The sequence below is a fragment of the Pseudomonas sp. QTF5 genome (assembly GCF_000512695.2).
Taxonomy (GTDB): domain Bacteria; phylum Pseudomonadota; class Gammaproteobacteria; order Pseudomonadales; family Pseudomonadaceae; genus Aquipseudomonas.
In genome coordinates, this window is the sequence record NZ_AZRW02000015.1 from 57672 (window position 1) to 113249 (window position 55578).

Annotated in this window: 56 protein-coding genes and 2 pseudogenes (2 of these 58 running past the window's edge); 34 read left to right on the top strand and 24 right to left on the bottom strand. The window is 58.5% G+C overall.

Annotated elements, in window-relative coordinates; genetic code table 11:
- The 9 genes from IC37_RS14215 to IC37_RS14255 form a co-directional block, all read left to right on the top strand.
- Nucleotides 1-818, top strand: partial view of a sugar ABC transporter substrate-binding protein gene (locus IC37_RS14215; RefSeq protein WP_030130269.1) — the 3' portion only. It extends 493 nt beyond the left edge of the window; 818 of the gene's 1311 nt are visible here — the last part of the coding sequence; its start codon lies off the left edge, out of view; it ends in the stop codon at nucleotides 816-818.
- Between the two features lie 171 nt (nucleotides 819-989).
- Nucleotides 990-1889, top strand: a complete 900-nt coding sequence (locus tag IC37_RS14220; RefSeq protein WP_256580738.1) for a carbohydrate ABC transporter permease — start codon at nucleotides 990-992, stop codon at nucleotides 1887-1889.
- 10 nt (nucleotides 1890-1899) lie between these two features.
- Complete coding sequence (locus IC37_RS14225) at nucleotides 1900-2730, top strand: carbohydrate ABC transporter permease (protein WP_030130271.1); 831 nt, start codon at nucleotides 1900-1902, stop codon at nucleotides 2728-2730.
- Nucleotides 2731-2804: 74 nt separating this feature from the next.
- On the top strand, nucleotides 2805-3908 hold the full coding sequence (locus tag IC37_RS14230; protein ID WP_030130272.1) for an ABC transporter ATP-binding protein: 1104 nt from the start codon (nucleotides 2805-2807) through the stop codon (nucleotides 3906-3908).
- Between the two features lie 14 nt (nucleotides 3909-3922).
- On the top strand, nucleotides 3923-5398 hold the full coding sequence (locus tag IC37_RS14235) for a mannitol dehydrogenase family protein (protein WP_030130273.1): 1476 nt from the start codon (nucleotides 3923-3925) through the stop codon (nucleotides 5396-5398).
- Nucleotides 5399-5524: 126 nt separating this feature from the next.
- Complete coding sequence (gene xylB, locus IC37_RS14240) at nucleotides 5525-7021, top strand: xylulokinase (RefSeq protein ID WP_030130274.1); 1497 nt, start codon at nucleotides 5525-5527, stop codon at nucleotides 7019-7021.
- Between the two features lie 14 nt (nucleotides 7022-7035).
- On the top strand, nucleotides 7036-7980 hold the full coding sequence (locus IC37_RS14245; RefSeq protein WP_030130275.1) for a carbohydrate kinase: 945 nt from the start codon (nucleotides 7036-7038) through the stop codon (nucleotides 7978-7980).
- 343 nt (nucleotides 7981-8323) lie between these two features.
- Nucleotides 8324-8593 (top strand): DUF2790 domain-containing protein, encoded by a 270-nt coding sequence (locus IC37_RS14250; protein ID WP_030130276.1) that lies wholly within the window; start codon nucleotides 8324-8326, stop codon nucleotides 8591-8593.
- 90 nt (nucleotides 8594-8683) lie between these two features.
- Nucleotides 8684-9082 carry a hypothetical protein gene (locus tag IC37_RS14255; RefSeq protein ID WP_030130277.1) on the top strand — a complete coding sequence of 133 codons (399 nt, stop codon included), beginning with the start codon at nucleotides 8684-8686 and terminating at the stop codon, nucleotides 9080-9082.
- On the opposite strand, the gene IC37_RS14260 is transcribed toward IC37_RS14255, so the two are convergent.
- Nucleotides 9079-9348, bottom strand: coding sequence for a DUF1652 domain-containing protein (locus IC37_RS14260; protein ID WP_081729334.1), 270 nt, complete (start codon nucleotides 9346-9348; stop codon nucleotides 9079-9081). The two genes, IC37_RS14255 and IC37_RS14260, sit on opposite strands and share 4 nt — an antisense overlap.
- Nucleotides 9349-9735: 387 nt before the next feature.
- On the opposite strand from IC37_RS14260, the gene eco reads away from it, so the two are divergent.
- Nucleotides 9736-10218 carry a serine protease inhibitor ecotin gene (eco, locus tag IC37_RS14265; protein WP_030130279.1) on the top strand — a complete coding sequence of 161 codons (483 nt, stop codon included), beginning with the start codon at nucleotides 9736-9738 and terminating at the stop codon, nucleotides 10216-10218.
- Nucleotides 10219-10248: 30 nt separating this feature from the next.
- Here the strand turns inward: eco and ilvA are convergent.
- Nucleotides 10249-11244: pseudogene (gene ilvA / locus IC37_RS14270) on the bottom strand (threonine ammonia-lyase, biosynthetic); the annotation flags it as partial.
- A 297-nt stretch (nucleotides 11245-11541) separates the two neighbouring features.
- On the opposite strand from ilvA, the gene IC37_RS14275 reads away from it, so the two are divergent.
- Nucleotides 11542-11877 (top strand): DUF2834 domain-containing protein, encoded by a 336-nt coding sequence (locus IC37_RS14275; protein ID WP_030130281.1) that lies wholly within the window; start codon nucleotides 11542-11544, stop codon nucleotides 11875-11877.
- Between the two features lie 145 nt (nucleotides 11878-12022).
- Here the strand turns inward: IC37_RS14275 and IC37_RS14280 are convergent, their stop codons facing one another.
- Together IC37_RS14280 and IC37_RS14285 are read right to left on the bottom strand one after the other, a co-directional pair.
- Nucleotides 12023-12946 carry a magnesium transporter CorA family protein gene (locus IC37_RS14280; RefSeq protein WP_030130282.1) on the bottom strand — a complete coding sequence of 308 codons (924 nt, stop codon included), beginning with the start codon at nucleotides 12944-12946 and terminating at the stop codon, nucleotides 12023-12025.
- Between the two features lie 7 nt (nucleotides 12947-12953).
- Nucleotides 12954-14432, bottom strand: a complete 1479-nt coding sequence (locus IC37_RS14285) for a RimK family protein (RefSeq protein ID WP_177409399.1) — start codon at nucleotides 14430-14432, stop codon at nucleotides 12954-12956.
- Between the two features lie 200 nt (nucleotides 14433-14632).
- On the opposite strand from IC37_RS14285, the gene rimI reads away from it, so the two are divergent.
- Nucleotides 14633-15730 carry a ribosomal protein S18-alanine N-acetyltransferase gene (gene rimI / locus IC37_RS14290; protein ID WP_030130284.1) on the top strand — a complete coding sequence of 366 codons (1098 nt, stop codon included), beginning with the start codon at nucleotides 14633-14635 and terminating at the stop codon, nucleotides 15728-15730.
- 176 nt (nucleotides 15731-15906) lie between these two features.
- Here the strand turns inward: rimI and IC37_RS14295 are convergent, their stop codons facing one another.
- Nucleotides 15907-17058 carry a PQQ-dependent sugar dehydrogenase gene (locus IC37_RS14295; protein ID WP_030130285.1) on the bottom strand — a complete coding sequence of 384 codons (1152 nt, stop codon included), beginning with the start codon at nucleotides 17056-17058 and terminating at the stop codon, nucleotides 15907-15909.
- Between the two features lie 51 nt (nucleotides 17059-17109).
- Nucleotides 17110-17469 (bottom strand): hypothetical protein, encoded by a 360-nt coding sequence (locus IC37_RS14300; RefSeq protein WP_030130286.1) that lies wholly within the window; start codon nucleotides 17467-17469, stop codon nucleotides 17110-17112.
- Nucleotides 17470-17683: 214 nt separating this feature from the next.
- Between IC37_RS14300 and IC37_RS14305 the strand changes: the two genes are divergently transcribed.
- Nucleotides 17684-18556 (top strand): Ku protein, encoded by an 873-nt coding sequence (locus IC37_RS14305; RefSeq protein ID WP_030130287.1) that lies wholly within the window; start codon nucleotides 17684-17686, stop codon nucleotides 18554-18556.
- Between the two features lie 148 nt (nucleotides 18557-18704).
- On the opposite strand, the gene lpxO is transcribed toward IC37_RS14305, so the two are convergent.
- Nucleotides 18705-19604 carry a lipid A hydroxylase LpxO gene (gene lpxO / locus IC37_RS14310; RefSeq protein WP_030130288.1) on the bottom strand — a complete coding sequence of 300 codons (900 nt, stop codon included), beginning with the start codon at nucleotides 19602-19604 and terminating at the stop codon, nucleotides 18705-18707.
- Nucleotides 19605-19991: 387 nt separating this feature from the next.
- Here lpxO and IC37_RS14315 point away from each other — a divergent pair, with 387 nt between their 5' ends.
- Nucleotides 19992-20195, top strand: a complete 204-nt coding sequence (locus IC37_RS14315; RefSeq protein ID WP_030130289.1) for a hypothetical protein — start codon at nucleotides 19992-19994, stop codon at nucleotides 20193-20195.
- Nucleotides 20196-20258: 63 nt separating this feature from the next.
- Here the strand turns inward: IC37_RS14315 and IC37_RS14320 are convergent, their stop codons facing one another.
- Nucleotides 20259-20498, bottom strand: a complete 240-nt coding sequence (locus IC37_RS14320; protein WP_256580737.1) for a hypothetical protein — start codon at nucleotides 20496-20498, stop codon at nucleotides 20259-20261.
- 853 nt (nucleotides 20499-21351) lie between these two features.
- On the opposite strand from IC37_RS14320, the gene IC37_RS14330 reads away from it, so the two are divergent.
- Entirely contained in the window at nucleotides 21352-22941 is a 1590-nt protein-coding gene (locus tag IC37_RS14330) for an ABC-F family ATPase (protein ID WP_081729336.1), read from the top strand.
- Nucleotides 22942-23342: 401 nt separating this feature from the next.
- Here IC37_RS14330 and IC37_RS14335 read toward each other — a convergent pair whose 3' ends face one another.
- Nucleotides 23343-24380 (bottom strand): dienelactone hydrolase, encoded by a 1038-nt coding sequence (locus IC37_RS14335; protein WP_030130291.1) that lies wholly within the window; start codon nucleotides 24378-24380, stop codon nucleotides 23343-23345.
- 170 nt (nucleotides 24381-24550) lie between these two features.
- Nucleotides 24551-25162, bottom strand: coding sequence for an FMN-dependent NADH-azoreductase (locus IC37_RS14340; RefSeq protein WP_030130292.1), 612 nt, complete (start codon nucleotides 25160-25162; stop codon nucleotides 24551-24553).
- 130 nt (nucleotides 25163-25292) lie between these two features.
- Between IC37_RS14340 and IC37_RS14345 the strand changes: the two genes are divergently transcribed.
- Nucleotides 25293-26201 (top strand): LysR substrate-binding domain-containing protein, encoded by a 909-nt coding sequence (locus IC37_RS14345; protein ID WP_030130293.1) that lies wholly within the window; start codon nucleotides 25293-25295, stop codon nucleotides 26199-26201.
- The gene (locus IC37_RS14350; protein WP_030130294.1) at nucleotides 26198-26557 is read left to right on the top strand and encodes an MmcQ/YjbR family DNA-binding protein; all 360 of its coding nucleotides are present in this window, start codon (nucleotides 26198-26200) and stop codon (nucleotides 26555-26557) included. The genes IC37_RS14345 and IC37_RS14350 overlap by 4 nt, the downstream gene beginning before the upstream one ends.
- Before the next feature lie 6 nt (nucleotides 26558-26563).
- Here IC37_RS14350 and IC37_RS14355 read toward each other — a convergent pair whose 3' ends face one another.
- Together IC37_RS14355 and IC37_RS14360 are read right to left on the bottom strand one after the other, a co-directional pair.
- The gene (locus IC37_RS14355) at nucleotides 26564-26992 is read right to left on the bottom strand and encodes a DUF1294 domain-containing protein (RefSeq protein ID WP_030130295.1); all 429 of its coding nucleotides are present in this window, start codon (nucleotides 26990-26992) and stop codon (nucleotides 26564-26566) included.
- Complete coding sequence (locus IC37_RS14360) at nucleotides 26989-27819, bottom strand: undecaprenyl-diphosphate phosphatase (RefSeq protein WP_030130296.1); 831 nt, start codon at nucleotides 27817-27819, stop codon at nucleotides 26989-26991. The genes IC37_RS14355 and IC37_RS14360 overlap by 4 nt, the downstream gene beginning before the upstream one ends.
- Before the next feature lie 292 nt (nucleotides 27820-28111).
- Here IC37_RS14360 and IC37_RS14365 point away from each other — a divergent pair, with 292 nt between their 5' ends.
- The 3 genes from IC37_RS14365 (at nucleotide 28112) to IC37_RS14375 (ending at nucleotide 31061) form a co-directional block, all read left to right on the top strand.
- Complete coding sequence (locus IC37_RS14365; protein WP_030130297.1) at nucleotides 28112-29746, top strand: methyl-accepting chemotaxis protein; 1635 nt, start codon at nucleotides 28112-28114, stop codon at nucleotides 29744-29746.
- A gap of 230 nt (nucleotides 29747-29976) precedes the next feature.
- Entirely contained in the window at nucleotides 29977-30540 is a 564-nt protein-coding gene (gene pnuC / locus IC37_RS14370; RefSeq protein ID WP_030130298.1) for a nicotinamide riboside transporter PnuC, read from the top strand.
- Complete coding sequence (locus tag IC37_RS14375; protein WP_030130299.1) at nucleotides 30537-31061, top strand: AAA family ATPase; 525 nt, start codon at nucleotides 30537-30539, stop codon at nucleotides 31059-31061. The genes pnuC and IC37_RS14375 overlap by 4 nt, the downstream gene beginning before the upstream one ends.
- A 79-nt stretch (nucleotides 31062-31140) precedes the next feature.
- Here the strand turns inward: IC37_RS14375 and IC37_RS29985 are convergent, their stop codons facing one another.
- Nucleotides 31141-31281 carry a hypothetical protein gene (locus IC37_RS29985; protein ID WP_158225663.1) on the bottom strand — a complete coding sequence of 47 codons (141 nt, stop codon included), beginning with the start codon at nucleotides 31279-31281 and terminating at the stop codon, nucleotides 31141-31143.
- A gap of 278 nt (nucleotides 31282-31559) precedes the next feature.
- Here IC37_RS29985 and IC37_RS14380 point away from each other — a divergent pair, with 278 nt between their 5' ends.
- The 6 genes from IC37_RS14380 to IC37_RS14405 all read left to right on the top strand — a co-directional run bounded on the left by IC37_RS14380 (nucleotide 31560) and on the right by IC37_RS14405 (nucleotide 36787).
- Nucleotides 31560-31997, top strand: a complete 438-nt coding sequence (locus IC37_RS14380; RefSeq protein ID WP_030130300.1) for a hypothetical protein — start codon at nucleotides 31560-31562, stop codon at nucleotides 31995-31997.
- 1 nt (nucleotide 31998) lies between these two features.
- Entirely contained in the window at nucleotides 31999-32571 is a 573-nt protein-coding gene (locus IC37_RS14385; protein ID WP_030130301.1) for a hypothetical protein, read from the top strand.
- 51 nt (nucleotides 32572-32622) lie between these two features.
- Complete coding sequence (locus tag IC37_RS14390) at nucleotides 32623-33942, top strand: hypothetical protein (RefSeq protein ID WP_030130302.1); 1320 nt, start codon at nucleotides 32623-32625, stop codon at nucleotides 33940-33942.
- 62 nt (nucleotides 33943-34004) lie between these two features.
- A complete protein-coding gene (locus tag IC37_RS14395; RefSeq protein WP_030130303.1) occupies nucleotides 34005-34685 on the top strand; it encodes a C39 family peptidase in 681 nt (226 codons plus the stop codon).
- A gap of 32 nt (nucleotides 34686-34717) precedes the next feature.
- Complete coding sequence (locus IC37_RS14400; RefSeq protein WP_030130304.1) at nucleotides 34718-35458, top strand: hypothetical protein; 741 nt, start codon at nucleotides 34718-34720, stop codon at nucleotides 35456-35458.
- Nucleotides 35459-35506: 48 nt separating this feature from the next.
- Entirely contained in the window at nucleotides 35507-36787 is a 1281-nt protein-coding gene (locus IC37_RS14405; RefSeq protein WP_030130305.1) for a hypothetical protein, read from the top strand.
- A gap of 247 nt (nucleotides 36788-37034) precedes the next feature.
- Here IC37_RS14405 and IC37_RS14415 read toward each other — a convergent pair whose 3' ends face one another.
- Nucleotides 37035-38360 (bottom strand): sigma-54 dependent transcriptional regulator, encoded by a 1326-nt coding sequence (locus tag IC37_RS14415; protein WP_030130306.1) that lies wholly within the window; start codon nucleotides 38358-38360, stop codon nucleotides 37035-37037.
- Between the two features lie 343 nt (nucleotides 38361-38703).
- On the opposite strand from IC37_RS14415, the gene IC37_RS14420 reads away from it, so the two are divergent.
- The 3 genes from IC37_RS14420 (at nucleotide 38704) to nhaB (ending at nucleotide 42125) form a co-directional block, all read left to right on the top strand.
- Complete coding sequence (locus IC37_RS14420; protein WP_030130307.1) at nucleotides 38704-38970, top strand: hypothetical protein; 267 nt, start codon at nucleotides 38704-38706, stop codon at nucleotides 38968-38970.
- Between the two features lie 284 nt (nucleotides 38971-39254).
- Nucleotides 39255-40544 carry a hypothetical protein gene (locus IC37_RS14425; protein WP_030130308.1) on the top strand — a complete coding sequence of 430 codons (1290 nt, stop codon included), beginning with the start codon at nucleotides 39255-39257 and terminating at the stop codon, nucleotides 40542-40544.
- A 78-nt stretch (nucleotides 40545-40622) separates the two neighbouring features.
- Complete coding sequence (gene nhaB, locus IC37_RS14430; protein WP_030130309.1) at nucleotides 40623-42125, top strand: sodium/proton antiporter NhaB; 1503 nt, start codon at nucleotides 40623-40625, stop codon at nucleotides 42123-42125.
- A gap of 30 nt (nucleotides 42126-42155) precedes the next feature.
- On the opposite strand, the gene IC37_RS14435 is transcribed toward nhaB, so the two are convergent.
- From IC37_RS14435 to gnd, 3 genes are read right to left on the bottom strand one after another with little or no spacing between them, the layout of a single operon-like run.
- Nucleotides 42156-42977: a Cof-type HAD-IIB family hydrolase gene (locus tag IC37_RS14435; RefSeq protein ID WP_030130310.1), complete on the bottom strand. Its 822-nt coding sequence runs from the start codon at nucleotides 42975-42977 to the stop codon at nucleotides 42156-42158.
- On the bottom strand, nucleotides 42974-44497 hold the full coding sequence (gene zwf / locus IC37_RS14440) for a glucose-6-phosphate dehydrogenase (RefSeq protein ID WP_030130311.1): 1524 nt from the start codon (nucleotides 44495-44497) through the stop codon (nucleotides 42974-42976). Before zwf ends, IC37_RS14435 begins: the two co-directional genes overlap by 4 nt.
- Entirely contained in the window at nucleotides 44494-45474 is a 981-nt protein-coding gene (gene gnd, locus IC37_RS14445) for a phosphogluconate dehydrogenase (NAD(+)-dependent, decarboxylating) (RefSeq protein WP_030130312.1), read from the bottom strand. The genes zwf and gnd overlap by 4 nt, the downstream gene beginning before the upstream one ends.
- Nucleotides 45475-45746: 272 nt before the next feature.
- Here gnd and IC37_RS14450 point away from each other — a divergent pair, with 272 nt between their 5' ends.
- Nucleotides 45747-45929, top strand: a complete 183-nt coding sequence (locus IC37_RS14450) for a DUF6026 family protein (RefSeq protein WP_030130313.1) — start codon at nucleotides 45747-45749, stop codon at nucleotides 45927-45929.
- 189 nt (nucleotides 45930-46118) lie between these two features.
- Entirely contained in the window at nucleotides 46119-47864 is a 1746-nt protein-coding gene (locus tag IC37_RS14455; protein ID WP_030130314.1) for a phosphoethanolamine transferase CptA, read from the top strand.
- A 179-nt stretch (nucleotides 47865-48043) separates the two neighbouring features.
- Here IC37_RS14455 and IC37_RS14460 read toward each other — a convergent pair whose 3' ends face one another.
- The 4 genes from IC37_RS14460 to IC37_RS14475 all read right to left on the bottom strand — a co-directional run bounded on the left by IC37_RS14460 (nucleotide 48044) and on the right by IC37_RS14475 (nucleotide 51043).
- Nucleotides 48044-48535, bottom strand: a complete 492-nt coding sequence (locus tag IC37_RS14460; RefSeq protein WP_030130315.1) for a GNAT family N-acetyltransferase — start codon at nucleotides 48533-48535, stop codon at nucleotides 48044-48046.
- A gap of 117 nt (nucleotides 48536-48652) precedes the next feature.
- Entirely contained in the window at nucleotides 48653-49771 is a 1119-nt protein-coding gene (gene zapE, locus IC37_RS14465) for a cell division protein ZapE (RefSeq protein ID WP_030130316.1), read from the bottom strand.
- Nucleotides 49772-49932: 161 nt separating this feature from the next.
- Nucleotides 49933-50274: a nuclear transport factor 2 family protein gene (locus IC37_RS14470; protein ID WP_030130317.1), complete on the bottom strand. Its 342-nt coding sequence runs from the start codon at nucleotides 50272-50274 to the stop codon at nucleotides 49933-49935.
- 52 nt (nucleotides 50275-50326) lie between these two features.
- The gene (locus tag IC37_RS14475; RefSeq protein ID WP_030130318.1) at nucleotides 50327-51043 is read right to left on the bottom strand and encodes a YafY family protein; all 717 of its coding nucleotides are present in this window, start codon (nucleotides 51041-51043) and stop codon (nucleotides 50327-50329) included.
- A gap of 263 nt (nucleotides 51044-51306) precedes the next feature.
- Here IC37_RS14475 and IC37_RS14480 point away from each other — a divergent pair, with 263 nt between their 5' ends.
- Nucleotides 51307-51774 carry an LEA type 2 family protein gene (locus tag IC37_RS14480; RefSeq protein WP_030130319.1) on the top strand — a complete coding sequence of 156 codons (468 nt, stop codon included), beginning with the start codon at nucleotides 51307-51309 and terminating at the stop codon, nucleotides 51772-51774.
- 3 nt (nucleotides 51775-51777) lie between these two features.
- Here the strand turns inward: IC37_RS14480 and IC37_RS14485 are convergent, their stop codons facing one another.
- Nucleotides 51778-53355 (bottom strand): alkaline phosphatase D family protein, encoded by a 1578-nt coding sequence (locus tag IC37_RS14485; RefSeq protein WP_030130320.1) that lies wholly within the window; start codon nucleotides 53353-53355, stop codon nucleotides 51778-51780.
- A gap of 125 nt (nucleotides 53356-53480) precedes the next feature.
- Here IC37_RS14485 and IC37_RS14490 point away from each other — a divergent pair.
- Nucleotides 53481-53743: pseudogene (locus IC37_RS14490) on the top strand (LysR family transcriptional regulator); the annotation flags it as partial.
- A gap of 21 nt (nucleotides 53744-53764) precedes the next feature.
- Here the strand turns inward: IC37_RS14490 and IC37_RS14495 are convergent.
- Nucleotides 53765-54016, bottom strand: coding sequence for a hypothetical protein (locus tag IC37_RS14495; RefSeq protein WP_030130322.1), 252 nt, complete (start codon nucleotides 54014-54016; stop codon nucleotides 53765-53767).
- A 164-nt stretch (nucleotides 54017-54180) separates the two neighbouring features.
- On the opposite strand from IC37_RS14495, the gene IC37_RS14500 reads away from it, so the two are divergent.
- A complete protein-coding gene (locus IC37_RS14500) occupies nucleotides 54181-54498 on the top strand; it encodes a YqjD family protein (protein WP_030130323.1) in 318 nt (105 codons plus the stop codon).
- 133 nt (nucleotides 54499-54631) lie between these two features.
- On the opposite strand, the gene IC37_RS14505 is transcribed toward IC37_RS14500, so the two are convergent.
- Nucleotides 54632-55578: the 3' portion of an Ldh family oxidoreductase gene (locus IC37_RS14505; RefSeq protein WP_030130324.1), read on the bottom strand. 94 nt of this gene lie beyond the right edge of the window; only the last 947 of its 1041 coding nucleotides appear in the window; the start codon falls outside the window, past its right edge; it ends in the stop codon at nucleotides 54632-54634.

Consider the following 55578-nt stretch of genomic DNA (forward strand, 5'->3'; position numbering starts at 1 on the left):
AATTTGCCGGCAAACTCACCCATAAAGACAAAGAACAGTACGGCATCTGCCTGCGTGGCAAGGCTGGCTGGGGCGAGAACATGGCGCTGATTACCACCGTCGCTAATGCTTACGGCGCACGCTGGTTCGATGAGCAGTGGAAACCGGAATTCACAGGCCCCGAGTGGAAGAACGCGCTGAACTTCTACGTCGACACCATGAAGAAGTCCGGCCCGCCGGGCGCGTCGAGCAACGGTTTCAACGAAAACCTGGCGCTATTTAACAGCGGCAAATGTGCGATCTGGGTCGATGCCAGCGTCGCCGGTTCGTTCGTCACCGACAAGACCCAAAGCAAGGTCAGCGATCACGTCGGCTTCACCTACGCACCGCATGAAACCACCGACAATGGTTCGGCCTGGATGTATTCCTGGGCGCTGGCCATTCCGACCAGTTCCAAGGCCAAGGACGCGGCGAAAACATTCAGCACCTGGGCCACTTCCAAGGAATACGGCGCGCTGGTCGCGGAAAAAGACGGCATTGCCAACGTGCCGCCAGGCACGCGTGCCTCGACCTACACCGAGGCCTACATGAATGCCGCGCCGTTCGCCAAGGTGACGCTGGAATCGCTGAAAGCGGCGGACCCGACCAAACCGTCCCTCAAGCCCGTGCCCTATGTCGGCATCCAGTTGGTGACCATTCCTGAGTTCCAGGCCGTGGGCACCCAGGTCGGAAAACTGTTCTCGGCAGCGCTGATCGGCCAGACCACAGTCGACCAGGCCCTGACCGCCGCCCAGTCAACCACCGAACGTGAAATGAAGCGCGCCGGTTATCCCAAATAACCGCGCATCCCATGTGGGAGCGGGCTTGCTCGCGAAAGCGGTTTTCCAACCGCCGAAGATGTATCGGATGTACCGACCCCTTCGCGAGCAAGCCCGCTCCCACATTTGATCTTCATTTGTCTGTTCTTAATCGGTTCTTTCGCCATGAATATTTCAACTGTCAAAGCTCACATGGACATCCCCCAACCGGTGCGTAAAAGCCGGTTGACCAACCCCGGCTGGTTTCTGGTCAGCCCCTCGGTTGCGTTGTTGCTGCTGTGGATGATCGTGCCGCTGGGCATGACCGTTTACTTTTCAATGATTCGCTACAATCTGCTCTACCCCGGTGAAAACCAGTTCGTGGGGCTGGAGAACTTCAGCTACTTTCTGAGCGACTCGGGCTTCCTGCCCGGTGCCACCAACACCCTGTTACTGGTGGGCAGCGTGCTGCTGATCAGCGTGGTGTTCGGGGTGTTGATCAGCGCGTTGCTGGAGGCCAGTGAGTTTCTCGGTCGCGGCATCGTGCGGGTGATGTTGATCTCGCCGTTTTTCATCATGCCCACCGTCGGTGCGCTGATCTGGAAGAACCTGATCTTTCACCCGGTCTCGGGGATTCTCGCCTACATCTGGAAACTGTTCGGCGCGCAGCCGGTGGACTGGCTGGCGCATTACCCGTTGCTGTCGATCATCATCATTGTTTCCTGGCAATGGCTGCCCTTCGCGATCCTGATCCTGATGACCGCCATGCAGTCCCTCGATCAGGAACAGAAAGAAGCCGCGCGCCTGGACGGTGCTGGCCCCATCGCGATCTTCTGGCACCTGACCCTGCCGCACCTGGCCCGGCCAATCGCGGTGGTGGTGATGATCGAAACCATCTTCCTGCTGTCGGTGTTCGCCGAAATATTCACCACCACCAACGGTGGCCCCGGTTACGCCTCGACCAACCTCGCCTACCTGATCTACAACCAGGCGCTGGTGCAGTTCGACGTCGGCATGGCGTCCGCCGGTGGTTTGATCGCGGTGGTGATTGCCAACGTCGCGGCCATCGTGCTGGTGCGGATGATCGGCAAAAACCTGACAGACAAAGCCTGAGGCCTGCGCCATGACTCTTCAACAATCCCGCCGTCTGCAAAGCCTGCTGCTGGGCACCCTGGCCTGGGCCATCGCGATCCTGATCTTCTTCCCGATCTTCTGGATGGTGATGACCAGTTTCAAAACCGAAATCGACGCGTTCGCCACACCGCCGCAGTTCATCTTCACGCCAACGCTGGAGAACTACCTGCACATCAACGAGCGCAGCGACTACTTCAGCTTCGCCTGGAACTCGGTGGTGATTTCCTTCAGCGCCACGGCCCTATGCCTGCTGATCGCGGTGCCGGCGGCCTACTCGATGGCGTTCTACGAAACCCAGCGCACCAAAGGCACCCTGCTGTGGATGCTCTCCACCAAAATGCTGCCGCCGGTGGGCGTGCTGATGCCGATCTACCTGCTGGCCAAGAGCTTTGGCCTGCTGGATACGCGGATCGCGCTGATCGTGATTTACACGCTGATCAACCTGCCGATCGTGGTCTGGATGGTTTACACCTACTTCAAAGACATCCCCAAGGACATCCTCGAAGCCGCACGCCTGGATGGCGCAACGCTGTGGCAGGAAATGGTCCGGGTGCTGCTGCCAATCGCCAAGGGCGGCCTCGCTTCCACGGTTTTGCTGTCGCTGATTCTGTGTTGGAACGAGGCGTTCTGGTCGCTGAACCTGACCTCGTCCAACGCCGCGCCACTGACCGCATTGATCGCCTCGTACTCAAGCCCCGAAGGTCTGTTCTGGGCCAAGTTGTCGGCGGTGTCGACCCTGGCCTGTGCACCGATTCTGATCTTCGGCTGGATCAGCCAGAAACAATTGGTCCGCGGCCTGTCGTTCGGCGCCGTGAAATGAAAATCGCCGACCCAACGCGATCCCACAAAAAAGCCTGGCAGGCTCAACTGAATAAAAACAAACGGAGGCCCATCATGGCCAACCTTAAAATCAAAAATCTGCAAAAAGGCTTCGAAGGTTTTTCCATCATCAAAGGCATCGACCTCGAAGTGAATGACAAGGAGTTCGTGGTGTTCGTCGGCCCGTCGGGCTGCGGCAAATCCACCCTGCTGCGACTGATCGCCGGACTGGAAGAAGTCAGCGGCGGCACCATCGAACTGGATGGACGCGACATCACCGAAGTCAGCCCGGCCAAGCGCGACCTGGCGATGGTGTTCCAGACCTACGCCCTGTACCCGCACATGAGCGTGCGCAAAAACATGTCGTTTGCCTTGGATCTGGCCGGTGTAGCGAAAGCCGAAGTCGAGAAGAAAGTCGGCGAAGCGGCGCGCATCCTTGAACTCGGGCCAATGCTGGAACGCAAGCCGAAGCAATTGTCTGGCGGTCAGCGTCAACGTGTGGCGATCGGCCGGGCGATCGTGCGCAACCCGAAAATCTTCCTGTTCGACGAACCGCTGTCCAACCTCGACGCCGCCCTGCGGGTGCAGATGCGCCTGGAACTGTTGCGTCTGCACAAAGAACTGCAAGCCACGATGATCTACGTGACCCACGATCAGGTCGAAGCCATGACCATGGCCGACAAAGTCGTCGTCCTCAATGGCGGCAAGATCGAACAAGTCGGTTCGCCACTGGACCTGTATCACCAACCGGCCAACCTGTTTGTCGCAGGCTTCCTCGGCACACCGAAAATGGGCTTCCTCAAGGGCAAAGTCACCCGCGTTAACGGCCAAAGCTGCGAAGTGCTGCTGGACGCCGGCACCCGCATTACCCTGCCGCTGAGCGGGGCGAATCTGAGTGTCGGCGGTGCGGTGACCCTGGGGATTCGTCCGGAACATCTTGAACTGGCGCAACCCGGCGACTGTACCCTGCAAGTCACTGCCGACGTCAGCGAACGTCTGGGCAGCGACACCTTCTGCCACGTCCTGACGTCTTCCGGTGAAGCGCTGACCATGCGCGTTCGCGGCGATCTGGCCAGCCGTTATGGCGAAACCCTGAGCCTGCATCTGGATGCTGAACACTGCCATTTATTCGATGCCGACGGCGTGGCGCTGACCCGCCCGTTGCGCGCCGCAGCCTGATCCGAGAGCATGCGATGAAACTGAATAAACACAACCTCAACCACCTCGCCCCCGAGGTGGCCCTGCCCGCCTACACCCTGAGCGATACCCGCCAAGGCATCGCGCACATCGGCGTCGGCGGTTTCCACCGCGCGCATCAGGCGTATTACACCGATGCCTTGATGAATACCGGCGAAGCGCAGGACTGGGCTATTTGCGGGGTCGGCCTGCGCGCCGAAGACCGCCGCGCCCGGGACGATCTCAAAGAACAGGATTATCTGTTTACCCTGTTCGAACTCGGCGATGCCGATGACGCTGAAGTGCGGGTTATCGGGGCCATCCGCGACATGCTGCTGGCCGAAGACAGCGCCGAGGCGCTGATCGACAAACTCGCCGATCCAGACATCCGCATCGTCTCGCTGACCATCACCGAAGGCGGCTATTGCATCGACGACAGCAACGGCGAGTTCATGGCGCACCTGCCGCAGGTCCAGCACGACCTGACTCACCCGAACACGCCGAAAACCGTGTTCGGTTTCCTCTGCGCCGCACTGGCCAAACGTCGTGCAGCCGGTACGCCCGCGTTCACGCTGATGTCTTGCGATAACCTGCCGCACAACGGCGCCGTGACCCGTAAAGCCCTGCTGGCATTCGCCGCCCTGCGCGATGCCGATCTGCGCGACTGGATCGAGCGCCACGTCAGCTTCCCCAACGCCATGGTCGACCGCATCACGCCGATGACCAGCACCGAGCATCGTCTGCAACTGGCCGACAAACATGCCGTCGATGATGCCTGGCCGGTAGTCTGCGAACCGTTTGTGCAGTGGGTGCTGGAAGACAAGTTCGTCAACGGTCGCCCGGCGTGGGAAAAGGTCGGCGTGCAGTTCACCGGCGACGTCACGCCTTACGAAGAGATGAAGATCAAGCTGCTCAACGGCAGCCATCTGGCTCTGACCTATCTGGGCTTTTTGAAGGGTTACCGCTTCGTTCACGAAACCATGAACGACCCGCTGTTCGTGCGCTACATGCGCGCCTACATGGACCTGGACGTGACGCCGCAACTGGCGCCGGTGCCGGGGATCGACCTGACCGAGTACAAAAACACCCTGGTGGCGCGCTTATCCAACCAGGCAATTGCCGATCAGCTGGAGAGGGTGTGTTCGGATGGTTCGTCGAAATTTCCCAAGTTCACCGTGCCGACGATCAATCGCTTGATTGCCGATGGTCAGGAGACCAAGCGTGCGGCGCTGGTAGTGGCGGCGTGGGCGCTGTACCTCAAAGGCGTGGATGAGAACGGCCAGACCTATGCAATCCCGGATCCACGGGCGGCGTTCTGTCAGGCGCTGGTGGCCGATGATGTGTTGATCACTCAACGATTGTTGGAGGTTGAGGAGATTTTCGGGACGGCGATTCCGCGTTCTCCGGAGTTTGTCGCGGCGTTCGAGTGGTGCTGTAACAGCTTGCGGGAGATTGGGGTGACGCGGACGCTCGAAAGAGTGCTCGCCACCTGATCGTTCCCACGCTCTGCGTGGGAATGCAGCCCGGGACGCTCCGCGTCCCATCCAGAAGCGGACGCAGAGCGTCCATTGAGGCATTCCCACGCAGAGCGTGGGAACGATCTTCGGTAGGGTGTTTCCATGGAAAACCAACAACTATTCCTCGGCATCGACTGCGGCACCCAAGGCACCAAAGCCATCATCCTCGATGCGAGCAGCGGACAGGTCCTCGGTCAGGGCGCCGCGGCCCACAGCCTCATCAGCGGCGCCAATGGTCGTCGGGAACAAGACACCGACCAATGGCTGGAAGCCTTTACCCTGGCCACCCACCGTGCCTTGCTCGCAGCGAATATCGACGGTCAGGCCATCCTCGGCATTGGTGTTTCCGGCCAGCAACATGGCCTGGTGCTGCTCGACGATCACGGCCAGGTGCTGCGCCCGGCCAAGCTCTGGTGCGACACCGAGTCCACGCCGGAGAACGACCGCTTGCTCGCCCATCTGGGCGGTGAAAAAGGCGCCCTGGAACGCCTCGGCGTGGTGATCGCGCCGGGCTACACCGTGTCCAAACTGCTCTGGACCAAAGAACAACATCCGGAAGTGTTCGCCCGGATCGCCCGCATTCTGCTGCCCCATGACTACCTCAACTACTGGCTCACCGGCCGCAGTTGCAGCGAATATGGCGATGCCTCGGGCACCGGCTATTTCAATGTGCGCACCCGTCAGTGGGACTTGCAACTGCTGCGCGACATCGACCCCACCGGACGCCTGCAAGCCGCGCTCCCGGAGCTGATCGATGCCCACCAACCGGTCGGCACGATCCTGCCGAGCATCGCCGAGCACCTCGGCATCAACACCAAGGCGCTGGTCTCCAGCGGCGGCGGCGACAACATGATGGGCGCCATCGGCACCGGCAATATAAAGCCCGGCGCGATCACCATGAGCCTCGGTTCTTCGGGGACGGTTTACGCTTATGCCGAGCAAGCGAACGTCAGCCCGGATGCCTCGGTCGCAACGTTCTGCTCCTCCAGCGGCGGCTGGCTGCCATTGATCTGCACGATGAACCTGACCAACGCAACCGGCGCGATTCGCGAGTTGTTCGAATTGGATATCGAGTCGTTCAACGCCATGGTCGCGCAAGCACCGATCGGTGCCGACGGCGTGTGCATGCTGCCGTTCCTCAATGGCGAACGGGTGCCCGCCCTGCCCCATGCCAGCGGCAGCCTGCTCGGGTTGACCATGACCAACCTGACCCAGGCCAATCTGTGCCGCGCCGTGGTGGAAGGCAGCACCTTCGGTTTGCGTTACGGGCTGGACCTGCTGCGCCACAATGGCTTACAAAGCCGCAGCATCTGCCTGATCGGCGGCGGCTCGAAGAGCCCGGTGTGGCGACAGATCGTTGCCGACATCATGAATACGCCAGTGATTTGCACCGAACACAGCGAGGCCGCGGCCCTCGGCGCAGCGATTCAGGCGGCGTGGTGCAAGTCTTGGGCAAACGGTCACGAAAACAGCCTGGCGGATTTGTGCGAGCGTTGTGTGCAGTTCGACCTGGCCAGTGAAACCTTACCGATTGCAGAAAATGTGGTGGCCTGTCAGCAGGCCTACGAACGCTATCAACAGCATGTCGCAACCCTTTAAGAGAAGGAATAACTATGTATCTGGTGTGTGGCGAAGCGCTGTTCGATTTCTTCAGCGAAGACGATGCCAGCGGCCTGGCGTCCAAAGTGAATTTCAAGGCTATTGCCGGCGGCTCGCCGTTCAACGTGGCTGTAGGTTTGCGCCGGTTGGGCGTGGACGCCGCGTTGTTTGCCGGGCTATCGACCGATTACCTCGGCCGACGTTTGCAGCACGTGCTGCAGGACGAAGGTGTGCGCCCGGACTACCTCGTGGACTTTGCCGCACCGACCACGTTGGCGATGGTCGCGGTCGGTGCCAATGGCTCGCCCCATTACAGCTTTCGTGGCGAAGGCTGCGCTGATCGGCAGTTAAGCCTGGCGCATCTGCCAGAGCTAGGGCCTGAAGTGCGCGGTCTGCATATCGGCTCGTTCTCGCTGGTGGTGCAACCGATTGCCGATTCCTTGCTGGCGCTGGTGCGACGGGAAAGCGGTAAACGCCTGATCAGCCTCGACCCGAACGTGCGCCTGAATCCCGAGCCGAACATTGAGTTGTGGCGTTCGCGGATTGCCACGCTGGTGGAGCTGGCGGATCTGATCAAGGTCAGCGACGAAGACTTGAGCCTGTTGTATCCCGGGCAAGATCCTCAGCGCGTCATCGAAGGCTGGCTGGAGCATCGCTGTCAGTTGGTGTTCCTGACCCGCGGCGGCGAAGGCGCAACAGTGTTCAGCCGTGCGCACGGTTCGTGGTCGGTGCCGGCCTGTTCGGTGAAAATTGCCGACACTGTGGGGGCCGGTGATACGTTTCAGGCGGCGCTGATTACCTGGTTGACCGAGCAGCAGCTGGATTCGGTTGAAGGTTTGCAGCAGCTGAGTCGCGAGCACATTGACGCGATGCTCAAGTTTGCAGTCAGCGCTGCGGCATTGACCTGCAGCAAGACCGGGCCGGATTTGCCGTATCGGCACCAGCTAGAGTTGCGCTGAATTTAATGGCCCCTTCGCGGGCAAGCCTCGCTCCTACAGTCGCGGTGTTTTCAATCGTGATCGATGGATCTGCGCAAATCCCGTAGGAGCGAGCGGTGCGGCGATCCGACTTGCCCGCGAAAGCGATCTAATGGATACAACACCGAAAAGTTGTAACTCACGATCAACCGGGGCTCATCCACATCCCTCACGACAAGCGGCATTCCAATCCGGTTAACCATCGCTTAACCCCACGGTCCAAAACTTTACTGGACCGCACGCCCTCAGCCCCGTCTGACGCCCAGTGCGGCAGGTTCGACGCTCTTCGGTCGAACTGATTTCCCCTCTGCACTGGAGACCCACCATGAACATGCAAACATTGCTGATCGCCACCGCCCTCGCCTGCACCGCGGTCGCAGGTTTCGCTCAGGCCAACGAGACGTCGTCCTCCCAGGCCGTGCCCTATCACTACGGCATGCCGCTGCATGTGGGCAAGGTCATTTCCATGACCGAACCGTCAACGCTGGATTGCCAAGTGGTCACGGCCAACATGAAATACGTCGATAGCGTCTCGGGCAAGCCTGCGGAAATCACCTACCTAAAATTTTCTGACGCTTGCAGTTATCAGAACTGACAGAGAGTTCTGATTCGGCACTTGGCGGTAGGCCTGTGAGGATTCTGACGCTATGCTCTGGCGTCTCCCTCACTGCCGAAAGGATTCGCCATGCAGTTCTCGTTTCGCACGCTGTCGACATTCACCGCCGCGCTTTGTTTTTTGCTGGCGCTGGTCTGGGGTTTGATGCCGCAATCGTTGCTGGCGATCTGGAGTATCGAGTATTCGTCCGCGGCGGGTTTTGTCGCCAGGCGCAGTGCGGTGCTGTTCGGCGCGTTGGGGGTGATGTTTTATCTCGTGCGGCAGGCACCGCCCTCGGCGGCGCGAAACGCGATGTGCAGCGGCTTTATGGTGGGGTGTTTCGGGTTGGCAGCACTGGGCTTTGGCGAATGGCTCAACGGCCATGCCGGGCCGGGTATTTTGCTGGCGATCCTGGTGGAATTAGCACTGGGACTGGGGTTTATCCAGACCCGGCGCGTGTCGGTCGAACTGGGTGAAACGGCCGGCTAATGGGCCTTTGACTTTGAGCTGTACGGATGCTCGATAACGTGATGTTCAAGGTCCGAACGCAACCCGACGAGCAGCTCTTTTATCTCCCTACAACCATTGAGGCGCTGGGCGTCTATGCCGGTGACGAACAAATCGAGATGATCCGTTTCGCGATCCGAGTACACCTTGACGGTCATCGACAGGTCCGGCGACAGCGTGCATTGACAGCGTTTCGGGAGAAAACTGCTCTCAATGATATTGCGTAGTTCCAAGGCAGAAAGAAACATGACCACCCTCTCGGTTTGTGAGATTGCCAATCAAAATCAATGTCGGTCGGAGCTAAAATCGCCCGTTGCTTCTCTTCCGTGGGGGGCCAAAGTGTTCCAACGTCCAACCGCTTTCCTGTTTCAGCGCTGACTCAGTAGGAATCGTGGCCAGCTCAAGACAGCTACAGCATAAAACATGCCCAGAATTTCGCTCTGCGCCTCGTCGGCAAATCAGGATTTTAGGGTGAATGGCAACACATCGCGTCATGCAAAATGCAAGAAAGGACTGTTTCAAGACCTGCATTTTGCAAACACCGCCGATGGCGGGTTTGCATTGGGTGAGGACGGCAGTGAGAATGCGGCCCATCCATTCAGTATCCACTGACCCCACACACGCAAGGAGGCATCATGGGTGCTTTGCCGCTTAATACGACCGTCGGGCTGATAGTTGCCGTTTTGTCGTCCGTAACCCACGCCGCAACCCTCGAAGACATCGCGCCGTATCCTCAGCCCGAGAGCGGTTTTACCCGCCAGGTCATTCACCTCACCCCGCAACAACAGGAAGATGGTTATGAAGTCGAAATTCTGGCCGGCAAGACCCTGACCGTCGACTGCAACCGTCAGCGCCTGGGCGGCATGCTTGAGGAAAAGAGTCTTGAGGGGTGGGGTTACCCGTATTACCGGCTGGAAAACGTCATCGGCCCGATGAGTACGCGGATGGCGTGCCCCGACAGCAAGAGCAAAAAGGACTTCGTACCAGTGGTTGGTGACGGCTTCAGGCTGCGTTACAACAGCAAGTTGCCGATCGTGCTCTACGTGCCCAAAGACGTCGAAGTGCGTTATCGGATCTGGTCGGCGTCGAAGCATGTCGAGAAAGCGGTTCAGGAATAATCGGTCCAGCCCTCACGCCGACACGCCGCTCAACGCGGCGCGCTCGGCCACATGCCGCAAACTGTCGAAATTGATATTCGCGCCGGAATCAATGGCCACCAAGGTCTGACCCCGGGCGCCGGTTCGTGCCACGTACTGCTTGATCCCGGCCACGGCCAGTGCGCCGGAAGGTTCGGTGATCGAGCGGGTATCGTCGTAGATGTTCTTGATCGCGGCGCAGAGTTCATCGTTGCTGACGGTCAGCACTTCATCGACGCAAAACCGGCAGACCTCGAAACCATGGGCGCCGATCTGGGCGACGGCCACGCCATCGGCGAAAGTGCCGACGGTTGGCAGCACAACCCGTTCACCGGCCTGTAATGCAGCCTGTAAACAAGCGGAATGTTCCGACTCGACGCCGATGATGCGGATTTCAGGGCGCAGGTATTTGACGTACGCGGCAATACCGGCGATCAAGCCCCCACCGCCCACTGGAATGAAGATCGCGTCCAGCGGCCCTTGGTGTTGGCGCAGGATTTCCATGGCGACGGTGCCCTGCCCCGCGATCACGTCCGGGTCGTCGAAGGGCGAGACCAAGGTGCGCCCGGTTTGCCGTGCCAGGCTCAGCGCGTACTCCAGGGCAAATGGAAAACTCTCGCCATGCAGCACCGCATCGGCTCCCCGGCTGCGGACACCCATCACCTTCAATTCCGGTGTTGTGCAGGGCATGACGATGGTGGCGGCAATCCCCAGCTCGCGCGCTGCCAACGCTACGCCTTGGGCATGATTACCCGCTGAGGCCGTGATCACGCCACGGGCCTTTTGTTCATCGCTCAGGTTCACTAGTTTGTTGTAGGCGCCGCGGATCTTGAAGGAAAAGGTCGGTTGCAAGTCTTCGCGCTTGAGCAGGATCTGATTGCCCAATGCCTCGGACAAGGCCGGTGCGGCTTGCAACGGCGTGCGCACGGCGAGTTCGTACACCGGCGCGGCGAGGATTTTTTTCACGTAGTGCTCAAGCAAGCTCTGCTGGGTAGGGGTGCTGCTCATGGTCGTCTCCTTTACGGTATCCGGGTTAACGCGGCAGCTCCTACACGGGTTGCGTGCGCCCGGCAGGCTCAAAACCCTAAGAGACAGAAAGTAAAAACCCGCCTCTAGGGCGGGTTGGGTGCTGCAGTCGTGAGCTAGCCCGCCAGATAAGGAATGGCGGTAATAATGCTTGGCTGGCAGCGCAATACGGTGGAAGTCATGGCTGGAAATTAGCCGGACGCTGATGGCAAGTCAATGGCCAATTTTCAAGAGCCGCTGTAGGCTGGCGATTCTGTTCATTGTCCAAGGAAGGAAACCATGAAGTCTGTCACTGTGCCCCTCATCGCCCTGATCGCCTTCGCCGGCTACACCGTTTCGGTGATGCTGCAGGCCGAGCAGTCGTTGCTCGACTTCGGCATCAGCCTGATGTCACGGCCCGATACCGCGCAGGTGGTGATCGATTTGTACCTATTGGCGACCCTTGCCGGTATCTGGATGTACAAGGATGCGCGCAAGCGTGGGCAGTCGGGATTGTCGGTGGTTCCCTATCTGTTGGTGACGGCGATTTTTGTGTCTGTCGGGCCGTTGTTGTATCTGGTGGTGCGGGGGCTTCAGGAGCGGAAAAACTCCGTCAGCGCAGCTCAAGAGGTCTGATCCAGGAGTTGTTGTGCTGTTGAGATTGCTTTCGCGAGCAAGCCCGCTCCCACATTAGCTCTTCTGTGAACACATAATTTGTGAACACCAGAGATTAAATGTGGGAGCGGGCTTGCTCGCGAAGGCGATCTGACAGCTGCCAAAGTCACTTCGCCAGGCGCTTGAGGCCGATCACCATCACTCCCGCCCCCAGCATCATCACCGTCAGAAACAGCGGATAGGAAATCCACCACGGCGTGCCGGCGGTCATCATGCTGAACTCGGACATGCCGCCAATGCTCGCAACCAGGTTCAACGGCAGAAACACCACGTTGATCAACGTCAGTTTGCGCAGCAGGTTGTTCATGCTGTTGTTCATCAGGTTGCCGCGCGCGTCGATCAGCCCGGAGAACACCGTGGAGTAGATTTCCGCCTGCTTGTAGCACTGGTTGTTCTCGATGATCAGGTCGTCGATCAAACCAATGGCTTCAGCGCTGAAGTGTTCCTTCGCCGCATGATTACGCAGCCGGGTCAGGACCGCGCCGTTGCTGTGAATGGCGTTGATGTAATAGATCAGGCTTTCGCTGAGGTTGAACATCTGGATCAGATGCTGGTTCTGCATCGAGGCATTGGATTTTTGTTGCAACTCCCGGGCAACCATCTTGATCACCTTGAGGTGCCCCAGGTAGTGGTGAATGTTGTTGAACAACAGGTCGAGCAACACATCCAGTGGCGTCTTCAGTGACTGCCGCGTGCCGAGGCCGCCGAGCGGCGAGTCGTCGGTGGCGATCACCAGCAGACGCCCCGGGGAAAACAGCAAACCGCAGGACGACACTTCGAAAGCCAGGCTGCCGCCGCCGGAGTAGTTTTCCGGACGCTTCCAGATCAGGAACAAGTTGTCGGGGTGGAACTCGATGCGCGACACCTCGTCGGGGTCCAGGGCCGAGGCCAGAGCGTGTTCATCGAGCTTGAAATGGCTGTGCAACAGATCCCGTTCGGCCGCATCGGGGTTACTGAATAGCATCACGTCGGCGTCTAGCCGTTCGACCGCTTGCAGGGCGCCGTGGCTCAATTCAAAGCTCTTGATCATCGGCCGCTCACCAGGCCTGGCCGCGGCGTTTGAGCTCCAGCCGACGGACAAACTCTTCCAACACCAAGGAATACAAATCGTCCTGCAAATAGGCGTCTTCGATGCCGGCGTCCATGTTCGGGTTGTCGTTGACTTCGATCACCACCACTTTGTCGCCGGACTGTTTGAGGTCGACGCCGTAGAGGCCGTCGCCGATGAGATTCGCGGTTTTCACCGCCAGTTCAACCACCGCTCGCGGCGCCTCGTGAACCGCCAGGGTGCGGCATTCGCCGTTGATGTCCTGGCCTTTGGCTTTGTGGTTGTAGATCTGCCAATGGCCCTTGGACATGAAGTACTGGCAGGCAAAGATCGGTTTGCGGTTGAGCACGCCAATGCGCCAGTCGTATTCGGTGTAGAAGAATTCCTGGGCCAGCAGCAACACCGAGTGCTCGAACAGTTCGGCAGTCGCCTCGAGCAAGGCTTGCTGGCTTTCGACCTTGATGACGCCCTTTGAGAAACAACCGTCCGGTATCTTCAGCACCAGTGGAAACCCCAGACGCTCGCCTACCCGCTCGAAATCTTCCGGTCGTTCCTTGTAGAGGATTTCAGTGGCGGGCATGCCCAGCTGATGGCTCTTGAGCAAATCAGTCAGATAAACCTTGTTGGTGCAGCGCAGGATCGACGCCGGGTCGTCCATCACCACCAAGCCTTCGCTCTCGGCTTTTTTGGCGAAGCGGTAGGTATGGTTGTCGACGCTCGTTGTCTCGCGGATCAGGAGCCCGTCGTATTCGGCGATTCGGGCGTAGTCCTTGCGTTCAATCAGCTCGACGTCGATGCCTAGTGTCTTGCCGACCCTGACGAAGTTGTCCAAAGCCTTGGGATTGGAGGGCGGCAATGCTTCTTGCGGATCGTGCAGAATGGCCAAGTCATAACGGGCCAATCGCCTGGAGCGCGGCATGCGCCAGATCTTGCGACTGAAACTGTCGAGCGCATTAGCGAACTGATCTTCCTGATCTTCACGCAATTTATGCAAGGCGCCAAACTTTACACCTTCGATGTGCCAACCGTTAGTTCGACGAAACTCAACTAGCAATATCGGACAAGGAAAAACCTCGAACAACTGTCGAGCCAGATCCTGTAATGGCTCGATAGAGGTTTTGCCGAAGTACAGTGTCAGGGTAAAACCTTCGGTATCGCTGTAAAGGTGATTGCTGAGGGCCTTTTCCAGGGTTTTATCCAGATCATCCAGGGCCAGGCCATACAGGGATTTTCGGGTCAGTTCGCTGATGGTCCGCACCGACGGAATAACCTTGTGCCCCCGCGCTTCGGCCAACAGCGAGCAGTAATAACCGTGCCCGAGGTACTTGTAGCTGCGGCACAGGTTGATCACCTGAACCCGTTTGCCCTGCTCGTTGTCGCGGGTCTGTTCGAGGTATTCCTGGGCGGTGACGATGTCTTCACTGGGAAAGTAGGAGGCCCAGTCTTCCTTGCGTTCGACGATGATCATCAAATGGCTGGAAGTTCTGATCGAGCTATTTAAATAGTTTTCAGAAGTTATTGCTGTTGGCAATTTTTGCTCAGATACTTCGCGCCAATGACCTTGTACCGCTGACATAGTGATTGATCCATTGAAGAACAAGACCTTTCCTATTAAGCACGAACTTTTTCGAAAGTCCCGTTTCGTTACGCAACTTTTACGGCGGTTATATGAAACCTGTTTTTCGCTTGGCGGTAGTTGAAGACATACCGGCACTGCTGGCTCTCGAACAGCAATGTTTCACCACGGACCGGCTCAACAGTCGCAGTTTTCAATGGATGATCTCTCGGGCTCACGGGCAACTGCTGGTGGCCCAACGTGGCGAGCAATTAGTGGGCTATGCGGTGGTGCTGTTTCACCGGGGCACTTCATTGGCGCGCCTATACTCGATTGCGATAGCCCTTGATGCTCGCGGCAGTGGACTGGGCAAGCAATTGCTCGAACGTGTCGAGGCCTGCGCCATTGAGCATGACTGCGCCTACCTGCGGCTGGAAGTGCGCATCGACAATCCGACAGCGATTGCTCTGTATGAGCGCAACGGCTACCGGCGTTTCGCGCTGATTCACGACTATTACCAGGACCATGCGGATGCGCTGCGATTGGAAAAACGTATCCTCCAGCACCGCGATTCACGCAACATCAAGGTGCCTTACTACCCGCAGACCACCGAGTTCACCTGTGGCCCGGCCTGCCTGCTGATGGCCATGGGCGCGCTGCAAGACGATCGAGCGCTGGAGCGCGGTGAAGAACTGCAAATCTGGCGCGAGGCGACCACTGTGTTCATGACGTCTGGCCACGGTGGCTGCAGCCCTCAAGGTCTGGCGCTGGCAGCGTGGCGGCGTGGCTTTCGGGTGCGGCTGCAACTGAGCATGGCCGGGCCGCTGTTTCTCGACGGTGTGCGCGATGCGCATAAAAAAGACGTAATGCGCCTGGTACACGAGGCGTTCACGGCGCAGTTGCAAGCCACCGATGTGGAACGAATGATCGGCGGGCCACTGGATCTGCCACGGTTACTGCACGATGGCGGACAGCCATTGGTATTGATCAGCAGCTATCGCCTGACCCGTTCCAAGGCGCCGCATTGGGTGATCGTCACCGATTGCGATGAAGAGTTCGTCTACCTGCACGATCCGGATGTGGATCACAGCCAGCATCGTCAGCCGATGGACTGCCAGCACTTACCGGTCAGCCATGGGGAATTCGACAAAATGTGCAGTTTTGGGCGAGGCAAGCTGCGGGCTGCGGTGATTCTCTATCGCAGCGAGTGAGTAAACGGGTGCGACCCATTGTGGCGAGGGGGCTTGCCCCCGTTGCGTTGCGAAGCGGCGCTAAACCTGCGACCTCATTCTTTCAGGCGTACGGCGTTTGCCGATTTTATGACTGCTGCGCAGCCGAACGGGGCGATGCGGCGTTCCGACAAGCCCCCTCGCCACAGGTTATGCGATTACTTCAGACCAAGCTTGTACAGCACCCCGTCATCTTCATCGGTCAGTACATACAAATAACCATCCGGCCCCTGCCGCACATCGCGAATCCGTTTGTTGAGCTCACCCAACAACCGCTCTTCGTGAACGACTTTGTCGCCTTCGAACTGCAGGCGAATCAGTTCCTGACTCACCAGCGCACCGATAAACACGTTGTGCTGCCAGGCCTTGAAGCGGTCGCCATCGTAGAAGGTCATGCCGCTGAGGCCCGGGGATTTTTCCCAGACATGGTGCGGGCCCACGGTGCCTTCGGGGGTTTCGCCCTTGGCTTCCGGAATCGGCAGGCCAGAATAGTTGATTCCGTGGGTTGCCAGCGGCCAGCCGTAGTTCTTGCCTCGTTCGATGATGTTGATCTCGTCACCGCCCCGGGGGCCGTGCTCATTTTCCCAGAGCGTGCCGCTCCAGGGGTTGAGTGCTGCGCCTTGCGGGTTGCGTTGGCCGTAGGACCAGATTTCCGGGCGAACGCCTTTTTGCCCGACAAAGGGATTGTCCTTCGGCACCTTGCCATCCGGGTAGAGCCGCACGACCTTGCCTTGGAGCTTGTCGAGGTCCTGCGCCGTGGGCCGGTCGTTGTTCTCGCCCAAGGTGATGAACAGATAACCGTCGCGGTCGAACACCAGTCGCGAGCCGAAGTGATTGCCGACCGAGAGCTTGGGCTCCTGGCGGAAGATCACGTTGAAATCCTTGATGGCCGTCAGGTCTTCCGACAACCGTCCGCGGCCGACCGCCGTGCCGGCCTTGCCACCCTCACCGCCCCCTTCGGCGTAAGACAGATAGACCATGCGGTCTTGCTTGAAGTCGGGCGACAACACCACGTCGAGCAACCCGCCCTGGCCCTTGGCCCAGACCTGAGGCACGCCACTGAGCGGGGCCGAGAGTTTGCCGTCGGCGCTGATGACCCGTAGGTTGCCGGGCCGCTCGGTCACCAGCATCCCTTGGCGATCGGGCAGAAACGCCAGCGCCCAGGGATGTTCCAGGCCTTTAACGATCGGCGTGAGCTCAAGGGTGCCCTGCTCGCTTTTTATATCCTGTGTCGGCGCCGCGAAAACGGGTGCAGTGATTGTAAATAACGCGCTGGCACAGAAAGTGGCCAGGAGGGTTTTACGCAGCATGCACGATTCCTTTTGTCGTCAAAATGGTTGGCAAGACCTCTGTCCTGCCGTTCAACGGTAGTTGCGGTCCGAATCCCGGGGCGGTGGGTTGGGAATGAACTTCGGTTGGCTGGTGGGAGCCTGTCGATCTTGCGGATAGCGATTGCCGACACCGCCGTTATCGAGCGTTGGCGGCCGTGGCACAGGCACCGTGTTTGGCCCGCGGATCACCGGAATGTTGGGTTGCGTGCCTTGCATGCTGTTGGGATTGGCCCGGCGAATCGGGCTGTTGTAAGGGTTGTTATTGGTGCTGCCCGGCAGATTCTGCGCCAGCTGCGAGGACGAGGACGAGGATGCGGCGTCTGCCAGAGCCAAAGGGCTTAGCACACCACTCAATGCCAGTGCGATGACGCCGAGCACACATCGGTTCATGGGGACCTCTCTAAATGAGCGTGCCATGCTTCATGGATGAATAGAGCCACGCTACGCCCAGGGTCCGGTTTTGTTAACTAAAACCTCTTTCAGAAGATGTAACACGAGTTGACTCCGCCACCGATCCGCCCGCAGGACCGGGCCGCCACCGACTGAAACTTTTGCCCTTGGTCACAGGTCACCTGAACATCAATCGACTGACGAGAGCACGACGATGGCACGGGCAATCTGGAAAGGCGCAATCAGTTTCGGTCTGGTGCACATCCCCGTGGCGCTGGTATCGGCGACGTCTTCGCGCGGGATTGATTTCAACTGGCTCGACAGCCGCAGCATGGACCCGGTCGGCTACAAGCGCATCAACAAGGTCACCGGCAAGGAAGTCACCCAAGAGCACATCGTCAAAGGGATCGAGTACGAAAAGGGACGTTACGTGGTGCTCAGTGAAGAGGAGATTCGCTCGGCTCATCCACTGTCGACCCAGACCATCGACATTTTTGCCTTTGTCGGCAGCGAGCAGATCCCCCTGCAAAACATCGACACGCCCTACTACTTGGCGCCGGACAAACGCGGTGGCAAGGTCTATGCGCTGTTGCGCGAAACTCTGAGTAAAACCGATAAGGTCGCCCTGGCCCGCGTCGTGTTGCATTCGCGCCAGCACTTGGCGGCCCTCATGCCGCTGGAATCAGCCATGATGCTGGTGATGCTGCGCTGGCCCGCTGAAGTGCGCAGCCTTGATCAATTGGAGCTGGGCAGTGAAGTGACCAAGCCGGATCTGGCCAAAGGTGAGCTGGAGATGGCCAAACGGCTGGTGGAGGACATGAGTGCCGACTGGACTCCCGAAGAGTACCGCGACAGCTTCGAAGACAAGATCATGGCACTGGTGGAGAAGAAGGTGAATGAAGGCAAGATCGAAGATGTCGAAACGGCGACGGGTGAAGAGGTGCGTAAAACCGCCGATGTTATCGATCTGACCGAACTGCTCAAACGCAGTCTTGGTGGCAAGGGCGGCGGTAAAACGGCCAGTAAACCGGCCACCAAAGCCAAATCTACCGCGGAGAAAAAAACCACGAAACGGTCGAGCGGCTGACCAACTTCTGGGACATCCATAATGTTATGCGGTGGAAATACCGGCCTCTTCGCGAGCAAGCCCGCTCCCACATTGGATCTGTGTCGATCACAGGACCAATGCGGGAGCGGGCTTGCTCGCGAAGGCGTCATGCGCCACACCGCTAAATTCAGATCAAAACAAAAATCGCCAGCAACCCACCAAAAACCGCCCACTTCTCCAGGTAGTAGCGAGTGCGGTTGCGCTTCTTGAGCGCTTTGCCGCGCAGGCGAATCGTGTAGATTTTGGCGAACAATCGGTTGATACCACCGACCTTGTCGCCGGCATCGTTCGGCGCGCCCGCCGCCGCCATCACCGTACGGCTGAACCAGCGGTTGAACGCTGCCGCCCAACGATATTTCATCGGCCGCTCAATGTCACAGAACAGGATGATGCGGTTCTGCGCGGTAGTGTTTTCGGCGTAATGAATGAAGGTCTCATCGAACATCACCGCCTCGCCATCGCGCCAATGGTAGTTCTCGCCGTCGACGTTGATGTAGCAACCTGCATCGTTCGGCGTTTCCAGCCCCAAGTGATAACGGTACGAACCGGCATACGGATCGCGGTGACGGACCAGCTTCGAACCCGGCGGCAGTTCGGCGAACATCGCTGCCTTGATCGAGCCGATGCTTTGCACCAGTTCAGTCGTGCGCGGGCAAAGCTTTGCGGCCGACGGGTGGCTGTCGCCGTACCACTTGAGATAAAAACGCTTCCAGCCACTTTTGAAAAACGAGTTGAAACCAACGTCATCGTATTGATTCGAACGCTTGATCTCCCCGGCCTTGAGCAGATTCTGGCCTTCAGCGCGAATCTCTTCCCAATGAGCCTGCAAAGGGCTCAGGTCGGGAAAGTCCGCCGGATTGAGGTAAGGCTTATTGGGCGTTTTCGAGAACAGATAAAGGAAGCAATTGATCGGCGCCAGAAACGTCGAGTGGTCGCTTAATTGGCGGCCTAATTTGTGGCGCACTTTTCCGCGCAAGTGAACATACGCGATGGAGATGACATAGATAGCAGCAATGATAAGTTTCACGAAAATCGTCACACGTCAGAAGTGAACAAAACTGTGTCCCGATGGCGCGTCCTTGAGCCATACCGACGGTCGGCATCGGTTGAAAGATGGCATTTTAGCCATACTTTGTAATCAATGGTTAACCTTCAACTGTGAAAATGCCTCCACGCAATAAGCAGCGCGGGTCGGACAGTCATCTAACGTGAGCCGCTCTCCCGATAGTAGCCTCCTGCCACACCACCATTCGTCGCATATGAAAACCTGGTGGGCAATACGCAACCCTGTCTGGCTTAGGCTTTGCAGAAGCCGGACGCAGCAGCCCCAGAACGACGTAATTCTGACGCGGCGGCAATTAAATTAACATTAAGGACTCCAGCGATACGCTTGGTCAGTCACCGGAGATGTAACGTGTCAACTCTCAATGAAATCGCAGCGAACCACGCGAGAATGGCTAAGGCAAAAGAAGAAGAGTCGACCGGACTGAGTGAGCGACACCTTCAAATAGTGGGAAGTTTCGAAATCCCATCCATTGATGAACAACACATTCCACTGCACCTTATCACTGGAGGGCAGGACAACCACCTCGGACAAGCCGCTGGTTACTTGCTCTGAGTCTCGACCTGGTCAGTCGCCGGCTTGCCGCATGCCGTTCAGCGTGTGGCAAAGCCAGACTTTTTACAGTGGGCAGATGGCGACAACTTCATTGTCACTGCCGGGAGAGGTGATCTGCACGGTCCAGCCTTGCGCAAAAGCCATATCGTGATATTCGACGATGGCACTGATTTCGGAGCCAACTTTCTGGCCTCCTCTGGAGAGCTGTCTAGCGAGATGTTGACCGAACGATCCTCGCTTGAGAAGTTTTGACGGCAACCTTCTTTCCCCTTCAACAACGCCTGCATGCACTGATACCGTCAAGCTCGTTTATTCCCCTTTGCCCAGCCGACCACCATTAAACTCAAGCCGGGAATCCATAGACCAGGCGCAGTGATAGCGAGACCGCAGATAGCCATTGGCAGCCCAGTCAGAAAAATCGGATTTCGAAACGCCTTATCCATAGCACGCTCTCCTTTAAAGTTTCTTCCATTAAACCTGTTGCCTGCTATCCAGCATAACTCGCTAATCCACTCACAGCTTGCCGGGGGAATGGCGGGTGAGGAGCGCGTCTTGGGCGAGAACCAGGGAGAGTGTCTGCGAACCGCCAGCGCACCCGGAATACCCAGGCCCTGACGAAGAAGAATAGTCCCCTCCTCCACCTTTTGCCGCCATGCGCGACACAGGGAGAGGAATCTGAATAGGTGCCCACCCTGACCAAGTGCTGGCCATTCAGCAATCCATCTGAGACACACCTGGCCGGGCAAGCGTTGCCGACTTTACCCAGAGCCATGCCAAGTGTCCCGCACACAACACTGAACAAAAATAACATTGAGGTGCGTTCCCTTACGTTTACCCGCTCTCCAGGATGAGCCAAGCCATCAGCCAGCCCCCGGTTCTAAGCAAACCGGGGCCACACCTTGAAGATGGGGGCGACACGTTATCGCCCACCGTACAACTGCCGTCACACTTATGCGACAATATGCGCAATGTCTGGCATGAATCCCGCCTTTATTGCCCAACAGCTTGGACACAGCGTCCAGATGCTGCACTCGACTTATGCGCGCTGGTTGAACACTAGCGGTGACTGGGAAGAGATGGAGAGAAACTCCAGAATGTCCCAGGAATGGCCCAAGCGCCCAATGCGCAGCTCGCAACCCATTGATAGGTAAAGTAATTGATCTCCACAGCTAACATCACGATGCAGTTCGGCGCCAAGCCGCTATTCGAAAACGTTTCGGTCAAATTCGGCGCCGGTAACCGCTACGGCCTGATCGGCGCCAACGGTTGCGGCAAGTCGACCTTCATGAAAATCCTCGGTAGTGACCTCGAGCCGTCCGGCGGCCAGGTCATGCTCGAGCCGAACGTGCGTCTGGGTAAATTGCGCCAGGACCAGTTCGCCTACGAAGAATTTACCGTGATCGACACCGTGATCATGGGCCACGAAGAGCTGTGGAAGGTCAAGGCCGAGCGCGACCGCATCTACTCGCTGCCGGAAATGACCGAAGAAGACGGCATGGCCGTGGCCGAGCTGGAAACCGAATTCGCCGAAATGGACGGCTACACCGCCGAATCCCGCGCCGGTGAATTGCTGTTGGGCCTGGGCATCGGCATCGAGCAGCACTTCGGCCCGATGAGTGAAGTGTCTCCGGGCTGGAAACTGCGCGTGTTGCTGGCGCAGGCACTGTTCTCCGATCCTGAAGTGCTGTTGCTCGACGAACCGACCAACCACCTGGACATCAACACCATCCGCTGGCTGGAAAACGTTCTGACCCAGCGCTCCAGCTTGATGATCATCATCTCCCACGACCGTCACTTCCTGAACAGCGTGTGCACCCACATGGCTGACCTGGACTACGGCGAGCTGCGCCTGTTCCCGGGCAACTACGACGAGTACATGACCGTGGCGACCCAGTCCCGCGAGCAACTGCTGTCGGACAACGCCAAGAAGAAGGCGCAGATTTCCGAGCTGCAATCGTTCGTCAGCCGCTTCTCGGCCAACGCCTCGAAAGCCAAGCAGGCCACTTCCCGCGCCAAGGCGATCGACAAGATCCAGCTGGCCGAGGTCAAGCCTTCGAGCCGTGTGAGCCCGTTCATCCGTTTCGAACAGACCAAGAAGCTGCACCGCCAGGCGGTCATCGTCGAGCGCATGGCCAAAGGCTTCGACGGCAAGACCCTGTTCAAGGACTTCAGCTTCCAGGTTGAAGCCGGCGAGCGCGTGGCGATCATCGGCCCGAACGGTATCGGTAAAACCACCCTGCTGCGCACCCTGGTCAACGAATTGACTCCGGATGCCGGTACCGTGAAATGGACCGACGCCGCCGAACTGGGCTACTACGCCCAGGACCACGCTCACGACTTCGAAGACGACTGCAACCTGTTCGACTGGATGGGTCAGTGGACCCAGGGCGGCGAGCAACTGGTTCGCGGCACCCTCGGCCGCATGCTGTTCTCCAACGACGAGATCCTCAAGTCGGTCAAGGTCATCTCCGGTGGTGAGCAAGGTCGCATGCTGTTCGGCAAGCTGATTCTGCAAAAGCCGAACGTTTTGATCATGGACGAACCGACCAACCACTTGGACATGGAATCCATCGAGGCGCTGAACCTGGCGCTGGAGAACTACCCGGGCACGCTGATCTTCGTCAGCCACGACCGTGAGTTCGTATCGTCCCTGGCCACCCGCATCATCGAATTGAGCGCCGATGGCGTGATCGACTTCAGCGGCACCTATGACGATTACCTGCGTAGTCAGGGTGTGTTGATGTAAGACGGCTGCAAGCTTCAATTGAAAGCCCTGTCCTGGTGACGGGGCTTTTTGCATTTCCGGGCCAAGGGATGCTTTGGTGCTGACACCTTCGCGGGCAAGGCTCGCTCCTACGGGTTATGCGCAGACCTTGTAGAAGCGAGGCTTGCCCGCGAAGAGCCCCCCCCCCCATAGGGCGCGGTGGCATTGAACCTGGGGTATTCGTGGATTTTCTTTAGTGCGGCGTTGTTGTCGATAAGCGGACTGGCGTTGACCTTGTTACTGAAGCGCCGCGCAATGGCCTGACACCTTCAATCCCCTGTGGGAGCGAGCCTGCTCGCGATAGCGGCAGGACATTCAACATATTAGTCGCCTGTCAGACCGCTCTCGCGAGCAAGCTCGCTCCTGCAGGGGTTGCGGGGAATTTATTGATCCGCGGTTTGCATGCCGGCGCGGGTGGGCTTGCCCAGCGCATGGGCGAAGAACCGTCCGGCTTCGGAAATCATGTTGCGGTGAATGTCCTTGCGGTCTACGCCGTCGGCGTCGGTGCAGAGTGCCGGCATGGCGGCGAACTGTTCTTCGTTGCAGGGCGCCAGGAATACGAAGTGCCCCGCCCCGGCCAGCAATTTGAAGTCCGGTGCGGTCGGCAGTTTGCGCGCAAGCGCTGCGGCGTTTTTGTCGAACGCCACCAGTTTGTCGCCATCGCCGCTGTATAGCAGCACCGGCACATGCACGTCGGCCAGGGTATGGCGGCCGAACTTCAGACTCAGCGGCGCCATCAGCAACAAGGCATGCACGCGCGGGTCCGCCACGGGCTGCAAGTCATCACGATCGACGATCAGTTCGCCTTGAGTGTTGCAGGCATCGTGGTCATCCGGACGTTCCTGGCAATAACGGCGCAGACGATTCAGATCCGGGGTGGCGCCGGACAGGATTAACGCGGTCTCACCGCCCGCCGAATAACCAATCACCCCGACCTGCTCGGCATTGACGAAGGGCGCGAGCATCCGGTCGCTCAGTGTCGCGGTAATGGCTTCGGAAATCTGGATCGGCCGACCATAAAGGTTGCTCAAGGTGCCGAGACGGCTGTGGTCTTTGGAGTTGTCGCCTGGATGGATCACCGCCACCACCACAAAGCCCTTGCGTGCCAATGAGGTGGCGAGGTCGTGCAGGGCCAGCGGGGTTCCGGTGTTGCCGTGGGACAGCATCAGCATCGGGAAACGTCCGATGGCGACTTTGGTGTCTTCACCGGCTTCGACCGTGTAGCCCTCGAGCGTGCTGGAATGTTCCTTTTCACTGGACGGGTAAAAGGCGATGGCACGCATCGGCTGCAAATCCAGCGGATCGAGGAACGTCATCTCATGGAAACCGACACTCCGGTGAGGATGCGGCGCAGAAGCGGCATGCACCAAACTCAGACTGCCGAGCAGGCAAATCAGTAGCGTTGCACAAAGACGCACCATGGGAGCCCCCACCCTGTTACCTGACCGCAGATGTCAGCCCTCGACTGCATAACCTGGGCCAGAAACGGATAACCGCCAGAAACAAAAAACTCCGTACCTGACCATCACGATGACCAGAATACAGAGTTTCAGGGGTATTGCCCGAGCTGTTTGACGTCTTTACGCAAGCCTTACGCGGCGGCGAACAATTGCTCGCTGATGTGCGTCTGAGCGTCGCTCATGGCTTTGGTGCGCACTTCATCACCGTAGGCCAGGCCATGGGCGCGGACGAATTCGATGTCGGTGATGCCGATGAAGCCGAACAGCACCTTCAGATAGTCTTCGTGTGCAACACCGGTCACTTGACCGGCATGCAGACCACCGGCAGTCGAGACGATCACCACTTTCTTGCCGCCGCACAGGCCTTCAGGGCCGGCTTCGGTGTAGCGGAAAGTCTGACCGACCACAGCGATGCGGTCGATCCAGGCCTTGAGTTGGGTCGGGATGGAGAAGTTGTACATCGGCGCGGCAATCACGACCGCATCGGCGGCGAGGAATTCGGCCAGGGCCTGCGCGCTCAAATCGGCTTCGTGCTGTTGCGCGGCGTTGCGCAGTTCAGCGGCGGTGCCGGCGGCGACCAGGGTGGTGGCGGAGAAATGGCTGATGGCATCGGCGGCCAGGTCGCGGTAAGTCACCACAACACCAGGCTCGGCGGCTTGCCAGGTTTTGACGACTTCGCCGCTCAACTGACGGGAAGCCGAGTTGTCACCCAGAATACTCGAATCGATATGCAGTAATTTCATGTGGGATCTCCAAGGTGAGGATCGCCACCGGCGATCTGATGGAGACAATCCTATCGACGAAACCAATAGATGATTAGTCGGTAACAATGCGATAGTTCGTCCCACTGATAGAACAATCGAGTTTAATACCATGCAAGACCTCAACGACCTCTACTACTTCGCCAAAGTGGTCGAAGCCGGTGGCTTTGCGGCGGCCGGGCGTTTGCTGGGGATTCCCAAGTCGCGGTTGTCGCGACGCATCGCCGAGCTGGAAGAACGCCTGGGCGCGCGCCTGCTGCAACGCACCACCCGCCAACTCAATCTGACCGCCGTGGGCGAGCGTTACTTGCGCCATTGTCAGGCGATGCTGCTGGAGGCCGAGATGGCCGACGAAGCGGTGGCCAGCATGTCGAGCGAGCCCCGTGGGCGCTTGCGAGTGTCCAGCCCCGTGGGGTTGGCCCACGAAATTCTGCCTGGGGTGATCAATAACTTCCTGGAGAAATTCCCTCAGGTTCAGCTGGAAGTCATGCTGCTCAACCGTCGGGTTGACCTGATCAACGAGGGCGTCGACGTCGCCTTGAGAGTGCGGGATCTGGGTGATGAAGATCCATTGCTGGTTACCCGCCGCCTGCGTCAGGCCCAGATGCTGATGGTTGCCAGCCCCGCATTTCTGCTCGGCCGTGAAATCAATCATCCCGAAGACCTGAAAAACCTGTCCGTGCTCGGCGCTCTGGAAGCCGATCGCATGGTGCACATTCGCATGCTTGATCAAACAGGTAAAAGCTACGACGTGAGCCTCGAAGCACGATTGGGCTGCGATGATTTCATCGTACGCAAAGCCTGCACCCTGAGCGGCCAGGGCTTTACCATGTTGCCGATGATGCATTGCGAGCAGGAGCTGAAAAACGGCGAGCTGGTGCAACTGCTGCCCGACTGGTCATTGCCGGGCGGCTGGCTGCAGGCCGTCTACCCTCATCGACGCGGGGTGATGCCGGCGGTGCGCGCCTGGATAGACCATTTGATCGAATCATTCAATGCTTGTGGGGACAGACTGTTATGAAAGCGGGATTAATGAGCGAAGAGGACGTCGCGCAATACTGCCTGGCATTGCCCGGCGCGCGGGAGGATTACAAGTGGGGTGGCGTGCGGGTGTTTTCGATTGCCGGGAACAAGATGTTCGCCTTGCAGAACCTGCGGGGACAGTCCCTGGCCTTCAAGGTCGACAAGGACCTGTTCCTGGGCCATTGCGACCGGCCGGGCATTCAGCCGGCACCGTATCTGGCCCGGGCCCAGTGGGTCATCATGGAAACGCCCTACCCGCTGGGCACCGAAGAACTGCAAGGCTTGCTACAACGTTCCCACCAATTGGTGGTGAGCAAGTTGCCCAAGCGCACGCAGGTCGGCTTGCTGCTTTAAAGTGCGTTAAAACAACGCAAACAGGTTCGCGCCCAGAAACAGCTGATCGATCCAGAACACCTGATGCATCAGCACGATGAGCCAGAACACCAACTGAAACGAGACTTTGCGGGTCTTGTGCCGAAACGCTTGCTGGGCCAGCAAGGCACCCGGCCAACCACCCGCCAGCTCCACCGCGTGCAAGACGTTCTCCGGCGTGCGCCAGCTGTCGGCGCGGGCCTTGTGCTTATCACTCCAGTACAGGAAAAACGCCAGCACGCTGACGATGCCGTAGGCCGCCAGGGGAATCACCGACACCCCGCGCAGCCACAGCGACACCGAGCCAAACAACGGCACTGCGCACAGCACAACGAACACCAGCAGTTTCAGCCGCAGGTTTTGAATGGCTCCCCCGGACTTGCGCCCGGGGTTGTGGCGTGTGGCGGAGTCACTCATGGTTTGACCGCTGTCCAGTCGACCCAGCCGAATTGCCAAGTGGCCAGAATCACCAGACCGAACGCGATGCGATACCAGGCGAATGTCGCGTAGCTGTGGCTGGCAATGAATATCAGCAAGGCCCGGACGGCGATCATCGCAAAGATAAACGCAGTGACGAAGCCAATGGCGAACACCGGGAAATCAGCCGGCACAAACAGGTTGCGGTATTTGTAGCCCGAGTACACTGCCGCGCCGACCATGGTCGGCATGGCGAGGAAGAACGAGAACTCGGTGGCCGTCTTGCGCGACAACCCGAACAGCAAACCGCCAATGATCGTCGAGCCGGAACGCGAGGTCCCCGGAATCATCGCCAGGCACTGGGCGAAGCCGACTTTCAGGGCGTCCTTCCAGGTGATGTCGTCGACACTTTCAGCATGCACTTCATGCTGACGGCGTTCAGCCCACAACATGACGATCCCGCCCACGACCAATGCGGTAGCCACAGTAATCGGGTTGAACAGGTACTCGTGAATCAGATCGGCGAAAATCACCCCCAACACTACCGCCGGCAGGAAAGCGATCAACAGGTTTGCGGTGAAGCGTCGAGCGCTGGGTTGTGTCGGCAAACCGATGACCACGTCGAAGATCTTGCGGCGAAACTCCCAGACCACCGCCAGGATCGCGCCGAGCTGAATGATGATGTTGAAGGCCATGGCCCGCTCGCCGCCGAAATTGAGCAAGTCGGCCACAATGATCTGGTGCCCGGTACTGGAAATGGGCAAGAACTCCGTCAACCCTTCTACAACGCCTAAAATCAATGCCTGAAAGGCCGTCCAAAGATCCATCAATCCCCCAAGAAGCAATGCCCCCAGGCATGCTCCGTTAATAATTTATAAGCGTTAGCTGCGATCAACCTCAGGCTGAATCCCCGCGCGCACAAGATCCACACAAAACCGTAAAAATTGCGTGAAAAAAGACTTGGGCTCAGGTTTTTCCGTGCGGGGCCGAAATCCTATCAGACAAGCCTCATTTACGCTGCCGCGTAATAGGACCTGAGTCGGATGGGCCCGATCGGCAAAGTGTGGTTGGATGCTGGCGATCGTTTATTACAAGAACAAGAAAACGGAGTAACAGCGTATGAACAGCTTGCGCAGTGTGTCGATCAGCCGACGCTTGTGGCTCATTCTGATCGTGGCCGTGGTGATGCTGTTGACGTTGGGCGTGTTGATGCTCAAGCAGATTCACGACGACCTCTATCAGGCCAAGGCCCAAAAGACCCAGCACGTGGTGCAGACCGCCAGTGGCATCCTCACCTACTACCACGGCCTGGAAACCGCCGGCACCCTCACCCGCGACGCCGCGCAAAAACAGGCACTGACCGCCGTGCGCGGTTTGCGCTACGACCAGAATGATTATTTCTGGATCAACGACCTGACGCCCGTCATGGTCATGCATCCGACCAATCCGAAACTTGAAGGCCAGAATCTCTCGACGATCCGCGACCCCGACGGTTTCGCGCTGTTCAACGAGATGGTCGCCATCGCCAAGGCCAAGGGTGCCGGCATGGTCGACTACCGCTGGCCAAAACCGGGCGCCAGCGCGCCGGTGGAAAAAACCTCCTACGTCAAACTGTTCGAGCCTTGGGGTTGGGTGATCGGTTCGGGCGTGTACATCGATGACATGCAGGCCGAGTTTTATGCGCAGGTCTGGAAGGCCTCTTTCGTGGGATTGGTGATTGCTCTGATCATGGCGTTGCTGGTGATCATGATTGCCCGCAGCATCGTGCGCCCGCTCCAGGAAACCGTGAACGCCATGGCCAACATTGCCAGCGGTGAAAGCGACCTGACCCGCAGCCTCGATACCCACGGTCAGGACGAAGTCACGCAACTGGCCCGGCACTTCAACGCCTTTACCGCCAAACTGCGCCTGGTGATCAGTCAGCTGCAAACCTCCGCCAGCGCGCTGGGTCAGTCATCCAGCGAACTGGGCAACGATGCTGCGCAAGCCCAGCAACGAAGCCAGCAGCAATCGCAGCAGATGGAACTGGTGGCGACCGCGATCAACGAAGTGACCTACGGCGTGCAGGATGTGGCCAAAAACGCCGAACACGCGGCCAGCGAAATGCGCAATGCCGAGTCTCAGGCGCAGCAGGGGCAGGTCAATATCGACGGCAGCTTGCAGCAGATCGACAATCTGTCGTCGACCATCGATCAAGCCGTTGAGGTGATTCGTACCCTGGCCGCCGAAAGCACGCAAATCGGCAGCGTTCTGGAAGTGATCCGCTCCATCGCCGAGCAAACCAACCTGCTGGCCCTCAACGCCGCCATCGAAGCCGCCCGGGCCGGCGAGCAAGGTCGCGGGTTTGCGGTGGTTGCCGATGAAGTGCGCCTGCTGGCCCAGCGCACCCAGAAGTCGACGGCGGAAATCCAGTCGATGATCGAACGCCTGCAAAGCCATTCCGAAGCGGCGGTCAAGGTGATTGGCGACAGCAGCCGTGCGTCGCAATTGACCATCGAGCAGGCCGGCCTGGCCGGTGCCAGCCTGAATGCCATCGGCCAGGCCTTGCGTAACCTCAACGGGTTGAACGCTTCGATTGCCAGTGCGACCTTGCAGCAGGCCCACGTGGTGGAAGATATCAATCAGAACGTCACCCAGGCCGCCGGGTTGTCCCACAGCACGGCACTGGCGGCCGAACAGTCGAGCGTGGCCAGCGTTCACCTCAAGGAACTGAGCGAGCAGTTGAACGGGTTGCTGAAGCAGTTTCGGGTGTAACTCCGTCCCAGCATCCCCGCTGTCCCCTGTGGGAGCGGGCTTGCTCGCGAAAGCGGTGTATCAGGCAGCATCAATATTGACTGTGCCGCCGCCTTCGCGAGCAAGCCCGCTCCCACAGGGATTGCGTTTGACTGACTGGCATTGGCAAGCCCCATTCCCCACAACAAGCCCATTCCCCACAATCCGGGTACAATTCGCCCCCCTCATTTTTACGACACCAAGGAACCTCCATGTCCGGGCTTGAACTGTTTGCCGCCGCCCTCGGCGTGATTGCCGTCTGGTTGACGGTCAAACAGAACCCTTGGTGCTGGCCAATCGGCCTGGTCATGGTGCTGCTGTATAGCTGGATTTTTTTTGAGGTGAAGCTGTATTCGGACATGCTGCTGCAAGTGATCTACGCCGGTTTGCAGATCTACGGCTGGTGGCAGTGGACGCAGGGGAGTGCGACTCATGGCAAGCGGCATGTCAGCTTGCTCGATGGCAAATCCATCGCGCTCGGGCTGGCCGTCGGCGCAGTCGGCAGTGTGTTGCTGGGCGCCGCGATGGCCCACTGGACCGATGCTGCGCAGCCTTGGCTCGATGCGGCACTGACCGGCTTCAGTTTGGTGGCGCAGTTATGGATGGCGCAAAAACGTCTGCAATGCTGGCCGCTGTGGATCGCGCTGGACATCATCTTCGTTGGCCTCTTCGTTTATAAAGCGATGTACCTCACCGCCGGCCTCTACGGTTTATTCGCACTGCTGGCTGTGCACGGCTGGCGGACATGGCGCACCGATCCGGCGTTGCGCACATGAAGGTGCTGGTGCTCACGGGGCCTGAATCCAGTGGCAAGAGCTGGCTGGCCGCCGAACTGCAACAGCAATTCGGCGGTGTTCTGGTGGGCGAGTACGTGCGCTGGTTCATTGAGCAGAAGGCGCGCGATACGTGCCCCGCCGATATTCCCGACATCGCCCGCGGTCAGCTGCAATGGGAGGATGATGCCCGCGCCCTGGGGCCGCCGTTGCTGATTCTCGACACTCACTTGCTGAGCAACATGCTCTGGAGCCAAACCCTGTTTGGCGATTGCCCGGCCTGGCTCGAGCAGGCGCTGCTGGCTCGGCACTATGACTTGCACTTGCTGCTGTCGCCCGAACAGGTCGACTGGACGGATGACGGTCAGCGTTGTCAGCCCGAACTGGATGAACGCCGGGCTTTTTTCAACGCGACTCAGGCATGGCTGGAGCAGCATCGACAGCCGGTTCAAGTGCTTCAGGGCGATTGGGCCGAACGCCGGCTTCAGGCATTGCAAGCCGTCACGTTACTGCTCGGGCGCTGATCTTCCCTATTTGGGCCAACACCCAAATCCCTGTGGGAGCGGCGGTGCGGCGATCCGACTTGCCCGCGATAGCGGTGTATCAGGCAAAATCAATGTTGACTGTGCCGCCGCCTTCGCGGGCAAGCCCGCTTGCGTTGATCTGACGGGCACTGGTCAAATACCCCAGCATTTGTTGCAGTATTTTTGCAAAATGCGTCCGTTTCTGAAACACGCTTCTCATCTGGAACAGCCTGTATCAACGCTGGTCATCGTCCAGTCATACGATCTGTTAAAACGCTGATACATCCCACATAAGCCCTTGGATCCAGAGTGTTTGCGATCCCTTATCACATTACCGCCCCGGCGGTCGTCTCAAGCCTGAAACACCTCACTCCATCGATCCACTTACCTTGATCGATAACCTTCTGAATCAAAACAACTATCAAGATCCGGCACAGTTTTCGCTCCCCTCTTCCCAAGGCTGACTAGCCAGCCCACAACAAAGAAGGAATTGCCGCCGTGGGGTCATTTGATAAAAGCATCTATTGCCTCTTGCTGATCGGATGCGCGCTGGGCTCAAGTGTCAGCCTGCCCGTACAGGCTGACAACGGCATCATTATTATCAAACGTGATGTCCAACCGCGCATGGCAACGCGTGCGCCGGTGATGCCCGACCCTAGCCCCACGACCGCCAATGCCAACCCGTCCAAACAAGTCCTCAGGCAAACGAACGAATTGAGCGACGGCGACTTTGCCAGCGTCGCCAGTGGTGCAGGCATCTCCCGCCTGGTCACTCAAAACACCAACAACCTGAGCGGCAATATCACCAACCAGACCCAGCTTTCCAACCTCCCCGCTGGACGTTCGGGGAATTCGGGCAACGGTATTGCCAACATGGTCAATTCAAACGTCCAGCAAGGCCTGGGTGCTCTGAGAGTCGTAACGGGGGACCGTTAAGATGAATCGTACGCTGCTGATGCTCGCCATGTTTTGCAGTGCATCGACCTTTGCTCAACCTCCCGTCATCAATAATGCCGAAATCGACGCCTCGGGCATGCAGTACCAGGGCAACCTCACCGTCAACCAGGCTGCCGGCGATCTGCAGCAACAGGCCAACGCCCGGGCCATCGCCGTTGGCCATGGCGCCAGCGCGACCACGCAGATTCGCCAACGGCTGCGGACGGAGGTCAACCCCAGCATCGATGCTCGATCCAGCATTCAAGGCGACTCCTTCAGCCACGGCAACGGCGTACTGGGCGTCAACCAGAGCGCGGGCGCCAGCAACCAGCAAGCCAACGCACTGCGTATCAGCATCAGTGCCCAGCCGCAAAGTATCGACGACAGCGTCCTCATGCAGCAGAACGTGGCGCTGATCAACAACTCCGATCCAACTGACTCTGCACCAGGCAATCGCCAGGTCGCTACCAGCGATCAGGCCTTCACCGGTAGCCGTGGGGTGATCCAGTTGAATCAGAGCTCCGGGGTGGGAAACCGAACGGCCAACACCCTGAGCGTACGGGTCTCGGATTGACCCAAACAGGTAGAAACAACACTTAACCTAAAATAAGTACGGAGAATCACCATGAAACCTTCGATGGCACTAAAGCCTCTGGTTTTCGCAATTGCTGCGGTCATGGCTGTAGCTGTACAAGCTGGACAGAACGATCGGCATCGCCCCCCTCCTCCAACAAAGATCCCTGTCTACGCGACTGCGGATGCGTGGGATAACCAAAGCAGTACCGACAACCGCATCCGTAACGAAGGGACGATCAACGAAGCTGAAATGAACAGCTCTGCCACAGGCGCCAGCGGCAACGTCGGCGTCAACGTGGCTGCAGGTAGCGGCAACCAACAAGACAACGCGTCCGCCATCGCAAATGCTGCCTCAAACTCCAGTCAGGACAACAGCTTCGTGTTCGGCACTGCAACAGCCACCGCCGACGTCACGCAATACAGCGACAATAACAGGGTCAACAACTTCGGCAGCACAGCCTCTGCCGTGATGAACGGATCGGGTAATGGCGGCAGCGGTAACATGGGTATCAACATTGCTGGTGGCGACCTTAACCAACAGAAAAATACCATGGCCATTGCCAACACCAATGCCCCGCTCGGTAACGCCACAGCCACCGCCTCTGCCGATCAACAAGGGCCTGGCCTGGTAGTGAATAACAACGCCGATCGGACAACCCGCCTGGATACGATAACCGTTACCACAACGGCCAGCGGTAGCTTCTCTCGCGATAAGTCTTCCGATTTGAGCATTGATAAAAGCGCTTCTTCGAGCTTTGATGTGAGTGGTTCCAGGAGTTCTGATGCGAGTGGTTTCAGGAGCTCTGATGTGAGTGGTTCCAGGAGCTCTGATGCGAGCGGTTCCAGGAGTTCGGATAGCAGCTCTAGTCGCAGTGCGTCTTTGAACGTTGATGTGGACGCTTCCGCGAATGCCACCAGGACCGTTACCTGGAATAATGGCAATGGCGATCGCACCCGCACCAGGACTGTCGACGCATCGCTTGACGCATCGATCGATGCAAATTTCGACGCATCGCGCGAAAGATCGAGCGATTCTTCGTTCGAAAGATCGAGGGATTCCTCGTTCGAAAGATCGTTCGATAAATCGTGGGCGAGATCGTCCGACTCCTCGTTCGAAAAATCGGGCAGTAAAGAGTCCGAATCTTCGTACGACAAATCGAAAACTTTCAGTGAAAGCAGTTCTTTCGATTTGAGCAACACCTATTCCTATCAAGTGCTGACTCCAACTGGCTGGGCAAACCCTGTGACCAACACTGCAACCCTGAACGGTTCGGTGAATGGTGGCAGTGGCAACCTGGGCGTCAACGTGGCTGCCGGTGTGGGTAACCAACAAAGCAACTCGCTGGCCATTTCCAACAACTCGTTCTAATGGCTGTCTCTTGAGGCCCCCTTACGGGGGCCTTTTTCAACACAACCAGAAGGCGTCCCACCATGCGTATTATCGCCTTGGCATTTTTGCTCTACGTGGCCAGTGTGAGCGAGGCGGCCCAAATGCCGCTTTCCGTCCTGCCGGGCGGCGCGGTGGTGTATAAGCCGATCCAGAGCATGCGCGAGCGTAAATTTGCCGACCTGGTGCAACAGAAAACCGACTTCAGTTGCGGCGCAGCTGCGCTGGCGACCATATTGCGCCAAGCCTATTGGCTGGACGTGAATGAAGAACAGATCATCGAAGGCATGCTGGCACACTCCGATCAAGATCTTGTCCGCGTCCAGGGCTTTTCCATGCTCGACATGAAGCGCTACGTGGAAAGTATCGGCATGCGGGCCCGAGGATATCGGGTAGCGCCGCAAACGTTGGACGAAATCAGAATTCCGGTTGTGGTGCTCCTGGATATCCGTGGCTACAAACATTTTGTGGTCATGCAAAGAGTCCATGAGGGCTGGGTCTATATCGGAGATCCGGTCCTCGGTCATAAACGCTACAAAGTCGACGACTTTGTAAAAGGCTGGAACGGCATCATCTTTGCCATCATCGGTCAGGGCTATGACAAAACCAATGCGTTGCTCGACCCACCCATGCCACTGACCGCCAAGAACCGCATCAACACCTTCAGCCCGGTGCGAGACGCAGAGTTGATGGATTTCGGATTCATCCGAAGCGACTTCTTCTAATGACAAGGAGCACGACGCTCCGGGAGCATCCAATGAAGACTCCAATCTGGCTAGCCGTGGTTTGCCTGACCGCCAGCCTGCCGACCCAGGCACAGACGTTCAAACCCATTGAACTGAAGGATCAGGAATTGGCAACCCTGCGAGGCCGCTATGTCATGCCGGGACGGATCATCAGTTTCGGCATTGTCATGACCAGCACTTGGCAAAATGCCAACGGTGAAATGATCGGGGCAACTTCCTCGATGCAAATTCAACAATCGACCATCAAGCCCCAGTTCTATGTGTCAATTATCAACGAAAAAGGTAATGGCTCAGCGCATTCGCAAGGCACCGGTACCGTCACTGGCGGTAGCGGCCTCAACAGCACCGAAGGCGTCACTCAAGTCGTGCGTGCTGCCGGCGACCATAACACTGCCTACAACAACGTTGAAATCAACGTCACAAAGGCTAGCCAAGCGCCAGCAACGCAACAGCAGGGCCAGGCGTTGGCCGCAGGCTCGACGTTGGCCAGCGCCAATGGCGCGGGTTCGTTGAGCGTTTCCTCGACCGGTACGGGTGTGCAATTCAACATTGTGGCCAGCAACAACCAAGGCAGTACCGTACAACGCCTGGCCCAGGGTGGGCTGATGCAGAACACGACTTTGCTCGGCGGTGACAACCAGGTCAGCAACCTCACGTCCTTCAATGTCGTGCTGCGTGACAACGTGTCGACAGCCGGGTCGCTGAACGGCAACCTGGACCAACTCAAAGGTCTTCGCACTCAAGGATTCTGATCTACGCTCAGTCTCATCAGACGTAGTCAGGAAAGGGACGGCTAACCCATGCACCGATCGTTGACGTTCAGAGCTATCGTTTGTTTGAGTAGCCTGGCCCCGGCCACACTGCTGTACGCAGCAACGGACCCCCAGGTCGAAGCACTAAAACAAGAACTCATGGAGTTGAAACAGCGTTACGAAGCACAACAGAACGCGCTGATGGTACTCGAGCAACGCGTTCGCCAAGTCGAAGAAACACCTGCGACACCGGCTCCCAAACGCCTGACCAAATCCCCCGCCGAAACGCCCAGGAGTGGCCAGACGGTGGCTGCCGGTGCGCCGGGAACCACAGGCAGCTCATACGGCCAATCGCTCAAGGATGATTCGGCGCCTGCGCAAAGCGTTTCCAACCTGTATGACGAAGCCAGCGGCTTCTTCGGTGGCGGCAAGTTCAGCGTCGAAACCGGCCTGACCTACACGCACTACGATACCCGTGCATTGGTACTCAACGGCTTCCTGGCACTGGACGCGATTTTCCTCGGTAACATCAACCTCGACCGTATCAAGGCGGATAACTGGACCCTGGACCTGACCGCCCGCTACAACACGGGACAACGTTGGCAGTTCGACATTAACGTCCCGGTGGTTTATCGCGAATCAACGTATTCCTCCGGTGGCGCCGGTGGCGCAGGCCCGGTGACGTCGGACGCAACCGTTACTCGCGACCCGACCATCGGCGATGTGAACTTTGGCGTTGCTTACAAGTTTCTGGATGAGGCGGCCAATCTGCCCGACGCGGTCTTTACACTGCGCGTCAAGGCGCCGACCGGTAAAGACCCTTATGGCATCAAGCTGGTCAATGACCCGAACAACGATAACCTCTCGGTACCCGAGGACTTGCCTACCGGCAATGGTGTCTGGTCGATCACCCCGGGTATCTCGCTGGTCAAGAGCTTCGACCCGGCCGTGCTGTTCGGCAGCCTGGCCTACACCTACAACATGGAAGACTCTTTCAGCGACATCAGCCCTCAGGTCAACTCCAAGGTGTCCGGGGACGTGAAACTGGGCGATTCCTGGCAGATCGGCGCCGGCATTGCATTCGCCTTGAACGAGAAGATGAGTATGTCGTTCTCGTTCACCGATCAGTTCGCTCGCAAGAGCAAGATCAAGCCGGACGGTGGCGACTGGCAATCGATTTCCAACAGCGATTACAACTCGGCCAACTTCAACATCGGCATGACCCTGGCAGCAACCGATAACCTGACGATCGTGCCCAACCTGGCCATCGGCCTGACCGACGACTCGCCAGACTTTTCCTTCAGCCTGAAATTCCCTTACTACTTTTAAGCACACATTTACTGAGTTCAGCGTAAATACCTGTGGGAGCGGGCTTGCTCGCGAAGACGGCGGCACAGTCAACATTGATGTTGCTTGATATACCGCTTTCGCGAGCAAGCCCGCTCCCACAGGTTCCGCGGTTTGACTGACTGGCATTAGGGCAAGCCCGCTCCCACAAGGAGTCTGTAGTGCCTGGTTAAAATGGAAAAGGCCCGCTGCGATGGAGGTCGCAGCGGGCCTTTTCGTTTCACCCGCCCTAGCGGATCTGGTGCTTATGCAGCAATCGGTAAAAGGTCGGCCGCGACACACCCAATACTCGAGCGGCGACGCTCAGGTTGTCGCTGTGCCGGTTCAACACATCGCACAACGCCTGACGTTCGGCGCGGGTCTTGTAGTCTTCAAGGGTGCCCATCGGCGTGGCGAAGCCGTGTTGACTGATCAGCCCCAGGTCTCGCGCCTCGATCTGCCGTCCTTCGGCAAGAACCAGCCCACGCCGTACCCGATTGGCTAACTCGCGGACATTGCCCGGCCAGTCGTGCTTGCCCATGGCGATCAGCGCGTCCTCGCTGAAGCTGCGAGGGCGACGGCCGGTTTCATGGCTGTAGAAGTGGGAAAAATGGTTGGCCAGCATCGAGAGATCGCCATGGCGTTCACGCAATGGCACGGTGATGACCTGCAATACGTTCAAACGGTAATACAGATCTTCACGAAAGCCTTTCTTCTCGATGGCCGCTTCAAGGTCGACGTTAGTCGCGGCCAATACCCGCACATCCACCGGAATAGGCTGATGCCCCCCTACACGCTCAATGTGTTTTTCCTGCAGGAAGCGCAGCAGATTGGCTTGCAGCTCCAGAGGTAGATCACCGATTTCATCGAGAAACAGCGTTCCACCGTTGGCCGCCTCGATCCGCCCGACCTTGCGCTGATGAGCGCCGGTGAAGGCCCCCTTTTCGTGGCCAAACAGTTCGGACTGGATCAAGTGTTCGGGAATCGCACCGCAGTTGATCGCCACGAACGGTTTGCTATGACGCTGGGATTGTCGGTGCAGGGTGCGGGCGACCAATTCCTTACCGGTCCCGCTTTCGCCGCGGATCAGCACGGGAGATTCGGTGGGTGCCAGTTTGCTCAGCAGTTTGCGCAGTTCGCGAATGGGTTTGCTGTCACCGAGCAGTTCGTGTTCAGGCTGATCGATATGAACCGTGCCCTGGCCGCGCAGGCGCGCCATGCCGAACGCGCGGCCCAGGGTAACCTGAACCCGTGAGACATCGAACGGCAGGGTATGGAAGTCAAAAAACCATTCGCAAACGAAGTCCCCGACATTTTGCAATCGCAAAACTTCTTGATTCAGCACTGCAATCCACTCAGTACCGCTATGGGTGATCAGCTCCTTGACGGCTTCCGGGCGCTCCAGATGAAAGGGCTGCAAACGCAACAGGCCGACATCGCAGGTTCGTTCGGTGGCGTTTTCCAGGGTACAGCTGTCAACATCCCAACCCACGGCGCGTAAACCCGGCAACAAACGGTGGCAGTCGTCGCAAGGATCCACTACTAACAGACGTCGTAAGGCAGGCGCTTCAATCATGACTGTTCCTTGACGCCAAATTTTAGGAAATATTATTAAAAACAGTCATTTGGCGGGCTTCGTTGTAACACTAGCAAAATTTTGACGCGGGCTTGTATCGATTGCTTATAGAGCAGTTTGCTTATTAGTTATAAGAGGTCACTTGATTAGTTTCCTAACGAGTTGAACCTTTCAACAAGCTTTCAGAAGCGACCCGAATATCGAATCAATGGAAGAAAGTTGAAATTTTTTTTGATTGTGTGTGACCCAACCCCCACTTGCGGGCATCAGTACAAGTAACCAGCCGAACGGTAAGCCCAACCGACGGCATATCACTTGTTTGGGCATACAGAGAGAAGATCCCATGAACGCCCCGCTCCGTATCAACGAAGCACTTTTGATTGCCGACCGCGCATTCCAACCCTTTCAATGCGTGGCCTGGGCACCACAAGACGGTAACGGCGAGCTCAGCCTGACCATCATCGATCGCACTAACACGCGCATCAGCCGCAAACAAATCCCCAGCAGCGCCTATTCCGATCCAGAGCAACTCGAACACTTGCTGGAAGAAGCCCGTGCCGAGTTGAGCCAGGAAGGTTACAAACTGCAATCGTGGTCCATGCCGCACTAAGCGTTTTCGCGGATTACCTCCCGGTAATCCGCGCCCCCTCCTCCTTTTAGTTGACGATTTTCTACCGTCAGCTGCGCGACACCAATCACCTGTTTTAACTTCTAACCCGCCAGATTACTTGGCAGGCTTGGCAGTGGTACGAAAAGACATTGTTCTGGCACAAAACGCCCCACCTCCAGCTCATGAAGACAGTTGTGCGCCGGGTCATTCAGGGATTGAATGTTCTGCTCAGGCGTCACCATCCGGGAACCCGGATTAAGGACGACTGGCAAGGAGATGGATGCATGTCACCCCAGACTGCTTTTGCCTTACCTGCAACCGTGAATGGCGCCGAACGGCTCGATACGAGTTTCGCTGGCACCGGCAAGACTCAAGTGTATTTCGCCGGCAGTCTCTCCAGCATGGCCAATGACATTGCGATTGACCACGTCGGCCGGTTGTTGGTGGCCGCAAAGGTCGGTACGCCGGGCGGCCAGCGTTTTGGCCTGGCTCGCCTGCTTGCAGATGGTTCGGCGGATCTGGCATTCGGCAAACAAGGCAGCATCAGCGGGCAGTTCGTACACGGCTTCGAGGCCATGGCTGGCAAGGTACGGGTGTTGGCCGACGGGCACATTCTGGTGGCCGGCCTGCACTACGAAAATGCTCACCGTACGTTGCCCGCCCTGGCGATGTTTGATCAGCAAGGCTTCCCTGCCCAGGGTTTTGGCGACAATGGACGCTGCGTGGTGCGCCTGCCGGGTGATCTTTCCCAGGGTGCTCGTGACGCCTGGTTGCCGCACGGCGTGCCGGGCGCCGAAGCCTGTGATGTCTGTGTGCAGGACGACGGTCGAATCCTGCTGCTGGCCAATCATTACTTCGAACCGACCGATCACGTCGGCATGCTGATACGACTCAACGCCGACGGTTCACTGGACAGCAGCTTCAATGGTCGCGGCTTCGTCATGGTCCGGCACTTGTTGATGAACACCTGGCTCAGCAGTCTGAAGGTGCAACGCGATGGCCGGATCCTGGTGAGTGGATCAATCAATTTTCCCGAGGAAGGTCTACTGGCACGTTATCACCCGGATGGACGACTGGACGACAGCTTCGCCATGGATGGTTTCATGACCTTCAAGGCACGGGAGTACAGCGCTCAGATCTGCCAGATCGTTCAGCATGAAAATGGTGACTTGCATTGCTTTGGCAGCAGTCGCGACCCGATGCACTGCCTGTCTCTGAAAGTTCACAGTAATGGCCGACCCGATACTCATTGCAACGGTGGCCAGCCAAAGTTATTTGGAGCCGGCCGTAAGGGCTGCCACTGGACCGCCGCCGAAGCTCAGCCGGACGGGCGTGTGCTGACGGTCGGAGCGACGGATGGCGGGGGTGAAGCCGATTTCATTCTCGCCCGGTATTTACCCAGTGGGCAGCTGGATCGCAGTTTTGGCAAGGGCATAGGCTGGTGTCGTACACGCCTGAGTCGCGGTTCGCATACCGCGACTTCATTGGCCATACAGGCCGACGGCTGCATTGTCATAGGCGGCTATTCACTGGAGGGAAACTGCCGCGCGGTCGTCGCGCGTTATCAGTGTTAGGCCAGCGTCATTTTCCTGCACTTGATCTTCCCTCCTTCTTACGGCAAGTTGCGCGCTTCTTAATACAAGGAGTAGCCGATGTCCGGTTCAATGGCCCAGGCCTTCGCGCATAACTTTCTCGGGCACTCACCCCGCTGGTACAAGGCGAGCATTGTCGGTTTTCTGATTCTCAATGCCCTGGTGTTGTGGACGGTCGGGCCGGTGGCGGCCGGCTGGCTATTGGTGCTGGAGTTCATTTTCACCCTGGCCATGGCGCTCAAGTGTTACCCGTTGATGCCCGGCGGCTTGCTGCTGATCGAAGCACTGCTGCTGAAAATGACCACGCCCCAGGCACTCTATGATGAGCTGGTGCATAACTTCCCGGTGATCCTGCTGCTGATGTTTATGGTGGCGGGCATCTATTTCATGAAAGACCTGCTGCTGTTTCTGTTCTCGCGCCTGCTGCTGGGGGTTCGCTCCAAGGCGCTACTGGCATTGATGTTCTGTTTCTTGTCCGCGTTTCTGTCGGCATTTCTCGATGCGTTGACCGTGACTGCGGTGATTATCAGTGCGGCGGTGGGTTTCTATTCGGTGTATCACCGTGTCGCCTCGGGCGGCGATCCGCGTCAGGACAGCGAAATCAGCGATGACCGGCACTTGCCCACGCTCCATCATGCCGACCTCGAACAGTTCCGCGCCTTCCTGCGCAGCCTGCTGATGCACGGTGCCGTCGGTACGGCGTTGGGCGGTGTGTGCACGCTGGTCGGCGAGCCGCAGAACCTGCTGATCGGCCATGAGATGGGCTGGCACTTCGCCGAGTTCTTTCTGAAGACCGCCCCGGTGTCGTTGCCGGTATTGGCAGCCGGTCTGGTGACCTGCGTACTGCTGGAGAAACTGCGCTGGTTCGGCTATGGCACGCTGCTGCCGGACAACGTGCGTGCGGTGCTGGCCAACTACGCCGCCGAAGACAACGCCGCACGCACTGCACGTCAGCGCGCGGCGTTGCTGGTGCAAGGGGCGGCGGCGCTGATTCTGATTGCCGGGCTGGCGTTTCACGTCGCCGAAGTCGGCCTGATCGGTTTGATGGTGATCGTGCTGATCACCGCATTCACCGGCATCACCGATGAACACCGCATCGGCAACGCCTTCAGGGATGCCATGCCGTTCACGGCGCTGCTGGTAGTGTTTTTCGCAGTGGTGGCGGTGATTCACGATCAGAAATTATTCGCCCCGGTGCTTCATTGGGTGCTGGCCCTTCCGGTAGATCAACAGCCGGGCATGTTGTTTATTGCCAATGGCTTGCTGTCGGCCATTAGCGACAATGTGTTCGTGGCGACCATTTACATCACCGAAGTGAAACAGGCGTTCCTCTCCGGCCACATGAGCCGTGAACAGTTTGAAACCCTGGCGATTGCGATCAATACCGGCACCAACCTGCCGAGCGTAGCGACTCCCAATGGTCAGGCGGCATTCCTGTTCCTGCTGACCTCGGCGATTGCACCGCTGATTCGCCTGTCGTACGGGCGGATGGTGTGGATGGCACTGCCTTACACCGTGGTGATGGGCGTGTTGGGCTGGTATGCGGTGAGTTACTGGCTATAACACCGCCGCTCCCACATTGGGTTTGTGTTGTTATCGCGGGAGGATGTATTGCTCGATCGCCTGGGCCGCGCCGTCTTCGGTATTGGCCCCGGTCACCACGTCGGCCTGACGCTTCACCGCCTCTTCCGCCTGCCCCATGGCGATCGACAAGCCGGCCCGGTGAAACATCGCCGGGTCATTGCCGCCGTCACCGAGGGCGGCGGTCTGTGCCAGCGGCACGCCGAGAAACTCGGCCAGTGTCGCCAATGCCTCGCCCTTGTTCGCCAGCATCGCAGTCACGTCCAGATAGATCGGTTGCGAGCGCGAAACCTGCGCCTGCCCTTCGACCTTGGGCAGCAACTGCGCTTCCAGTTCGATCAACAATTGGGCGTTGTTGCTGGCCGCGACGATTTTGTCGATGCGTGCCAGGTAAGGCTCAAAACTCTCGACCACCACCGGCGGATAACCCAGGCCGTGCTGCTCTCGCGGGACCATCGGGCCATATGCATCTTTCAGCAGCCAGTCGCCACCACTGAACACCCAGACTTCAATGTCCGGCTGATCGGCAAACAGCGTCAGAGCAGTCAGGGCTGCCGTGGCCGGCAAATAATGCGCAACCAGCAAACTGCCGTCCGGGTTGACGATCGTGCCGCCATTGAAGGCCGCCGTCGGCAGATCGACACCCAGGGCTTCGATCTGCTGCAACATGGCTTTGGGCGGACGCCCGGTGGCCAGGCTGAACAGCACGCCGGCCTCGCGCAAGGCGCGGACTGCCTCGATCGTGCGCTGACTGAGGCTGTGATCAGGGAGCAGTAACGTGCCGTCCATGTCACTGAGCAGAAAACGGATGGGCTGTTGCGTTACGTCACTCATCCGACGCTGTGCCAAACACGACCATCGCGAGTCAGCAGCTCGTCAGCGGTCTGAGGCCCGTCTTCGCCGGCCGCGTAGTTCTCCAGCGTCGCGTCCTGCTGCCAGGCGTCGAGGAATGGCTGCACGGCGCGCCAGCCGTTCTCGATGTTATCGGCGCGCTGGAACAGCGTCTGATCGCCGGTCAGGCAGTCGTAGATCAGGGTTTCATAGCCGGTCGATGGCTGCATCTCGAAGAAATCCTTGTAGGCGAAACCCAACTCGATATTGGCCATGTTCAACGCCGGCCCCGGCCGCTTGGCCAACAAGTCGAACCACATGCCTTCGTTGGGTTGAATCTGGATCCGCAGATAAGTCGGCTGCAACTCATCGACCTCGGTATCGCGGAACTGCGCATAGGGCGCCGGTTTGAAGCAAATGACAATCTCGGTATCGCGCGCGCTCATGCGCTTGCCGGTGCGCAGGTAGAACGGCACGCCGACCCAGCGCCAGTTGTCGATCATGACTTTGAGCGCGACGTAGGTTTCGGTCGTGCTGTCGGGCGCCACGTTGGCTTCCTGGCGATAACCGGGCAGCGGCTCGCCATTGATCTCGCCGGCGGTGTATTGGCCGCGCACCGAGTTGGCTCGCGCTTCCTCGGTCGACCAGGGGCGGATCGCACCGACGACTTTGGCTTTTTCGCCGCGTACCGCATCGGCGCCAAAAGCGGCCGGTGGTTCCATGGCCACCATCGCCAATAACTGGAACAGGTGATTGGGCACCATGTCCCGCAGGGCGCCGGTGACCTCATAAAAACTGCCACGGGTTTCCACGCCGACGGTTTCGGCGGCGGTGATTTGCACGTGATCGATGTAGTGGTTGTTCCAGAAGGCTTCGAACAGGCTGTTGGAGAACCGGCTGACCAGAATGTTCTGCACGGTTTCCTTGCCCAGATAATGATCGATCCGGTAGATCTGCTTTTCCGTCATCACTTTGAGCAAGCACGCGTTCAAGGCTTCGGCGGTATGCAGGTCGGAGCCGAAAGGCTTTTCGATCACCACCCTTCTGAACGCTTCAGGGGTTTCCTGGAGCAATCCGGCAGCGCCGAGACGCCGCACCACGTCGCTGAAAAAGCGCGGCGCGGTGGCCAGGTAGAAAATCGCATTGCCAGTGCCGCTGGTGGCAATTTTCGCCGCCAGCGCTTCGTAAGTGCGTTCGTCGAGGAAGTCGCCCTGGACGTAGCTGATGTGTTTCGCCAGTTTGGCCCACAACGCCGGATCAAGGGCTTGATCGCCCTTGCCGACCTTGGTCGCCACTTCCGCCCGAATGAAATCTTCGAGTTTTTTGGCGAAGGCTTCGTCACTGATGGCGTTGTGATCAACGCCGATGATCCGCAGTCCATTCCCCAGCAAACCGTCGCGACTCAGGTTGTACAGCGCCGGCATCAGCAGGCGCTTGACCAGATCACCATGGGCACCGAACAAAAACAGCGTGGTAGGCGGTGCGGGTTCTGCCTTGGATTTCCTGCGGATCACATGGGTCATTTTTTCGGGGTCTCCACATGGCCGCCGAAGCCGAAGCGCTGGGCCGAGAGAATCTTGTCGCCAAAGGTGCCTTGCCCGCGCGAACGGTAGCGCGAGAACAGCGAGTTCGACAGCACCGGAACCGGCACCGATTGCTCCATGGCGGCTTCGATGGTCCAGCGACCTTCACCGCTGTCAGCCACTTCACCTGCGTAGCCGTCGAGTTTCGGGTCGCTGGCCAGCGCATCGGCGGTCAGGTCGAGCAGCCAGGACGACACCACGCTACCACGACGCCAGACTTCGGCGATGTCGGCAACGTTCAGGTCAAAGCGCTGATCTTCCGGCAGGTTGGTGCTGGCCTTGGTCTTGAGGATGTCGAAGCCTTCGGCGAAGGCCTGCATCATTCCGTATTCGATGCCGTTGTGGATCATCTTCACGAAATGCCCGGCACCGGCGGGGCCTGCGTGGATGTAACCGCGCTCGGCGCGATCGTCATCGGACTTGCGGTCCTTGGTGCGCGGGATGTCGCCCAGGCCCGGGGCCAGGGTTTCGAACAGCGGGTCGAGACGCTTAACGGTCTCGGCATCGCCGCCAATCATCATGCAGTAACCACGCTCCAGACCCCAGACGCCGCCGGAGGTGCCGACGTCGATGTAGTGCAGGCCTTTTTCCGACAAGGTTTTGGCCCGGCGGATGTCGTCTTTATAGAAGGTGTTGCCACCGTCGATGATGGTATCGCCAGCGTCAAGCAAGGTGCTCAGGGTGTCGATGGTGTCTTCGGTCGGTGCGCCGGCGGGCAGCATGACCCATACCGCGCGTGGTTTGGTCAGGCCAGCGACCAGGGCTGGCAAGTCGGCAACACCGGTGGCGCCTTCTTCAACCAGGGTGTCGACAAAGGCGATATTGCGGTCGTAAACAACGGTGGTATGTCCGTTGAGCATCAGGCGCCGCGCAATATTGCCGCCCATGCGGCCCAGTCCAATAATCCCGAGTTGCATGTACTGATGCTCCCAACTACAAATAAAGTGTGTCAAAGGTTATAGCCCAACGCGACTAACGAAGGTTAGTCCAGAGCGCTGGCACATAGTTTACGGGCATTGTGCCCGATCCAGACTGATAACGTCGCGAATCGTGCCGAAGACACAACGACCATGAAAAATAAAAAAGTTCCCTTCAGGGGCAAAAGAAACCAAAATTGGCGCCGATAGTAAGTGAGCACCTGATCCAGGGAGCGAACTTACAGTTGAGACAGCCATTTGCGAGGTGAGCAATGGGCACCGTACACACAGCACTGCCAGCACAAACCCTTTACGTCACGATCCGTCGCGATGAACTGCGCCAGTTGAAAGACGAGCGCGACCAGCTGAAACGGGAAGTCGCGCAATTGCGCCTGCTGACCCAAGGTAATCAGGCTCAGCCCTTGCCTGTCACCCAACGTGTTCCCCACGCCTGACCCCCTCGTTTGAATCGGAAACAGCCGCTGCTGTTTCCGACTCGCTGCAACCCTGCCCGCTGCGGCAACTCACAAAGTTTTCACACCTGTTTGTTGATACTCCGGCTCATTGTGGCCGCCCGGTATCCGAGCGGCGTTCGTTCGTCTGCGACAGGGACGGTCGAAGTGATTATCAGGCTGGAGTGTTGAATGGCTTTGTTTAGACGCAGCAAAACGTCTGCGAAAGGTTTTGATTGGGCAGGGTTTCTCTGGTTATTTCTGTTCTTCTGGTATTTTTCGGGCATCACCCAACTGCTGATTCAACTGACGGGCACCTCCGGTTTTGCCGGGTTCCGCCAGGCCTTTGTGATGAGCGCTATCTGGCTTGCGCCGATGCTGCTGTTCCCTAGGCAAACACGTGTGATGGCCGCGCTGATCGGCGTGGTGCTGTGGGCCTGTTCGATGGCGAGCCTCGGTTATTTCTTTATCTATCAGCAGGAATTTTCCCAGAGCGTCATCTTCATCATGTTCGAATCGAACGTGTCTGAAGCCGGCGAGTACATGACCCAGTATTTTGCCTGGTGGATGGTGCTGGCGTTCCTCGCCCATACCGCATTCGCGTTTTTCCTTTGGACCCGCTTGCGTCCGGTGTACCTGCCACGTGGTCAGGCGCTGGTCGCGGCAACGGCGATACTGCTGGCCGTGGTCGGTTACCCGCTGATCAAGCACACCCTGCGCACCGGCAGTCTGGCGAGTGGCTTCGAGAAATTCGAAACCCGTATCGAGCCCGCAGTGCCGTGGCAGATGGCCGTGGCCTATCACCGTTACCTCAATACCCTGGCCGGCATGCAAGATATGCTCGATAGCGCCAGCAAAATCCCACCCCTCAAGAACCTCACCGATTCGATGGCCAATCAGCCAGCGACCCTGGTACTGGTGATCGGCGAGTCCACCAATCGTCAGCGCATGAGCCTGTACGGCTACCCTCGGGAAACCACCCCGGAACTGGACAAGCTCAAAGACCAACTGGCAGTTTTCGATAACGTCATTACGCCGCGCCCCTACACCATCGAAGCATTGCAGCAGGTACTGACGTTCGCCGACGAAGAAAACCCGGACCTCTACCTGTCGACGCCGTCGCTGGTCAGCATGATGAAACAGGCGGGTTACAAGACCTTCTGGATCACCAACCAGCAGACCATGACCAAGCGCAACACCATGCTCACGACGTTCTCCCAGCAGGCCGACGAGCAGGTGTACCTGAACAACAACCGCAACCAGAACGCCGCCCAGTACGATGGCGATGTGATCGAACCGTTTAACAAGGCCCTGGCTGATGCGGCGCCACGCAAGCTGATCGTTGTGCATCTGCTCGGCACGCACATGAGCTACCAGTACCGCTATCCGCCGACGTTCAACAAGTTCACCGATCGCAAAGGTGTTCCGGACGGCGTGCGTGATGATCAGGTGCCGACGTACAACAGCTATGACAACGCAGTGCTGTACAACGACTTCGTGGTGTCGAGCCTGATCAAGGACTACGCCAAGGCTGATCCGAACGGCTTCCTGCTGTACCTCTCCGACCATGGCGAAGACGTTTTCGACTCCGCTGGCCATAAAACCCTGGGCCGCAACGAGAGTAAACCGACGGCACCGATGTACACCATTCCGTTCATGGCTTGGGCTTCGCCGAAATGGCGCGAAACCCATGACTGGAGTTTTGCCGGCGATCTGAGCCGGCCGTACAGCAGTTCGCAGCTGATTCACACCTGGGCGGATCTGGCAGGCCTGAGCTTCGATGAACTGGACCGCAGCAAAAGCCTGGTCAGCGACAGCTTCAAGTCTCGACCGTTGATGATCGGCGACCCTTATGGACGCGAGCAGCGGCCGTTGATCGACTTCAGCCTGATGAAACCCAAGGGCGCGCCTGTCACTCCGGCAGTCGTTCAGCAGTAGTTTTGGCGCGGATCCTGTGGGAGCGGGCTTTTGTGGCGAGAGAGCTCGCTCCCGCTCGGTTGCGAAGCAGTCGTAAACCCTTTACATGCGGTTTAACTTTGAAATGCCGGGGTCGCTGCGCGACCCAACGGGAGCAAGCTCCCTCGCCACAACAAGCCCGCCCCCACATGGATTGTGAATTAAAGCGCCTTGGTCCAGAACAGCATCCGCCCGTGCGCCGGATCGAACATGCCTGGCGAAAATCCGAATTTTCCATAGGACGCCTGAGCCACTGCATTACCTTCCAGTACTTCCAGGGTGATTTTGCAGCAACCACGCTGGCGTGCGATGTCCTCGACTTTGTGCAGCATCTTCTGACTCAGCCCCAACCCGCGAAACTTTGACACCACCGCCACATCATGCACGTTGACCACAGGCCGGCAGGCGAAGGTCGAAAAACCTTCAAAGCAGTTGACCAGCCCTGCCGGCTCGCCGCCGACAAACGCCAGTACGCTGAAGGCATGGGGACGTTTGGCCAGTTCCCCCGGCAGTTGTTGCAACACATCGACGGGTAACGGATGACCGACGCCCATCGGGTCTTCGGCGTAGTGGTTCAACACCAGAGCAATCGCCTCGGCGTGCACCGGGTTCGTGTAGCTGGCTTGAAGCACAAGAATTTCTGCGGATTCCATTTCCACCCTCGATCACACATAAAGTTACCCCAGCCCGCCTCTTGCGCACTGAAAGGTCCAGCGACCTTATCGCGAGCGTCAGGGTGTCGACAACCGATTCCGTTGCGCCCCCCAACATCAAGCCTCGGCGAACCGTTTTAGCTGCATTTCCTGTAAGCGGCTGAGGGTGCGGCGAAATGGAAACTCCAGATAGCCCTCGGTGTATAGCGCCTCCATCGGCACCTGTGCTTCGAGGTACAGCGGCACCTTGCGGTCATAGCATTCGTCCACCAGAGCGATGAACCGGCGCACGCCGTCGTCATGCACCGACAACTGCGGCAACTGCCGATCCCCCGCCACCACCCGCTCGACGCCGTCTTCAGTGCCGCGGGCGATGCGCCCTTCGCGTTTTTGCGCGCTGAGATTGGGCACGTCGCTCAACAGAATAGCGCTGAAGGTGTCGCACAGCGCCATGAAGTCCATGGCGGCAAATGGCTGCTCGCAGAGCTCGGCATAACGGCACCAGAGCACGGTTTGACTGGCCTGCATGACATTGACCGAACGGTAGCCGATCTTGACCGGATCGCCGGACAGCGACTGGGCGGCGGTCAAGGCCTTGAACATTTCGCCCAGAGCACCGGGCTGACCCGGTACGTTCACCCAATAACGCTGCAGGCCGGCGCCAGGGTGCAGGCGATGATCCTCCCCGCCGTCCACCGCAATCACTTGCATGTGCTGCTTGATCGCGGTAATGGCCGGCACGAAGCGGTCACGGTTGAAGCCATCCGCGTACAGCTGATCCGGCGGCTGGTTGGAGGTGCAGACCACCACCACGCCCTGCTCGAACATCACCTGAAACAAGCGCCCGAGAATGATCGCGTCACCGATGTCGTTGACGAACAATTCATCGAAACACAGCACGCGCACTTCCTGGCTCAGTTCGCGGGCCAGCGCCTTCAACGGGTCGGCGGTGCCGGTCAATTGAAACGAGCGCTGATGCACCCAGCCCATGAAATGATGAAAGTGCTGACGCCGGGCCGGGACGCGCAGATTTTGGTAGAACTGATCCATCAACCAGGTCTTGCCCCGCCCGACCGGACCCCAGAGGTACACACCGGTGATCGGCGCGTGGTCTTCATGCAAGGCATCGTGGCATTTTTGCAGCGCCCACACGGCATGTTCCTGGGCTTCGTCCTGGACGAAGCCCTTCTGTTCGATGGCGTGTTGCCAGGCGCTTAAGGGAGAGTCGACATTCATGCGCGGCAGTATACGTCTCTGTTACAGCTAGCGAAGTGCAATCCATGTGGGAGCGGGCTTGCTCGCGAAGGCGTCGGATCAGCCAGCATCAATGTTGAATGACACACCGCTTTCGCGAGCAAGCCCGCTCCCACAGGTTCCGCGTCGCTACACAGTACGGATTACAGCGAGATATCCAGCCTGGCAATCTTGCCCTGTTCATTGAGGCGGAACATGTAGCGCAGTTCCAGCGGGCTGCCGGGAAACGTGCCGGAGATCAGGTTATGAACCAACACTTTGCCGGTGCGCAGCTGAACGTCAAGCACCTCGACCCGTGGCTGATAACGTTGGGCGGTGTCTTGCATCCATTGGGCGATGGCTTGCGTGCCGACCTGATGCTGCCCCTCATCGAACACGTTGGCATCCTCAGCGAAAAAACTGGCAACCCTCGACGTATCGCGGGCATTGGCAGCGGCAATGTAGGCGGCGATGGCGGGGGCCAGTGAAGAGGCTGGACTGGACATGTTTACGGCTCCTTGTGAGTAGATTCTGGAGCCATGCTAAAACAAGCCTGTGTCAGTTTTTGTCAGGAGTGAAACGCCCTGCTTCGTCGAGCTGCATCTGCTTGCGCCAGGTGCGCAACAGGTCGCTGCGCCGCCCTGGATAGCGTTCGCCCTGCGCACTGGCGGCGGATAGCCGGTCGGTGCGGAACGTGCGATAAGCGCTGCGCAATTCACACCAGGCAACGATGATCCGCACTTCATTGAGGAAACCCAGAGCCAACGGCCAGATCAGCCGCTGACTGGGCACCTGATTGGCATCGGCGTAATCGATGTGCAGCTTGGCCTGATCGCGGATGGCTTGGCGAAACACGTTCAAAGGCACGGCATTTTGCGGATAGCCATAACCCGGCGGGCCCGGCAGCACCGTCGGGTTGCGCAAGGCCTCTTGGGCCGCCGGATCGAGTACCGCGGCGATTTTTGCCAGGGCATCGGCCGCGGCTTTGCCCAAGACCTCATCGCCACGCTGATCCACGTAGCGCAAGCCGAGCACGATGGCTTCGGTTTCATCGGCATTGAGCATCAAGGGAGGCAGAAACAGACCGCTGCGCAATACATAGCCAATCCCCGCCTCGCCAAAGATCGGCGCGCCGAGCGCGGTGAGTTCCGCGATGTCGCGGTACAGCGTGCGTTCGGAAATCTCCAGTTCGCTGGCCAATGTCGCGGCAGTCACCGGACGACTTTTGCCCCGCAGCACTTGTAACAAAGTCAATAGACGGCTGGTTCGCGACACGGTCGACAGGCTCTTTCCTGAAAAGTTGTCGGAGCTTAGCAGAGGCTGCTGTCAGAAATTGGCAGGAGTCATTCGCCAATCTGAAAAGCTTCGCGGGCAACAGCCTCGCTCCTGCAGGATTGTGGCGATCCCTGTAGGAGCGAGCGGTGCGGCGATCCGACTTGCCCGCGAAGGCGTCATAACAGACTGCGAAATATCTTCGAATCACTGTCAGCGCGTTGTGCGCTATCGTGCTGAATAACTTCCTGTTCGAGAGCCTGTCCATGCGCAGATTGTTTGTCCTGTTCCTCCTGCTGCTCTCCCTAAGCGCCTGCGCCCTGTTCCCTCATCGCGACCCGCTGAACATCAACGTGGTCGGTATCGAGCCGCTGCCAAGCCAGGAACTGGAAGTGCGCTTTGCGGTAAAGCTGCGCGTGCAAAACCCCAATGAAACGGCGATCGACTACAACGGCGTGGCCCTGGACCTGGAGGTGAACGGTCAATCCCTCGCCTCCGGTGTCAGCGACCAATCGGGCTCGATTCCGCGTTTTTCCGAAGCAGTCATCGTGGTGCCGGTGAGCGTTTCGGCCTTCTCGGTGCTGCGTCAGACCCTCGGGCTGGGTCAGCTGCAGACACTGAACAATCTGCCGTACGTGCTTCGGGGAAAATTGGCCAGCGGCGTGTTCGGCACGATGCGTTTCGTTGATCGCGGCAAGCTCAGCCTGCCGGGGCCGACCACCGGCACGTGGTAATGCTCACGGCTCGGCCCGTGGTTTAACGGGATCGATCACCTGGGTCACGCAATGTTTGAGACCTTCTACGTGCCAGTTGGCCCATAGCCGACTTCTGCCGGTGCTGTCTTCATCCGGCTCTATCGCCAGCCAGTTTCGAGCGGCGATCAGGTAACGCCCCCGTGCACCGATGGGCAACATGGTTCCGGTGATGGCGTAGTCGATCTGTTCCTGATGCTTGCCAATGGACTCCAGAAACTGCACCGCCAACACCGGCGGTGAAGGATGCACGACCCCGGTCGAAATCAATTGGTAGATCAATCCTGAACCATCGTTGCGATGCCGGGACAACGTCGATTCGATCACGCAAGCCCCTGCCACATGAACATCACCGGACACCAGCGTGACCTTGCAGGATTCGGCGTGGGCGAAATCCAGCAGCCGCATGATCAACCGCTTGCGTTCGTCTCGATGGGGCAGGCTTCGCCAATGGTCGCGCAAATCGTCCTCGAGCTCCTGTTGCCCCGAGATCAGGTCCAGTGCCATTTCGGCCGCCTGCAAATCCAGGTAACCCACGGGAATACTCGACATCAGCAGCAAGTGCTTATGCCCCTTGACCTTGCCCAGCCACGCATAAATCGCATCCCAACTGACGGGCGAAATGATCCGGGTTTGCCGAGCCGGCGGAGTCGTCAAATCCGGCGCACGTTCGCTGCGCAGGTCGGGAACCAGCAATGCCAATTCACCCAGGCCGGTAAACCCCAGGTGAAAGCCGTCAGCGGTGTCGGGAATCGCACAGGGATGAGTATCAGCGGACGGTTTGAGGTGCGGATGAGTCTGGATCAGTTGCTGCTGGAAAATCCTGAAATAACGTTTGGCCGTGGCAAACAGTCCCTGAAACACCGGGCTTGAATGCAATATCTCATCATAGGAACCCCAGCCATCGACGATGTCATGGTCATCCCACATCATCACGGTCGGAACAGCGCTGAGCAGCTTCGCGACCTCGGGTTGTTTCCAGTGCTCCAGGTAGAGTCTGGCGAAGAACTTGTCCAGATCGGCTTCGATCACCTTGCTGTAGACCGCCTTTCGACGGTCGGCGAAGGGTTTGGCAAACCATGTTTTCATCGACGACACACTGCTGCGCATCTCGTCGCTATAAACCTGATCGCCCCCCATCAACAACAGATGATAGGGCTTGCTTTGATGAGCCCCCCACATGTGCTCCCAACGCTCGTTGTTCCGGTCCACCTTCTCCATGTCCTTGGGGTCCGAGAAACCGTTGCACGACACATAGGCCAAGCGCGGCGACTGGCCCTCGGCCGGAACGACGAAGTTGGCCTGCGCGCCCTCTATCTTGATCGTGTAAGTGCTGGCAACAGCCTGGTCTTGCAGCGCTTTGAAATCGATGCGCCAGACGCGGAACTGAGGATTGAGCAACGGGATATCGGCGGTGGCCAACGGTTTGCCGGCAGTGACACCGCCGGGTACTTTTACGCTGGGTGATGTCGCGCCCAAGGGTAAAACCACTAGAGCAGATACGTTATAGACATTACTGTTGATGCCACGAAATTGCAGAATCGGGCCGAGTAACAAACTCATGGACAGTCCATCCGTTGACAGGGGTGTGAACGCCTAGAGACTAGACGACAATCACGCCCCCAACGGCAATGCTGTTCACTGAAGCGCACTCATCAGTCATGCCTACCTTTGTGGCGAGCGAGCCGGCGTTGGGGCTGAGTCGGCGGGTATGCGCGTCGACCACGCACTTTGCCGCGTTGCCGTATCTGCTCAAGGGCAGTCAGGCGGTGGCGACTATCCAGCTCATGCGGCTCGAAGTATCGCCGCGCTCAGCGGACTGGCGCTGCTGCCCTGCCCTTTGGCGCTGCCACGCTATCCGATCGAGCTGGGCTGGCGCACCAGTGCGCAGCTCGATCCGGTGGTATTGAAAGTGCGTGAAGCCATTGTCGCGATCTTTTCCCACTCGTAGGGAATAGTGTCTGGCAGAAGTTTACTTAGCGGCCATCAGCCGATTGACTTCACTGCGCACCATGTTCGCAAATTCCGGGGGCGACATGCCGTCGAGTTCGGAGCGGACCCACTCGGCCCATTTGCCTTTGCGCTTGGCACGCTCACCGAACAATCGGGCGGCTTCGCCCTTGGCTTTGCCCAGGTTGTTTTGCCAGAGTTCGAACAGACGGGATTTTTCATCTTCAAGCGCCGCGCGCTCGGCAAGGGATTTGTCGGCCAGATTGAAGCTCATGGGAATTTCCTGCTGCGTAAAATAGGCGACATCTTACACTGTAGGAAGAAATGTCCTGCCCTGGATTTTCCTCAGGGTGAAGTCGCCAGACAAAATGGCTGCAACTTTTGCCATGGCGCCAGACTCCATTGTTCACCGCCCATTCACCTGCAAGGAGTACTTCAATGGCCCGTAAAATCATCGATCAAGTCGCCGAGGATCAAATCAAGGATCAGGTCTTCAGCGAACTTCAGGCCCTGATCGAAGAGTCGGAAAAACTGCTGAAGAGCAGTGCTTCACTGGTCGGTGAGGAAGCGGACACCCTTCGTGGGCAAATCGCCCAGAAGCTCCAGCAGGCGCAGGGTTCAGTCTCCAGTATGCGTGACCGGACCAGGCCCGCGGTCGAGGCCAGCGAAATCTACATCGGTGGTCATCCTTGGCAAACCGTGGCGATATCCGCAGGATTCGGTCTGGTGGTGGGGCTGTTGCTGGGCCGGCGTTAAGTCATTGAGCGTCTATGCGGAACCTGTGGGAGCGGGCTTGCTCGCGAAAGCGGTGTGTCAGGCGACATCAATGTTGACTGTACCGCCGCCTTCGCGAGCAAGCCCGCTCCCACATTAGGTATTGCGTTTGATCTCAGAGCCCCGCCAGTTCCCGCAGGCTTGCCAGCGTCTGAGCATCCAGTGCAATGCCGTCAACTTTGGCTTTGGCGCGCTGCTGATGACGCCGATCACCCGGTAACCGCTTGAGCCCCACACCATGCATCTGCCGGACCAGTTCCTGACTGCGCTCGGCAAAATTCTGCCCCGCCGATTTGCTCGGGTCGATCACGATCAGCAGTTGACCGGTCCAGGGTGTTTTCGCCCCCGGATGGTTCGACCAGTCGAACTCGAAAGAAAAATTGCCTCCGGTCAACGCCGCCGCCAACAACTCCACCATCATCGACAGCGCCGAGCCCTTGTGCCCGCCAAACGGCAACAAGGCGCCGCCCTCAAGGATCGCTTTCGGATCCTGGGTCGGCTGACCGAGGCTGTCCACACCCATGCCCGCCGGCAAACGCTCGCCTTTACGCGCAGCGATCTGTACATCGCCATGGGCGATGGCGCTGGTCGCCAGGTCGAAGACGATCGGATCACCGTTGGCGCGAGGGGCGGCGAAGGCAATCGGGTTGGTCCCGAACAGCGGCCGATCGGCACCGTGCGGCACCACGCAAGTCATGCTGTTGACCACGCTCAGTGCCACCAGGCCTTCATCGGCAAACGGCTCGACGTCTGGCCACAACGCGGCGAAATGGTGGGAATTACGGATAGCCAGCACCGCAATGCCTGCGCTGCGGGCTTTCTCGACCAGCAATGACCGCGCCGCCGCAAGAGCCGGTTGGGCAAAACCATTGGCGGCGTCGACCCGGACAAACCCCGAAGCCACATCCTCGACCACCGGCACAGCCTGACCATTGACCCAGCCGCTCTGCAGCGTCGACACATAACCGGGAATGCGAAAAACACCGTGACTGTGAGCCCCGTCGCGCTCGGCGCCGGCGCAGTTGAGGGCCAGGGTTCTGGCGACAGCGGCTGAGGTGCCGT

Excerpts from the sequence above, each read along its gene's own strand:
- IC37_RS14360 (WP_030130296.1), bottom strand. The coding sequence starts at position 27,819 with ATGGATCTTTGGACGGCCTTTCAGGCATTGATTTTAGGCGTTGTAGAA.
- IC37_RS14335 (WP_030130291.1), bottom strand. The coding sequence starts at position 24,380 with ATGGTGCGTCTTTGTGCAACGCTACTGATTTGCCTGCTCGGCAGTCTG.
- IC37_RS14355 (WP_030130295.1), bottom strand. The coding sequence starts at position 26,992 with ATGAGTGACTCCGCCACACGCCACAACCCCGGGCGCAAGTCCGGGGGA.
- IC37_RS14495 (WP_030130322.1), bottom strand. The coding sequence starts at position 54,016 with ATGAGCTTCAATCTGGCCGACAAATCCCTTGCCGAGCGCGCGGCGCTT.
- IC37_RS14220 (WP_256580738.1), top strand. The coding sequence starts at position 990 with ATGGACATCCCCCAACCGGTGCGTAAAAGCCGGTTGACCAACCCCGGC.
- IC37_RS14400 (WP_030130304.1), top strand. The coding sequence starts at position 34,718 with ATGAAGACTCCAATCTGGCTAGCCGTGGTTTGCCTGACCGCCAGCCTG.
- IC37_RS14480 (WP_030130319.1), top strand. The coding sequence starts at position 51,307 with ATGCGCAGATTGTTTGTCCTGTTCCTCCTGCTGCTCTCCCTAAGCGCC.
- IC37_RS14415 (WP_030130306.1), bottom strand. The coding sequence starts at position 38,360 with ATGATTGAAGCGCCTGCCTTACGACGTCTGTTAGTAGTGGATCCTTGC.
- IC37_RS14280 (WP_030130282.1), bottom strand. The coding sequence starts at position 12,946 with ATGATCAAGAGCTTTGAATTGAGCCACGGCGCCCTGCAAGCGGTCGAA.
- xylB (WP_030130274.1), top strand. The coding sequence starts at position 5,525 with ATGGAAAACCAACAACTATTCCTCGGCATCGACTGCGGCACCCAAGGC.
- IC37_RS14485 (WP_030130320.1), bottom strand. The coding sequence starts at position 53,355 with ATGAGTTTGTTACTCGGCCCGATTCTGCAATTTCGTGGCATCAACAGT.
- IC37_RS14455 (WP_030130314.1), top strand. The coding sequence starts at position 46,119 with ATGGCTTTGTTTAGACGCAGCAAAACGTCTGCGAAAGGTTTTGATTGG.
- IC37_RS14255 (WP_030130277.1), top strand. The coding sequence starts at position 8,684 with ATGCAGTTCTCGTTTCGCACGCTGTCGACATTCACCGCCGCGCTTTGT.
- IC37_RS14390 (WP_030130302.1), top strand. The coding sequence starts at position 32,623 with ATGAAACCTTCGATGGCACTAAAGCCTCTGGTTTTCGCAATTGCTGCG.
- IC37_RS14305 (WP_030130287.1), top strand. The coding sequence starts at position 17,684 with ATGGCACGGGCAATCTGGAAAGGCGCAATCAGTTTCGGTCTGGTGCAC.
- IC37_RS14275 (WP_030130281.1), top strand. The coding sequence starts at position 11,542 with ATGAAGTCTGTCACTGTGCCCCTCATCGCCCTGATCGCCTTCGCCGGC.
- IC37_RS14385 (WP_030130301.1), top strand. The coding sequence starts at position 31,999 with ATGAATCGTACGCTGCTGATGCTCGCCATGTTTTGCAGTGCATCGACC.
- IC37_RS14345 (WP_030130293.1), top strand. The coding sequence starts at position 25,293 with ATGCAAGACCTCAACGACCTCTACTACTTCGCCAAAGTGGTCGAAGCC.
- IC37_RS14395 (WP_030130303.1), top strand. The coding sequence starts at position 34,005 with ATGCGTATTATCGCCTTGGCATTTTTGCTCTACGTGGCCAGTGTGAGC.
- IC37_RS14460 (WP_030130315.1), bottom strand. The coding sequence starts at position 48,535 with ATGGAATCCGCAGAAATTCTTGTGCTTCAAGCCAGCTACACGAACCCG.
- pnuC (WP_030130298.1), top strand. The coding sequence starts at position 29,977 with ATGTCCGGGCTTGAACTGTTTGCCGCCGCCCTCGGCGTGATTGCCGTC.
- IC37_RS29985 (WP_158225663.1), bottom strand. The coding sequence starts at position 31,281 with ATGAGAAGCGTGTTTCAGAAACGGACGCATTTTGCAAAAATACTGCAA.
- IC37_RS14245 (WP_030130275.1), top strand. The coding sequence starts at position 7,036 with ATGTATCTGGTGTGTGGCGAAGCGCTGTTCGATTTCTTCAGCGAAGAC.
- IC37_RS14340 (WP_030130292.1), bottom strand. The coding sequence starts at position 25,162 with ATGAAATTACTGCATATCGATTCGAGTATTCTGGGTGACAACTCGGCT.
- IC37_RS14425 (WP_030130308.1), top strand. The coding sequence starts at position 39,255 with ATGTCACCCCAGACTGCTTTTGCCTTACCTGCAACCGTGAATGGCGCC.
- IC37_RS14300 (WP_030130286.1), bottom strand. The coding sequence starts at position 17,469 with ATGAACCGATGTGTGCTCGGCGTCATCGCACTGGCATTGAGTGGTGTG.
- IC37_RS14285 (WP_177409399.1), bottom strand. The coding sequence starts at position 14,432 with ATGATCATCGTCGAACGCAAGGAAGACTGGGCCTCCTACTTTCCCAGT.
- IC37_RS14405 (WP_030130305.1), top strand. The coding sequence starts at position 35,507 with ATGCACCGATCGTTGACGTTCAGAGCTATCGTTTGTTTGAGTAGCCTG.
- IC37_RS14420 (WP_030130307.1), top strand. The coding sequence starts at position 38,704 with ATGAACGCCCCGCTCCGTATCAACGAAGCACTTTTGATTGCCGACCGC.
- IC37_RS14375 (WP_030130299.1), top strand. The coding sequence starts at position 30,537 with ATGAAGGTGCTGGTGCTCACGGGGCCTGAATCCAGTGGCAAGAGCTGG.
- gnd (WP_030130312.1), bottom strand. The coding sequence starts at position 45,474 with ATGCAACTCGGGATTATTGGACTGGGCCGCATGGGCGGCAATATTGCG.
- zapE (WP_030130316.1), bottom strand. The coding sequence starts at position 49,771 with ATGAATGTCGACTCTCCCTTAAGCGCCTGGCAACACGCCATCGAACAG.
- IC37_RS14225 (WP_030130271.1), top strand. The coding sequence starts at position 1,900 with ATGACTCTTCAACAATCCCGCCGTCTGCAAAGCCTGCTGCTGGGCACC.
- IC37_RS14450 (WP_030130313.1), top strand. The coding sequence starts at position 45,747 with ATGGGCACCGTACACACAGCACTGCCAGCACAAACCCTTTACGTCACG.
- IC37_RS14470 (WP_030130317.1), bottom strand. The coding sequence starts at position 50,274 with ATGTCCAGTCCAGCCTCTTCACTGGCCCCCGCCATCGCCGCCTACATT.
- IC37_RS14295 (WP_030130285.1), bottom strand. The coding sequence starts at position 17,058 with ATGCTGCGTAAAACCCTCCTGGCCACTTTCTGTGCCAGCGCGTTATTT.
- eco (WP_030130279.1), top strand. The coding sequence starts at position 9,736 with ATGGGTGCTTTGCCGCTTAATACGACCGTCGGGCTGATAGTTGCCGTT.
- zwf (WP_030130311.1), bottom strand. The coding sequence starts at position 44,497 with ATGACCCATGTGATCCGCAGGAAATCCAAGGCAGAACCCGCACCGCCT.
- IC37_RS14260 (WP_081729334.1), bottom strand. The coding sequence starts at position 9,348 with ATGTTTCTTTCTGCCTTGGAACTACGCAATATCATTGAGAGCAGTTTT.
- IC37_RS14250 (WP_030130276.1), top strand. The coding sequence starts at position 8,324 with ATGAACATGCAAACATTGCTGATCGCCACCGCCCTCGCCTGCACCGCG.
- IC37_RS14365 (WP_030130297.1), top strand. The coding sequence starts at position 28,112 with ATGAACAGCTTGCGCAGTGTGTCGATCAGCCGACGCTTGTGGCTCATT.
- nhaB (WP_030130309.1), top strand. The coding sequence starts at position 40,623 with ATGTCCGGTTCAATGGCCCAGGCCTTCGCGCATAACTTTCTCGGGCAC.
- IC37_RS14235 (WP_030130273.1), top strand. The coding sequence starts at position 3,923 with ATGAAACTGAATAAACACAACCTCAACCACCTCGCCCCCGAGGTGGCC.
- IC37_RS14500 (WP_030130323.1), top strand. The coding sequence starts at position 54,181 with ATGGCCCGTAAAATCATCGATCAAGTCGCCGAGGATCAAATCAAGGAT.
- IC37_RS14350 (WP_030130294.1), top strand. The coding sequence starts at position 26,198 with ATGAAAGCGGGATTAATGAGCGAAGAGGACGTCGCGCAATACTGCCTG.
- rimI (WP_030130284.1), top strand. The coding sequence starts at position 14,633 with ATGAAACCTGTTTTTCGCTTGGCGGTAGTTGAAGACATACCGGCACTG.
- IC37_RS14230 (WP_030130272.1), top strand. The coding sequence starts at position 2,805 with ATGGCCAACCTTAAAATCAAAAATCTGCAAAAAGGCTTCGAAGGTTTT.
- IC37_RS14435 (WP_030130310.1), bottom strand. The coding sequence starts at position 42,977 with ATGAGTGACGTAACGCAACAGCCCATCCGTTTTCTGCTCAGTGACATG.